General features: G+C 72.7%; 41 protein-coding genes, 1 pseudogene and 1 riboswitch. Of the genes and pseudogenes, 11 read left to right on the forward strand and 31 right to left on the reverse strand.

Annotated features, from left to right (window positions below; translation table 11 throughout):
• Positions 1-68 precede the first annotated feature (68 nt).
• Genes ACIBMZ_RS17825 through ACIBMZ_RS17835 form a run of 3 tightly spaced genes read right to left on the reverse strand, consistent with a single transcriptional unit; the run spans position 69 to position 2768 of the window.
• Positions 69-752, reverse strand: a complete 684-nt coding sequence (locus ACIBMZ_RS17825) for a response regulator (RefSeq protein ID WP_396695013.1) — start codon at positions 750-752, stop codon at positions 69-71.
• Positions 749-2035: a sensor histidine kinase gene (locus ACIBMZ_RS17830; RefSeq protein WP_396695015.1), complete on the reverse strand. Its 1287-nt coding sequence runs from the start codon at positions 2033-2035 to the stop codon at positions 749-751. The genes ACIBMZ_RS17825 and ACIBMZ_RS17830 overlap by 4 nt, the downstream gene beginning before the upstream one ends.
• 37 nt (positions 2036-2072) lie before the next feature.
• The gene (locus ACIBMZ_RS17835; protein ID WP_396695018.1) at positions 2073-2768 is read right to left on the reverse strand and encodes a DUF305 domain-containing protein; all 696 of its coding nucleotides are present in this window, start codon (positions 2766-2768) and stop codon (positions 2073-2075) included.
• A gap of 141 nt (positions 2769-2909) precedes the next feature.
• Between ACIBMZ_RS17835 and ACIBMZ_RS17840 the strand changes: the two genes are divergently transcribed.
• Both ACIBMZ_RS17840 and ACIBMZ_RS17845 read left to right on the forward strand, forming a co-directional pair.
• Entirely contained in the window at positions 2910-4364 is a 1455-nt protein-coding gene (locus tag ACIBMZ_RS17840) for an LVIVD repeat-containing protein (protein ID WP_396695020.1), read from the forward strand.
• A gap of 429 nt (positions 4365-4793) precedes the next feature.
• Positions 4794-6008, forward strand: a complete 1215-nt coding sequence (locus ACIBMZ_RS17845; RefSeq protein ID WP_396695022.1) for an SLC13 family permease — start codon at positions 4794-4796, stop codon at positions 6006-6008.
• Between the two features lie 20 nt (positions 6009-6028).
• On the opposite strand, the gene ACIBMZ_RS17850 is transcribed toward ACIBMZ_RS17845, so the two are convergent.
• The 4 genes from ACIBMZ_RS17850 to ACIBMZ_RS17865 form a co-directional block, all read right to left on the reverse strand.
• A complete protein-coding gene (locus tag ACIBMZ_RS17850; protein ID WP_396695024.1) occupies positions 6029-7639 on the reverse strand; it encodes an asparagine synthetase B family protein in 1611 nt (536 codons plus the stop codon).
• Positions 7640-7641: 2 nt separating this feature from the next.
• Positions 7642-8595, reverse strand: coding sequence for a DUF5715 family protein (locus tag ACIBMZ_RS17855; RefSeq protein WP_396695026.1), 954 nt, complete (start codon positions 8593-8595; stop codon positions 7642-7644).
• Between the two features lie 159 nt (positions 8596-8754).
• A complete protein-coding gene (locus ACIBMZ_RS17860; protein WP_396695028.1) occupies positions 8755-9360 on the reverse strand; it encodes a response regulator in 606 nt (201 codons plus the stop codon).
• Entirely contained in the window at positions 9357-10514 is a 1158-nt protein-coding gene (locus ACIBMZ_RS17865; RefSeq protein ID WP_396695030.1) for a sensor histidine kinase, read from the reverse strand. Before ACIBMZ_RS17865 ends, ACIBMZ_RS17860 begins: the two co-directional genes overlap by 4 nt.
• 133 nt (positions 10515-10647) lie before the next feature.
• Between ACIBMZ_RS17865 and ACIBMZ_RS17870 the strand changes: the two genes are divergently transcribed.
• Both ACIBMZ_RS17870 and ACIBMZ_RS17875 read left to right on the forward strand, forming a co-directional pair.
• The gene (locus ACIBMZ_RS17870) at positions 10648-11535 is read left to right on the forward strand and encodes a hypothetical protein (RefSeq protein ID WP_396695032.1); all 888 of its coding nucleotides are present in this window, start codon (positions 10648-10650) and stop codon (positions 11533-11535) included.
• Positions 11536-11639: 104 nt separating this feature from the next.
• Positions 11640-13337, forward strand: coding sequence for a DEAD/DEAH box helicase (locus ACIBMZ_RS17875; protein WP_396695034.1), 1698 nt, complete (start codon positions 11640-11642; stop codon positions 13335-13337).
• 201 nt (positions 13338-13538) lie between these two features.
• Here the strand turns inward: ACIBMZ_RS17875 and lon are convergent, their stop codons facing one another.
• Positions 13539-15875 carry an endopeptidase La gene (lon, locus tag ACIBMZ_RS17880; RefSeq protein WP_396695036.1) on the reverse strand — a complete coding sequence of 779 codons (2337 nt, stop codon included), beginning with the start codon at positions 15873-15875 and terminating at the stop codon, positions 13539-13541.
• 267 nt (positions 15876-16142) lie between these two features.
• Between lon and ACIBMZ_RS17885 the strand changes: the two genes are divergently transcribed.
• Positions 16143-16487, forward strand: coding sequence for an Lsr2 family protein (locus ACIBMZ_RS17885; RefSeq protein ID WP_396695038.1), 345 nt, complete (start codon positions 16143-16145; stop codon positions 16485-16487).
• A gap of 73 nt (positions 16488-16560) precedes the next feature.
• Here ACIBMZ_RS17885 and ACIBMZ_RS17890 read toward each other — a convergent pair whose 3' ends face one another.
• Together ACIBMZ_RS17890 and ACIBMZ_RS17895 are read right to left on the reverse strand one after the other, a co-directional pair.
• A complete protein-coding gene (locus tag ACIBMZ_RS17890; protein ID WP_396695040.1) occupies positions 16561-17826 on the reverse strand; it encodes a hypothetical protein in 1266 nt (421 codons plus the stop codon).
• Positions 17827-18093: 267 nt separating this feature from the next.
• Positions 18094-19002 (reverse strand): hypothetical protein, encoded by a 909-nt coding sequence (locus tag ACIBMZ_RS17895; protein WP_396695042.1) that lies wholly within the window; start codon positions 19000-19002, stop codon positions 18094-18096.
• A gap of 78 nt (positions 19003-19080) precedes the next feature.
• Here ACIBMZ_RS17895 and ACIBMZ_RS17900 point away from each other — a divergent pair, with 78 nt between their 5' ends.
• From ACIBMZ_RS17900 to ACIBMZ_RS17910, 3 genes are all read left to right on the forward strand, one after another.
• The gene (locus ACIBMZ_RS17900; RefSeq protein WP_396695044.1) at positions 19081-19806 is read left to right on the forward strand and encodes a helical backbone metal receptor; all 726 of its coding nucleotides are present in this window, start codon (positions 19081-19083) and stop codon (positions 19804-19806) included.
• Positions 19807-20048: 242 nt separating this feature from the next.
• Positions 20049-20618: a hypothetical protein gene (locus ACIBMZ_RS17905; RefSeq protein WP_396695046.1), complete on the forward strand. Its 570-nt coding sequence runs from the start codon at positions 20049-20051 to the stop codon at positions 20616-20618.
• Between the two features lie 215 nt (positions 20619-20833).
• The gene (locus ACIBMZ_RS17910; RefSeq protein WP_396695048.1) at positions 20834-21214 is read left to right on the forward strand and encodes an FKBP-type peptidyl-prolyl cis-trans isomerase; all 381 of its coding nucleotides are present in this window, start codon (positions 20834-20836) and stop codon (positions 21212-21214) included.
• A 102-nt stretch (positions 21215-21316) separates the two neighbouring features.
• Here the strand turns inward: ACIBMZ_RS17910 and ACIBMZ_RS17915 are convergent, their stop codons facing one another.
• From ACIBMZ_RS17915 to pdhA, 5 genes are all read right to left on the reverse strand, one after another.
• Complete coding sequence (locus ACIBMZ_RS17915) at positions 21317-21667, reverse strand: STAS domain-containing protein (protein ID WP_131057440.1); 351 nt, start codon at positions 21665-21667, stop codon at positions 21317-21319.
• Between the two features lie 211 nt (positions 21668-21878).
• Positions 21879-23138, reverse strand: a complete 1260-nt coding sequence (locus tag ACIBMZ_RS17920; protein WP_396695050.1) for an Ig-like domain-containing protein — start codon at positions 23136-23138, stop codon at positions 21879-21881.
• Positions 23139-23697: 559 nt separating this feature from the next.
• Positions 23698-25149: a dihydrolipoamide acetyltransferase family protein gene (locus ACIBMZ_RS17925; protein ID WP_396695052.1), complete on the reverse strand. Its 1452-nt coding sequence runs from the start codon at positions 25147-25149 to the stop codon at positions 23698-23700.
• Between the two features lie 67 nt (positions 25150-25216).
• Positions 25217-26230: an alpha-ketoacid dehydrogenase subunit beta gene (locus ACIBMZ_RS17930; protein ID WP_396695054.1), complete on the reverse strand. Its 1014-nt coding sequence runs from the start codon at positions 26228-26230 to the stop codon at positions 25217-25219.
• Complete coding sequence (pdhA, locus tag ACIBMZ_RS17935) at positions 26230-27393, reverse strand: pyruvate dehydrogenase (acetyl-transferring) E1 component subunit alpha (protein ID WP_396695056.1); 1164 nt, start codon at positions 27391-27393, stop codon at positions 26230-26232. Before pdhA ends, ACIBMZ_RS17930 begins: the two co-directional genes overlap by 1 nt.
• A 164-nt stretch (positions 27394-27557) precedes the next feature.
• On the opposite strand from pdhA, the gene ACIBMZ_RS17940 reads away from it, so the two are divergent.
• A complete protein-coding gene (locus tag ACIBMZ_RS17940; RefSeq protein WP_350697391.1) occupies positions 27558-28004 on the forward strand; it encodes an Lrp/AsnC family transcriptional regulator in 447 nt (148 codons plus the stop codon).
• A gap of 7 nt (positions 28005-28011) precedes the next feature.
• Here the strand turns inward: ACIBMZ_RS17940 and ACIBMZ_RS17945 are convergent, their stop codons facing one another.
• Positions 28012-28983, reverse strand: coding sequence for a DNA polymerase domain-containing protein (locus ACIBMZ_RS17945; protein ID WP_396695058.1), 972 nt, complete (start codon positions 28981-28983; stop codon positions 28012-28014).
• A 108-nt stretch (positions 28984-29091) separates the two neighbouring features.
• Positions 29092-29181: riboswitch (ZMP/ZTP riboswitch) on the forward strand.
• An 18-nt stretch (positions 29182-29199) separates the two neighbouring features.
• Here ACIBMZ_RS17945 and ACIBMZ_RS17950 point away from each other — a divergent pair.
• A complete protein-coding gene (locus ACIBMZ_RS17950) occupies positions 29200-30636 on the forward strand; it encodes a glycine hydroxymethyltransferase (protein ID WP_396695060.1) in 1437 nt (478 codons plus the stop codon).
• A gap of 51 nt (positions 30637-30687) precedes the next feature.
• Here the strand turns inward: ACIBMZ_RS17950 and ACIBMZ_RS17955 are convergent, their stop codons facing one another.
• A complete protein-coding gene (locus ACIBMZ_RS17955; protein ID WP_396695062.1) occupies positions 30688-30939 on the reverse strand; it encodes a hypothetical protein in 252 nt (83 codons plus the stop codon).
• 122 nt (positions 30940-31061) lie between these two features.
• Positions 31062-31322, reverse strand: coding sequence for a hypothetical protein (locus tag ACIBMZ_RS17960; protein ID WP_117228080.1), 261 nt, complete (start codon positions 31320-31322; stop codon positions 31062-31064).
• A gap of 98 nt (positions 31323-31420) precedes the next feature.
• Here ACIBMZ_RS17960 and ACIBMZ_RS17965 point away from each other — a divergent pair, with 98 nt between their 5' ends.
• Positions 31421-31825, forward strand: a complete 405-nt coding sequence (locus tag ACIBMZ_RS17965; protein ID WP_396695064.1) for an MmcQ/YjbR family DNA-binding protein — start codon at positions 31421-31423, stop codon at positions 31823-31825.
• 183 nt (positions 31826-32008) lie between these two features.
• Here the strand turns inward: ACIBMZ_RS17965 and ACIBMZ_RS17970 are convergent, their stop codons facing one another.
• The 13 genes and pseudogenes from ACIBMZ_RS17970 to ACIBMZ_RS18030 form a co-directional block, all read right to left on the reverse strand.
• Positions 32009-32266, reverse strand: a complete 258-nt coding sequence (locus ACIBMZ_RS17970) for an excalibur calcium-binding domain-containing protein (protein ID WP_396695066.1) — start codon at positions 32264-32266, stop codon at positions 32009-32011.
• 451 nt (positions 32267-32717) lie between these two features.
• A complete protein-coding gene (locus ACIBMZ_RS17975; protein ID WP_396695069.1) occupies positions 32718-33689 on the reverse strand; it encodes a glycine betaine ABC transporter substrate-binding protein in 972 nt (323 codons plus the stop codon).
• Between the two features lie 94 nt (positions 33690-33783).
• Entirely contained in the window at positions 33784-34374 is a 591-nt protein-coding gene (locus tag ACIBMZ_RS17980; RefSeq protein WP_396695071.1) for a GTP-binding protein, read from the reverse strand.
• The gene (locus ACIBMZ_RS17985; RefSeq protein ID WP_396695073.1) at positions 34358-34792 is read right to left on the reverse strand and encodes a DUF742 domain-containing protein; all 435 of its coding nucleotides are present in this window, start codon (positions 34790-34792) and stop codon (positions 34358-34360) included. Before ACIBMZ_RS17985 ends, ACIBMZ_RS17980 begins: the two co-directional genes overlap by 17 nt.
• Positions 34789-35214 carry a roadblock/LC7 domain-containing protein gene (locus ACIBMZ_RS17990; protein WP_131054135.1) on the reverse strand — a complete coding sequence of 142 codons (426 nt, stop codon included), beginning with the start codon at positions 35212-35214 and terminating at the stop codon, positions 34789-34791. Before ACIBMZ_RS17990 ends, ACIBMZ_RS17985 begins: the two co-directional genes overlap by 4 nt.
• On the reverse strand, positions 35204-37669 hold the full coding sequence (locus ACIBMZ_RS17995) for a nitrate- and nitrite sensing domain-containing protein (protein WP_396695076.1): 2466 nt from the start codon (positions 37667-37669) through the stop codon (positions 35204-35206). The genes ACIBMZ_RS17990 and ACIBMZ_RS17995 overlap by 11 nt, the downstream gene beginning before the upstream one ends.
• Positions 37670-38059: 390 nt before the next feature.
• Positions 38060-38242: a hypothetical protein gene (locus ACIBMZ_RS18000; protein WP_396695078.1), complete on the reverse strand. Its 183-nt coding sequence runs from the start codon at positions 38240-38242 to the stop codon at positions 38060-38062.
• Between the two features lie 229 nt (positions 38243-38471).
• Entirely contained in the window at positions 38472-38816 is a 345-nt protein-coding gene (locus ACIBMZ_RS18005; protein WP_396695079.1) for an antibiotic biosynthesis monooxygenase family protein, read from the reverse strand.
• Positions 38816-40057, reverse strand: a complete 1242-nt coding sequence (locus tag ACIBMZ_RS18010) for a beta-ketoacyl synthase N-terminal-like domain-containing protein (protein WP_396695364.1) — start codon at positions 40055-40057, stop codon at positions 38816-38818. The genes ACIBMZ_RS18005 and ACIBMZ_RS18010 overlap by 1 nt, the downstream gene beginning before the upstream one ends.
• A 53-nt stretch (positions 40058-40110) precedes the next feature.
• Complete coding sequence (locus ACIBMZ_RS18015) at positions 40111-41385, reverse strand: beta-ketoacyl-[acyl-carrier-protein] synthase family protein (protein WP_396695081.1); 1275 nt, start codon at positions 41383-41385, stop codon at positions 40111-40113.
• Positions 41382-41780: a cupin domain-containing protein gene (locus ACIBMZ_RS18020; protein WP_396695083.1), complete on the reverse strand. Its 399-nt coding sequence runs from the start codon at positions 41778-41780 to the stop codon at positions 41382-41384. Before ACIBMZ_RS18020 ends, ACIBMZ_RS18015 begins: the two co-directional genes overlap by 4 nt.
• Positions 41773-42540, reverse strand: coding sequence for an SRPBCC family protein (locus ACIBMZ_RS18025; protein ID WP_396695085.1), 768 nt, complete (start codon positions 42538-42540; stop codon positions 41773-41775). Before ACIBMZ_RS18025 ends, ACIBMZ_RS18020 begins: the two co-directional genes overlap by 8 nt.
• A pseudogene (locus ACIBMZ_RS18030) lies at positions 42537-43751 on the reverse strand (acetyl/propionyl/methylcrotonyl-CoA carboxylase subunit alpha); the annotation flags it as partial. The pseudogene ACIBMZ_RS18030 and the gene ACIBMZ_RS18025, both read right to left, overlap by 4 nt.
• Positions 43752-43859 lie beyond the last annotated feature (108 nt).

Here is a 43859-nt window from a genome sequence, read left to right on the forward strand (position 1 = left end):
CGAGATCAACCCGCGCGCTCGACCTCGGTACGCCGCAGGTCGTCCCGGACCGGGCGGTCCCGTACGCCTCAGGTCGTACGCCGGTTCTCCGCGCCCGGGGTGACCAGGCCGCTCTCGTACGCCAACACCACGGCCTGCACCCGGTCGCGCACCTCCAGCTTGGCCAGGATCCGCCCGACGTGCGTCTTCACCGTCGCCTCGGCGACGTGCACCCGGGTGGCGATCTCGGCGTTGGCCAGACCCTGCGCGACCAGCAGCAGGATCTCCCGTTCCCGCTCGGTGAGCCGGGCCAGCCGGGGCTCCTCGGTCGGCCCGGCGCCGAGCTGCCCGGCGAACCGGTCCAGCAGGCGTCGGGTGATCGGCGGGGCCACCACCGAGTCGCCCTGGGCGACCACCCGGATCGCGGTGAGCAACTCCTCGGGCGGCACGTTCTTGAGCAGGAAGCCGCTGGCACCGGCGCGCAGCGCGGCGAAGGCGTCCGCCTCGGTGTCGAACGTGGTCAGCACCAGCACCCGGGGACCGGCGGAGGGCTGGTCGGCGCAGAGCCGGCGGGTGGCCTCCACGCCGTCCATGGTCGGCATCCGCACGTCCATCACCACCACGTCGGCCTCGACGCGGGCGAGCAGCCGTAGGGCGTCGGCGCCGTCGATCGCCTCGCCGACCACCTCCAGGTCGGGCTGGGAGTCGAGCACCATCCGGAAGCCGGCCCGGACCAGGGCCTGGTCGTCCACGATCACCACCCGGACCGTCATGCCGTGACCACCTCCGTCCCGGGGGACGAGGGTAGCGGCAGTCGCGCCCGCAGCAGCCATCCCCCGGTCGGGCGAGGGCCGGCGGTGAGGTTGCCGTCGTACACGGAGACGCGTTCGCGCATGCCGACCAGGCCGTGCCCGCCGGGCGGCGCCGGGGTGGCCGGGACGCGGCCCCGTCCGTCGTCGAGGACCTCGAGCACGACGGTGTCTTCGTGGTGCGCCAGGCTGACCTCGGCGGTGGCGCCGACCCCGGCGTGCTTGAGCGTGTTGGTCAGCGCCTCCTGCACCAGCCGGTAGACGGTCAGCTCCACCGCTGGCGGCAGTGCCCCGGGGCGGCCGGTGACCTCGTAGCGCACCTGGAGCCCGGCGGCGCGGAACCGGTCCAGCAGGGCGGGCAGCTCGGCGACGGAGGGACGCCGGTGGGTCGGCTCGGCGGGTTCCGGCACCCGGTCGGGCCCGGCCGACGGGTCCGGTGCCGCGTGGGGTCTGGTCGATGATCCCGGTGCCGCGTCGGGTCCGGTGGTGGCCGGGTCCGGTCGGCTCGGTTCCCGTAGGACGTCCACCAGCCGCCGCATGTCGGCCAACGCCTGTCGGCCGGTGTCCGCGACGATCCGGACCGCCTCACGGGCCGCCTGCGGGTCCTTGTCGAGCACGTACCGGGCACCGTCGGCCTGCACGATCATCACCGCCATGCCGTGCGCCACCACGTCGTGCAGCTCGCGCGCGATCCGGGTGCGTTCCTCGGCCACCGCCGCCCGCGCCTGCGCCTCCCGTTCCCGCTCCAGGGTGGCCGCCCGTTCCTCCAGGCTGAGCACGTACAGCCGACGGGTCCGCACGTTCAGCGCCGCCAGCCAGACCGCGCCGACGACCAGCCCGTAGAAGACGGCGGTGAAGACCCAGGCGACCTGGGACGGCGTCCGCACCGCGGCGAACACCACCCCGAGCGCGGCGACGATCCCGGCCAGGACCCCGTCGCGCAGCCGGTCGGCGTACTTGACCAGGCTGTAGAGGGCGATCAGCACCGCGATGTCGTACGGCAGGGGTGCCCATTCGAGGGCGACCTGGGCGTACGCCAGCACCGCCACGACCGCCGTGACGGCGACCGGACGCACCCGTCGCCACAGCAGCGCCACCGCCATGCCCAGCCCGAGCATGGTGCCGGGCCACCCGGCGGCGCTGCCGGCGGTGGAAGCCAGCGCGAGCAACGCCACGGCACCGGAGACCGCCACGTCGAAGGCGACCCCGCGCAGCGGGCGGCCCAGGACCGTCGTTCTCATCGTCACCCAGCGTACGGGTGGTGTGGGGTCCGCCCGGTGCCGGTCAGCCGACGAGGTCGCGCATCCGGCCGATCTCCACGCCCTGCTCGGTGGCGACCGAGGTGGCGAACTCCGACATCCGCTGGTCGAGGCCCACTCTGAGCAGGTCGGTCGCCATCACCACAGCGCCCTCGTGGTGTTCGGTCATCATCCGCAGGAAGAGGCGGTCGAAGTCGACGCCCCGGGCGGCGGCGAGCCGACCCATCGCCTCGGGCGACTGCATGCCCTTCATCGTGGCGTGGTCGTGCCCGGACACGTCGGTGGAGAGGTGGCGCTCGGCCAGCCAGGCTCGCAGCACGCCGATCTCGGGGCGCTGGCCGGCGCGGATCCGGTCGGCCAGGGCGCGTACCCGGGGGTCGGCGGCCCGGTCCGGGGCGAGCGCCGACATCTCCAGCGCCTGCTCGTGGTGCGGGATCATCATCCGCGCGAACCAGGCGTCCAGGGTGTTGAACCGCGGTGGCGAGTCGTCGCGCACCTCGGAGCCGGGCCGCTCGACGGCCGGTTCGCCGGGACGTCCGGGCACGATCACCAGCGGCGCGTCCGGATCCGGCGACGGAGCGACCGACGACGCGGCCTCGGCGGCGGGCGCCGGCCCGGGTGGCGTGGGCTCGTCGCCGTCGCGCAACGCGTACGCCGACACCGCGAGCACCACCACGACCGATGTGACGACAGCCAGGAGGCGTCCACGTCGGGCGGTCATGCGACACCCCCTCAGGGTCGAGGTCGCAGCGATCGTATCCATTCACGATGTTAGCTAGATGTGAGCCAGCTCACATCGATGAGCGTCGTCGCGGAGTTATGGTACGGCCCATCGCCACTCGCCTCTCGAAGGGCATCGCCGATGGTCGGATCGACCCCGCCGCGGGGGCGGCAGCTACGCGTCGTCAGCGTGGCCGCCACCGGGCTCCTCCTCGCCAGCATCGCCGTCGCCTCACCCGGCAACGCGCAGACGGTCACGCGGACGACCACCCAGTCCGCCGCCGTCGAGGCACCCCTCGGTGTCGACGAGATCTCCCACAGCCCCAACCTCAAGCAGATCGCCAACCTGCCCAAGCAGGCCCCGTTCGACACCACGGCGGCGCTCGGCACCGACATCGCCTTCCAGGGCAAGTACGCCTTCGTCGGCAACTACGACGGCTTCGTCATCTACGACGTCGCCAAGCCGAGCAAGCCGAAGATCGTGTCGCAGGTGCTCTGCCCGGGCGCGCAGAACGACATCTCCATCTACGGTGACCTGCTCTTCCTGTCGACCGACGCGTCCCGCAGCGACGACTCGTGCAGCAGCGTCTCCCAGCCCGCCACGATCAAGGAGTCGTGGGAGGGCATCAAGATCTTCGACGTGAAGGACAAGAAGAAGCCGCGCTACCTCAAGGCGGTCGAGACCGCCTGCGGCTCGCACACCCACACGCTGGTGCCGGCGAAGGACAAGAAGTCGGTCTACCTGTACGTCTCCTCGTACAGCCCGCAGGCAACCTTCCCCGACTGCCAGCCGCCGCACGACTCGATCAGCATCGTCAAGGTCCCGCTGAAGAAGCCGACCGACGCGGCCGTGGTCGCCACCCCGAACCTCTTCCCGGACGGCGGCTACGAGGGCCGTACGGGCGGATCGGCGACCAGCGGCTGCCACGACATCACCGCCTACCCGGAGAAGGACCTCGCCGCCGGGGCGTGCATGGGTGACGGCGTGCTGCTGGACATCAGCAAGCGGGAGGCCCCCCGCGTGCTGCACACGGTGCGCGACACGGTCAACTTCGCGTTCTGGCACTCGGCCACCTTCAACAACCGCGGCACCAAGGTCGTCTTCACCGACGAACTCGGCGGCGGTGGCGGCGCCACCTGCAACGAGGAGATCGGCCCGAACCGGGGCGCCAACGCGATCTACGACCTCACCGGCCGGGGCGCCAACCGGAAGCTGGAGTTCCGCAGCTACTACAAGATCCCGCGGACCAACGGCGACACCGAGAACTGCGTGGCGCACAACGGCTCGCTGATCCCGGTCCTCGGCAAGGACATCATGGTCCAGGCGTGGTATCAGGGCGGCATCTCGGTGTGGGACTTCACCGACTCCCGCAAGCCCACCGAGATCGGCTTCTGGGAGCGGGGACCGCTCTCGGACAGCCAGTTGATCGTCGGCGGCTCCTGGTCGGCCTACTACTACAACGGGCACATCTACTCCTCCGACATCCAGAAGGGGCTGGACGTCCTCGAACTCAACGACTGGCGGACGTGGTCGGCCAAGCTGGTCCACTACCGCGAGTTCAACGTCCAGACCCAGCCCAGCTACCTGAGCTGGTAGCACCACCCGCACCTCACCGGGCCCGGTCCCCGTCCCGGGGGCCGGGCCCGCACCACGTGCGCCCCGCGTCGTGTTTTGCCCCGCCGGTCCCGGGTACCTCGTCCGGCACGTTCCGTCACGCAGCTGAGGGGTGCAGCAATGGCGCGGACCGAGTACACCTACCAGGACGACCCGTACCCGCCCGCGGGCTGACCCGCGACCCCCCGGCGGCCTGCCGACCGCACCAACCCCGGTGCCGCCGGCAGGCCGCCGTCGCGTCTCGGCCACGGTCCCGGCGGGCCGCCGTCATGCTCCGCGGGTCTCCGGTTCGCCGCCGTCGCGTCCGGGGCCGCATCCGCCCGGGTCACCGTCGTCAGCCCCGCCGGTACCGGTCGTCACCTCGACCGGCACCCGAACGGATCGGGCCGTCCGGGCGTGCGAAGATGCGCCGTGACCTCCCCGAAGGCCGTCCCGGCCGCACCCGGCCGACGTCGGCCGCACCCGCTGGACGTGGTCGCCGTCGGGCTGGCCGTCCTCGGTACCGCGTGCGTGGCGACCGGCCTGCTGCCCCGCGCCGACGCCGCCGACACCCTCGCCCGGGTCCTGCCGCTGCTGGTCTTCCTCGGCACCGTGGTGGTCCTGGCCGAACTCACCGCCGCCGCCGGGGTCTTCGACGTGCTCGCCACCCGGCTGGCGGTCGCCGCCCGGGGCCGCTGGCCGCTCCTGTTCGCGCTCTGCGTCGGCTTCGCCGCGCTCACCACCGTCGTGCTCAACCTGGACACCACTGCGGTGCTGCTCACGCCGGTGATGCTCGCGCTGGCGGTCACTCTGCGCACGGCGGTGGCCCCGCTGGCGGTCACCACGGTCTGGCTGGCGAACACGGCCAGCCTGCTGCTGCCGGTCTCCAACCTGACCAACCTGTTGGCCGCCGACCGGATCGGGCTCGCCCCGCTGGCGTACGCGAGCGTCATGTGGCTGCCCCAACTCGCCGCGCTCGCGGTCACCACGGTCCTGCTCTGGTACTTCTGGTGGCGACGCGACCGCCCCGCCGACGGCCGGTTCCCGCCACCCTCGGTACACCGGCCCGCCGACCCGGTGCTCTACCGCACCGCGCTCGCCGCCTGCCTGATCTTCGTCGGCGCGATCGTGGCCGGCGCACCGGTCGGCCTCGCCTCAGCGGTCGCCGCCGGCCTGCTGCTGGTCGTCTTCGCGGTCCGCTCCCCCGGCACGCTGCGCCCCGCCCTGCTGCCCTGGCGGCTGCTGCTCTTCGTCACCGGCCTGTTCCTGGTGGTCCAGACCATCGGCGCGTTCGGCCTGAACGACCTCGTCGCCCGCCTCGCCGGGAACGACGGCGGGGTGCCCGGGCTGCTCCGCGCGGGCGGCACCGGCGCGCTGCTGTCCAACCTGGTCAACAACCTGCCCGCCTACCTGGCCGGCGAGGCGGTGCTGCCGGCCGGTGACCGGCAACGCCTGCTCGCCCTGCTGATCGGCACCAACATCGGCCCGTTGGCGCTGCCGTGGGCGTCCCTGGCCACCCTGCTCTGGCTGGAACGCTGCCGGGCCGCCCGGGTACGGGTGCCGCTGGTCCGTTTCCTCGCCACCAGCGCCGCCGTCGCGACCCTCGGCACCCTCGCCGCCGTCAGCGCCCTCCTGCTCACCACCTGACCACGGCACCGCGAGACGGTTCAGCCGGGCAGAGGTGCCTCGTCGCCCCGAGTGCGACGTGGGGTGACCAGGCGACGCACCATCGGGGCGGCGTTCCAGCGGGCCGCACCCACCAGGTCCCGGGCGTGCTCCAGCACCGTGTAGTCCGGTCGCGCCCGGCCGGCGGCGATCGCCGCGTCCAGGTCGTTGCCGCAGCGCGTCAGCACGCTGTCGAAGTCACGCCGGACCGGTTCCAGCAGGTCGTAGCCGAACGAGCGGTGCAGGCGGGCGAAGAACGGCTTGTACAGCCGGGCCCGCTCGTGCAGGCCTGAGGAGTACGACATGGGGTTCTTCGGCCGGCGACGGATGTAGTCGGGCAGCAGGTCGGCGAAGGCCCGGCGGACGATCCACTTCTCCTGGCCGTCGCGCATCTTGAGATCGAGCGGGAGTCGCATGGCCAACTCGACCAGAGCCAGGTCCAGGAAGGGCACCCGGGCCTCGACGCCGAAGCCCATGCTGGTCCGGTCGACGCGCTGCAACTCGGTGCGGCACAGGTTGCGGATCTTGTGGAGGAACAGCCGACGGGACGCCGCCGGGCCGACCTCGTGGTACATCGGGTAGCCGCCGAACAGCTCGTCGGAGCCGTCCCCGGTGAGCACCACCTTGACGCCCAGCTCGCGCAGCCGACGGAAGATCGGCACCGAGACCACCGCGTTGATGATGTCGCCGTACTCGGTCAGCTCGGAGATGCGGATCGCCTCGCGGACGTCGGCGAGGCGGATGTCGCGCGGGCGCAACTCGACCACCTCGTGCGGCACCCCCAGCTCCTTGGCCAGCCGCCGGGCGTACGCCAGGTCGGGGCTGCCCGGCGCGCCGACGGTGACCGCGACGCAGTCCGGGTGCGCCTGTGCCGTGTGCAGCAACGCCAGCGAGCTGTCCAGCCCGCCGGAGAGCACCACACCCACCGTGAGGTCGGTGTCCAGGCGTACCCGGATGCTGTCGGTGAGGGTGTCCCGGACGAGCAGGGCGGCCTCGTCCGGATCCGTCACCGGCGGTCGGTCCGCGCCGAGGGTGAGCAGGTCCACGTACGGGCGGAGCCGGACCCGGTGGTCCCCGTCGATCCAGCCGTGGTGCCCCGGCGGCACCTCGGTCACCGGCGCCCGTGCCGGCACCAGCGCCTTGACCTCGCTGGCCACGTGCAGGCACCCCGGCGCGCGGGACCAGTACAGCGGTTTCACGCCGAGCGGGTCCCGCGCCAGGTAGACCCGGCCCGTGGTCCGTTCCACGATGGCGAGGGCGTACTCGCCGCGCAGCCGGGTCACCATCTCCTCGCCCCAGCGTTCGAAGGCGGCGAGCACCACCTCGGTGTCGCTGGCGCTGTTGAAGCGGTGGCCGAGGGCGGTCAGCTCGGCGCGCAGCTCGTGGTGGTTGAAGACCTCGCCGTTGTAGCAGAGCAGCCACCGCTCGTCGGCGGAGAGCCAGGGCTGGACCGCGCGGTCCCGGTCCACCACGCGCAGCCGCCGGGTGCCGGCGAGCAGGCCGCTCTCGTACCGCGTCTCGGTGACCTCACCGCGCGGAACCAGCGTGGCGAGCATCCGCCGGAAGATCGCCGGGTCGGCCTCCGGACCGACACTCAGCACGATGCCGCACATCGTCAGATCCCCATCTCCGCCTCGTACGCCCGACGAAGCCGCCGCGTCGCCGAGGGCGCGAGGCAGATGTGCCAGGCCTGCCCCTCGTCGATCACGTTGAGTTCGCCGGCCCGTTGGCGGTCCAGCAGGATCCCGGCCAGCGTGTCCCGCGCCCCGAAGCGCTCGTACCAGGCCATCTCCACGTCCACCGCCCAACCCAGGCAGTGCCCGCTCGGCACCATCGCGGCGTACCCGAGACGACGCAGCCGGTACTGGTGCTCGGCGCTGCGGACCAGACTGGTCACCCAGAGCGGCGGCGTGCCGACCGTGGTGGCCGCGGTGAACTCCCGGCCGATGTCGTTGAGCAGCGCCACGACCTCCCGCCGGGCCCGACGGAACAGCAACCCGGCGGTACGCGGGGTGGCGTCCGGCAGCACCCGCCGCCGCACCGCGCGTACGCCCCGGCCGAGCACCGTGCGGGGCTGTTCGGTGTAGCGGAACCGCAGCAGGCCCCGGCGGCGCAGCCACTCCAGGTCGACGAGTTGGGCGCTGTGGTGCACCTCGGCGTCGGTGACGAAGGTGGACGCGTCACGCCACCACATCACGTCGATGCGGGACAGCAGATAGATCCGGACCAGCGCGGCCAGATCGCCCGCAGAGCTGCGGGCGTTCGGCTGGTATCGGGCCATCTCCAGCAGCAGGGTCTCCCGCGCGCCGATCAACCCCTGCGGCGTGTCGTCGAGCACGGCGGCGATGGCCGGCTCCCGCAGCCGCTGGTCGATCAGCACCTGGCGGGCCTTCGTGCTGCTCGCCGCCGCGAGCGCGCCCACCTCGACCAGCAGCTCGCCCACCGCTTCCCGGTAGGCGTCCAGGTCCGGCCCGTCCGTCGTGCGGGGACGGCTCGGGACGCGGGGACGCCGACGGGTCGGCGAGGGAGGACCGGACTGGTGTCCCGGGCTTCGGCTCGGCACTCGCATGGTGGGTCCCCTCTCCCGTCGTGCGGTGATCGCCTGTAGCAGACGGTAATCACACCGATCGGGATGGGTCCGAACAATCCTCCGCTCTCCCTCGAAGGGGACCAGTCCGGGCCAGACCGCGCGGACCGGTGGCATCGCCTCCGGTCTCGGACGAAACGGTCACAGCCAGCCGTTGTCCCGCGCGATCCGGCGGGCCTCCGCCCGGCTGTCCGCGCCGAGCTTCTGCACGGCGAGAGCCAGGTAGTTGCGCACCGTCCCCGGGGAGAGCCGGGCTCGGCGGGCGATGACGGCGACGGAGGCGTCCTCCTCGGCGAGCCGCAGCGTCTCCAGTTCGCGCGGGGTCAGCGGGCACGGCGGGATGCTCAGCGCGTCGGCCGCCAGCGCCGGGTCGACGTACCGACCACCGGCGTGGACCCGGCGGATCACGTCGGCGAGTGCTCCGCCCGGCGCGCCCTTGGGCAGGAAGCCGCGGGCTCCCGCGGAGAGCGCGCGGGCCAGGTGCGGCGGGCGTCCCTGCCCGGTGAGGATGACCACCGCGCAGTCCGGCAGCACCCGGGCCAGCTCGGCGGCGACTCCGAAGCCGTCCTGGCCGGGCATGGCCAGGTCGACCACGGCAACGTCGGGTCGGTGGGCGAGGGCGGCGGTGACCGCCGCGCTGCCGTCGGCCGCCTGCGCGACGACCGTCAGGTCCGCCTCCAGCTCCAGCAGGGCGGCCAGGGCGGTACGGATCAGTTCCTCGTCGTCGGCGAGCAGGACCCTGATCATGCGACGGCCGGTACGGTCGCCTCGACGGTGAACACGTCGTCGGTCCGCTCGACGCGTAGCCGTCCACCGGCACCGGCGAGCCGGTCGGCCAGTCCGCGCAGGCCGTGACTGTGCCGGTCAGCCGTCCCCGTCTCGGTCGCCCCGTCGTTCGTCACGGTCATCCGCACCTCGTCCTCCCGCTGGCTGATCTCGATCCGGCACCAGCCGGCCCGGCTGTGTCGCAGCACGTTGGTGCCGGCCTCGCGGAGCACCGCCGCGAGTTGGGTGGCCGCCTCCGACGGCAACTCACCGGCGGGCGGCACGACGGTGCACCGTACGCCGGACGACCGCAGTACCTGCGCGACCGCCGTCACCTGCTCACCGAGGTCGACCCGGCGGTAGCCGTGCACCGTCCGGCGCAGCTCGGTGAGGGCGGTGGCCGCGAGCCGCTGCGCCTCGCCCGCCTCCCGGGCCGCCCGCGCCGGGTCGGCGGTGGTCAGCCGGGCGGCCAGCTCGGCCTTCAGCGTGATCACGGTCAGGTGGTGTCCGAGCAGGTCGTGCACGTCCGCCGCGAAGCGCAACCGTTCCTGGGCGGCAGCCAGCCGGGCCTGGGCCGCGCGCCCCTGCTCCGCCTGCACCAGCAGCCGCCAGAACCACACCTGGAAGCCGTTCACCACGGCGACGCCGGGCCCGGCGGTGCCGACGACCAGCAACGCCTGCCCGATCGACGCGCCGGTCGCCTGCGCCACCGCCCCGGCGACCACCATCGCCAGCACGGTGGCCGGAAGCGCCGCCCGCAGCGGGGCAAGCAGGGGCACCCCGCCGACCGTCGCCGCGCCCAGCCAGGCCCAGGTGGGCCAGTCGCCGACGGCGACCGGTGCGGCCAGCGGCACACCGAGCACCGCGACGGCGGCGTACCCGATCCGCAGCCGTCGGCGCCGCGCGGCGGACCACCCGGTGGTCAGTGCCGCGCCCACCGCGCCCGCCAGGACCAGCGCGAACGCGCCGATGGCGAGTACGCCGGAGGCCACCCACCGCGGGTCCGGCTCCCGACCGAGCCCGACCGCCGGCAGGAGCAGGGTGGCGGCCATGCCGACGGCGAGGGAGACCATGGTGGCCGTCCGGGCGCGGCGGAGCGTCCGCTCGCTGCCCGACACCGTCCCGTCCGTCCCCACGCCGGTCAGGGTAGAACCCGTCACCGCACCGGCGGAGCCCCCGTTCCGCCCGGCCCGACCGGGCGTCGTGCCCGGCCGACCGGGGACGGAACGCGGATTGTCGCCGACGTCGCCCGCCACGACGATCGACGTCATGACCGACGCCCTCGCCGCCCCCGGCAAACCGACCCCGTCCACCCCGACGATCCACGGGCAACCGGCCGCGCCGGTTCGCCGCTCGCGCCTGCCGCCGCTGGCCCGGCACCTGGTGGAGATGGCGCTGGCCATGGTGGCCGGCATGCTGGCGCTCGGTGCGGCCCGCGCCGCCCTGGCCGGGCTGCTCGGGCTGGGCCCGGCCGCCCCCGGCGTCGCGGCGCTGCTGATGGCCACCGACATGAGCATCGGCATGGCGGTCTGGATGTGGTACCGGGGCCACTCCGGCCCGGCCGTCGGCGAGATGGTCCTGGCCATGTACGTGCCCGTGCTGGTGCTGCTGGTGCCGTACCGGGCCGGGCTGCTCGACGGCGACGCCCTGATGATGGGCACGCACGTGCTGATGGTGCCGGCGATGGTGGCGGCGGTGCTGCGGCGTCGGGCCGAGTACGCCGTGCACCACCCGAACCGCGCCGCGCCGCGACACCCGTGGGCACGGGCGGTGGCACAGCGCTGGCCGGCCGGGCTGGCGCTGCTGATGACCGCCGACAACTGGAGCTCACCCGTACCGCTGGCCGCGTACACGCTGCTGGTCCTGCCGGCCGGGTATCTGATCATCGGTACCGTCCGACGGCAGTGGGGCGTACCGGGTGCGCTCCGGCTCCAGCTCGCCGGCCTGGCCGGCTGGTCCGGCCTGGCGCTGCTCGCCGTGATCGTCGGCGGCCTGGCCGGGCAGTGGCTGGTCGCGATCGGCTGGCTGGCCCACGTGGGCTGGGACGTGATCCATCACCGGACCGGCCAGGTGGTGCCCCGCGCCTACGCCCAGTGGTGCGGCGTGATCGACGCGGTCCTCGGGATCACCATCATCCTGGCGCTGGTCACCGCGTAGCCGACCGCCTCCGTGGGGCCCGTCGCCACCCTGCGGCGGGCCCCGCCCGCGTGTTGCCGGTGGTCGCCGCAGCGGCCGGGTGGGCGTGATGAAAGGCTTGACCCATGAGTTCCACGCCCGTACCGCCCGACGCGACCATGGATCCGCCCGCCTTCACGGACCTCGGCCTGCGGCCAGAACTGCTCGCCGCGCTGTCCGCACTCGGCTACGAGGAGCCGACGCCGATCCAGCGGGAGGCCATCCCGACCCTGCTGACCGGCCGTGACCTGCTCGGGCAGGCAGCCACGGGTACGGGCAAGACGGCCGCGTTCGCGCTGCCCCTGCTGCACCGGATGCCGACCGACCGGCCTGGCGGTGAGCCGCTGGCGTTGGTGCTGGTGCCCACCCGGGAACTCGCCGTGCAGGTGTCCGAGGCGTTCCACCGGTACGGCAAGGACCTCGGCGCGCGGGTGCTGCCGATCTACGGCGGACAGCCGATCGGCCGCCAACTGCGGGCGCTGGACCTCGGCGTGGACGTGGTGGTGGCCACTCCCGGCCGGGCCCTGGACCACATCGCCCGGGGCACGTTACGGCTGGGCAACCTGGCCACCGTGGTCCTCGACGAGGCCGACGAGATGCTGGACATGGGATTCGCCGAGGACATCGAGGCGATCCTGGAGCACGCGCCCGCGCAGCGCCAGACGGTGCTCTTCTCGGCGACCATGCCGTCGCGTATCGAGGGCATGGCCCAGGCGCACCTGACCGACCCGGTCCGCATCCTCATCGCCCGCGAGCAGCCGGTGGCCGGTACGGCGCCCCGGGTACGCCAGAGCGCGTACCTGGTGGCGCGGGCGCACAAGCCGGCGGCGCTGGGCCGGGTGCTGGACGTCGAGTCGCCCACCGCGGCGATCGTCTTCTGCCGCAGCCGGGAGGAGGTCGACCGGCTCACCGAGACGATGAACGGACGCGGCTACCGGGCCGAGGCCCTGCACGGCGGGATGAGCCAGGAACAGCGGGACCGGGTGATGGGCCGGCTGCGCTCCGGCACCGCCGACCTGTTGGTGGCCACCGACGTCGCCGCCCGGGGACTGGACGTCGAGCAGCTCAGCCACGTGGTCAACTACGACGTGCCGTCGGCTCCCGAGTCGTACGTGCACCGCATCGGCCGGGTCGGTCGCGCCGGCCGAGAGGGCGTGGCGATCACCCTGGCCGAGCCCCGCGAACACCGGATGCTCAAGACCATCGAACGGGTCACCGGCCAACGCATCACGATCGACAAGATCCCCACGGTCGCCGACCTGCGTACCCGCCGCCTGGAGCTGACCCAGGCGGCACTGCGGGAGAGCCTGTTGGAGGACGACCTGGAGCCGTTCCGGGTCATCGTGGAGACGCTCAGCGACGAGTTCGACCTGATGGAGGTGGCGCTCGCCGCGGTGAAACTGTCCCACGAGGCGACCCTGCCCGGCTCCGACGAGGCCGAGGAGGAGATCCCGCAGGTGGCGGTCCGCCCGACCCGTGACACCCGGCCCGGCCAGGACGCTCGGGGTGACCGACGGCCGGCACGGCCCCGCACCGGCGGCACCACCCAGGTCTTCATCGGGCTGGGCCGACGCGCCGGGGTCCGGCCGCAGGACCTGGTGGGTGCGATCACCGGGGAGACCGGCATCCGGGGGCGGGACATCGGCTCGATCGAGATCGCCGACCGGTTCTCCCTGGTCGAGGTGCCCAACGGGGTGGCCGACGAGGTGATCGCCGGGCTGCGCGGCAGCACCATCAAGGGCCGAAAGGCCACCGTACGCCGCGACCGCGACGAGCGCCGCTGAGGCTTCGTTTCGTCGTAAGGAAGGGCCCCCTGCTAACGCCCGCGGCATAGCAGGGGGCCCTTCCTCACGCGGCACGCGCCCGTGTACGGCGACCGGCGCCACCCCGCACGGGATGGCGCCGGTCGGCGGTGCCTGGTGTGAACAGGGGACCCCTGCTCTACCGCAGGCGTCAGCAAGGGCCCCCTCCTTTCATCCAGCCCCTCACGCGGCGGCGAGCGCCTCGCCGTCCAACGCCGCCGGGTCGATCTCGGCCGGGCGCAGCGCCAGGGCGAGTACGTCGGCCACGTCGGCGAGCGTGTGCACGGTCAGCGCCTCGCGGACCTCGGTGGGCAGGTCGTCGAGGTCCGGCTCGTTACGGGCCGGGATGATCACCTCGGTCAGACCGGCCCGGTGCGCGGCGAGCAGCTTCTGCTTCACCCCGCCGATGGGCAGCACCCGGCCGGAGAGCGTCACCTCGCCGGTCATCCCGAACTCGGGGCGGACCGGTCGGCCGCTGGCCAGCGAGGCCAACGCGGTGACCATCGTGATACCGGCGCTGGGGCCGTCCTTGGGCACCGCGCCCGCCGGGACGTGCAGGTGGATCCGCCGCCCGGCGAGGGCGTTCGGGTCCAGGCCGAGCCGACGGCCGTTGGCGCGCAGGTAGGAGAGGGCGATGTGCGCCGACTCCTTCATCACGTCGCCGAGTTGGCCGGTCAGGGTCAGCCCCGGTTCGCCGTCCATGCTGGTCGCCTCGATGAACAGCACGTCGCCGCCGGCTCCGGTGACCGCCAGGCCGGTGGCCACGCCGGGCACCGCCGTCCGCTCCGCCGACTCCGGCGTGTGCTTGGGCCGCCCGAGGTAGCGGGTCAGGTCGTCGGCACCGACGCGGACCGGCGTCGGGTCGTCGGTGAGCGCCACCGCGACCTTGCGCATGACCTTCGCCAGCGCCCGTTCCAGTTGCCGTACGCCGGCCTCCCGGGTGTACTCCCCCGCGATCTTGGCCAGCGCCGGTGCGTCGACGTCGACCTCGTCGGCGGTCAGCCCGGCCCGTTCCCGCTGCCGGGGCAGCAGGTGGTCCCGGGCGATGGCCACCTTCTCGTCCTCGGTGTAGCCGTCCAGCGTGACCAGTTCCATCCGGTCCAGCAGGGGGCCGGGGATCGCCTCCACCACGTTGGCGGTGGCGAGGAACAGCACGTCGGACAGGTCGAGGTCGACCTCCAGGTAGTGGTCCCGGAAGGTGTGGTTCTGGGCGGGGTCGAGCACCTCCAGCAGGGCGGCGGCCGGGTCGCCGGCGTACCCGACGGAAAGCTTGTCGACCTCGTCGAGCAGCACCACCGGGTTCATCGAGCCGGCCTCGCGCAGCGCCCGCACGATCCGTCCGGGCAGCGCGCCGACGTAGGTGCGCCGGTGGCCCCGGATCTCGGCCTCGTCGCGGACACCGCCCAGGGAGACCCGGACGAACCTGCGGCCGAGCGCCCGGGCGACGGACTCGCCGAGGCTGGTCTTGCCGACTCCGGGCGGACCCGCCAGGGCCAGCACCGCGCCGGAGCCGCGACCGCCGACCACACCGAGGTTGCGGTCGGCCCGCCGGTTGCGCACCGCCAGGTACTCCAGGATGCGGTCCTTCACGTCGGCCAGCCCGGCGTGGTCGGCGTCGAGCACGGCCCGCGCCGCCGCCAGGTCGGTGTTGTCCTCGGTACGCGTGCTCCACGGCATCTCCAGCACCGTGTCGAGCCAGGTACGGATCCAGCCCGCCTCCGGGGAGGCGTCACTGGCCCGCTCCAGCTTGCCGACCTCGCGCAGTGCCGCCTCGCGTACCTTCTCGGGCAGGTCGGCGGACTCGACGCGGGACCGGTAGTCGGCGGAGCCGTCCGGGGCGTCCTCGCCGAGTTCCTTGCGGATCGCGGCGAGTTGCTGGCGCAGCAGGAACTCCCGCTGCGTCTTCTCCAACCCCTCGCGGACGTCGGAGTTGATCTGCTCGGTGACCTCCTGCTCGGCGAGGTGGTCCTTGACCCAGCCGACGAGCAGTTCCAGCCGGGCGGTGACGTCCGGCGCGGCGAGCAGTTCGGTCTTCTGCGCCAGGGTGAGCCAGGGTGCGTAGCCCGCCGAGTCGGCCAGCTCGGAGAGGTCGGTCATCCGTTCCATCGCGTCGATGACCTGCCATGCGCCGCGCTGCTGGAGCACGGAGGTCACCAGGGCGCGGTACTCGCGGGCCAGTTCCCGTGCCCGGCCGGCCGGGGCGGGCTCGTCGATCTCGGTCGCCTCGACCCAGAGGGCCGCGCCGGGCCCGGGCACCCCGGAGCCGATGCGGGCGCGGGCGAGGCCACGGACGACGGCGGCGGGCTCGCCGCTGGGCAGCCGGCCGACCTTCTCGATGGTGGCGACCGCGCCGACGGAGCCGTACTCGCCGTCGAGGCGGGGCACGGCGAGCAGCCTGCGGTCGCCGGTGGTGCGGGCCGCGTCGACCGCGGCCTGGGTGGTCGGGTCGAGGGTCACCGGGATGACCATGCCGGGCAGCAGTACCGCGTCGGTCAGTGGAAGTACCGGAAGAGTTGCCATCGAACACCTGCTATCGCATTGAGTTGAGCGTGTCTGACTCAAGTCGAGGCGGGTCGTCGTTGTTCCACGGTGTGACCCAGCACACGAACGCCCCCTTGGCCGGATGCGCCGCCGACACATCCGTACCGACGGCGGGAACGCCGGGTAATCGGGATTTACGCGCGGCGCAAAACGCGAGAGCCGGTAAGGAGGGGCTTTTGTTGCGCAATTGCCGGGCGATGAGTCAAACTTTGACCACACCCCGCCAGACACAGGGAGTAATCGACGATGGCGAGAAAAGTAATCACGGTGCTGACTGACGACCTCGACGGCGGAAAGGCCGATCGCACGGTCGAGTTCAGCCTGGATGGCGTGAGCTACACCATCGACGTCTCCGACGAGAACGCGGGAGTCCTGCGCAAGGCGCTGGATCCGTTTATCAATGCGGGTCGGCGGCTCGGACGCGGCAGCGCCGACACCGGTCGCGGACCGCGTCGCGTCACCGCTGCGGCACCCGGAATGAACCGCGAGCAGAACCGCGCGATCCGGGAATGGGCGGTCAGCAACGGCTACAAGATTTCCGAGCGGGGTCGTATCCCGGTCGAGGTGGTCGAGGCGTACAAGAACCGCTGAACAGCAGCCCCGCCACACAAACGCCGCGGGCCGTCCGGAACCTGGTTCCGGACGGCCCGCGTGTCGTTTCGGGTCAGTTGACCTGGATCCGCACCGCGTCGAAGGCGGGGGTCTGGTTGGCCCGCTCCGACATCGGGATGCGGTGCGAACCGTCACCGGCCCAGACCGCGCACTGCGCGGTGCCGGAGTCCGGCAGACCCGGGATCTGGATGACCACGCTGTCCGGCTGGCGACCGCCGCCGCCGTCCTCGGTGGCCACGAAGAAGGCCGGGACCGGATCGGCTGCCGGCGCCTCGTCGGTGTTGTTCAGCATCCGGCACGCGGTGTGGAAGTGACCACGGGTCAGACCCTCACCGTTGAGCAGCGAGCTCTCCAGGTAGTAGCCACCCTGACCGGCCGGGAGGAAGCGGTCCCGGACCAGGTTGCGGGTGCTGACCCGCAGCGAGAAGCCCTCGTTGCGGTTGATCTGCTGCGGGAACTCGGTGATCAGCAGCGACGGGTTGTTCGCCGCGGCGCCGACCTCACCGAAGGCGGTGCTGATGCAGCGGTTGCCGTTCTGGAAGCCGTCGTGCGGCTGGAGCTGGCTGTTGTTGCAGTTGTTGGCCAGCACGTCGAGGCCGTTGTTGTTGCCCCCGCCGTTGTTGCCGCCGTTGTTGTTGCCCCCGCCGTTGTTGGGGTTGTTGCCGCCGTTGTTCCCACCGTTGTTGTTGTTCACCGGCTGCACCTGGCAGGCGGCCAGACCGGCGAGGCCACGCGGCCGGGGGCCGAAGCGGTCGATGGCGATGGTGATCCGGTCGAGCGTGGCCCGCCGCTTGCTGGCCAGCGGGTCGAGGATCGCGTTGCGGATGAACGCCTGTCCCTTGTTGCCCTCGGCGGCCAGGCGCTGGTCGGCCTCGGTGATCTGGGTCTGCAGCAGGGCCAGGTTGCGGTCCACTTCGGCGCGGGCGCGGTCGGGCACCTGCGGCAGGCGGCTGACCACGTCGGGACAGGCCACGGCGAAGGCACCGGTGGTCGCGCCACCGTTACCGCTGCGGGTCTCCTGGCACTCCTCGACGGACTGCTGCCCGTCACCCCAGTGGTTGGTCACCCACCGACCGTTCTGGAAGGTACGGGTGGTGGTGGCGCCACGGGCGGTCGGCGCGGTCGCACCCGGGCTGGGCTCCACACACTCTGCCGAGATCGGGCGGGTCTGCTGCTTGTTCGGCCGTCGGTCACCGGCCGACGAGATCTGGGTAACGGCGACCACGCCACCGAAGACGGCGAGCGTGGCACCAACGGCCAGAAGTCGTTTGGTCCGCGTGTTACCTGATGGTCTGCGTGACCGGGTGGACCTGCGCATCGAATTGCTCTCCTTCTCGATCCGGTACCTGACGCGTGACTCGACGGACCGAACGGAATCGTGGTGGCGCGCTCGACGGAGGCCGTTCGAACGCACCGGTGGCACGTCGACAGACGACGATGCCCTTTCCGCACCGTCTCCCGCGCCGCCCGGCGCGGGTTGGGGAGATCCTGTCCATTCCCGGTGAGGTACGGCCCCGCCGTGGCGGGAGTTCAAAAGAAGGTGGACTTTTTTTCGACGGCCCCGACCGTACGGCTTCGGGGCAGGTCAGACCTGGTGCAGGTGGTCGTAGGCGAAACCGTCCACGAGTTCGTCGCGGCGCTGCCCGAGTCGCCGGATGTCGTCGAGCAGATCGGCCCGTCCGGTCAGGACGGGAGTTTCCGTATCCAGGGTGCGCAGGCGCTCACCGACAGCGAGCGCGGCCAGATCCTCGGCCAGTCGCGCCGGATCGACACCACAGGAGAATCGGTACGTCCGCAGGACGACCCGTTCCACCAGAAACTCGCCGGGGCGCACCTCGACCCAGCTCCACCCCTCGACCGGGCCGTCGGCCCAGCGCACGTGCAGTCCGCGCAGGATCGGATCGGCGAGTCGCCGCGCCACGTACGCCTCGACCGCCTCGGTCCGGGCGAGCGCGCCGAGGTCGTTGACCGCGCCGGTGCGCCCGTCCGGCAGCCGGCCGACGATGTCGCGGTATCCGACGGCGGGTACGTCCGACACGACGGCCCCGTCGGCGTACCGGCGGGCGTCGATCACGTACCCGACGATGCGCGGGCCGTGGTCGGCGGCGCGCAGGGTGGCCGAGCCGATGCGCAGCAGCGGCAGGCCGACGCTGGCGGTGACCGCCTCGACGATCCGGTCCACCCGTCGGGCGGGGGCATCCGGCGTCGGCTGACGGAACTCGACCGCGAACTGCGGCAGGCCGGTGTCGTCCGCGCAGACCACGTGATCGAGCACCACCCGGGCGGCGGTGTTCCACTGGTTGCCGGTGAGCCCCGGCGGACGACGCCGGATCACCTCACCCAGACGCGGGCCGGCGTGCACCCGCTGCCCCGCGCGGGCCAGCACGGGCGTACGCCCACCGGCCGGAATCGTCGACAGCCACGCGTCGCCACCGGTCATCGTCGTATCCACCCAATCCTGCCGCCGACCGACCGAGTCTAGGATGACGATCATGCCGGGCGGCTCCCCCGGTAGGCCCTCGGTGACCGCCACGACGGTGACCGACCGCGCCGGAGGCGAGGAGGCGGACGCGTGCGGGTGGTGTCCCTGGTGCCCTCGCTGACCGAGGCGGTGGCGGTGACCCTGCCCGGCCTGCTGGTCGGGGCCACCGACTGGTGCACCGCCCCGGCCGACCTGGACGTGCCCCGGGTGGGCGGCAGCAAGTACCCCGACCTGGATCGGGTCCGCGCGTTGCGGCCGGACCTGGTGCTGCTCAACGTCGAGGAGAACCGGCGCGAGGACGCCGACGTGCTGGCCGCCGCCGGGGTGCCGGTCCGGGTCACCTACCCGCGCACCGTGGACTCCGCCCTGACCGAGTTGGCCGACCTGCTGCGGGACCTGGGCGCGGCGGCGGAACCCGAGTGGCTGACGACGGCACGACGGGCCTGGGCCGACCTTCCGACTCCGTCGGTGCGGCACCGCGCGGTGGTGCCGGTCTGGCGGCGGCCCTGGGTGGTGCTCGGCGCCGACACCTTCGCCGGTGACGTACTCCGTCGGCTGGGCGTGTCCAACCTCTACGCCGGGCAGCCGGAACGGTATCCGCGTCCGACGGTGGACGAGCTGCGCGCCACCGCACCCGACCTGGTCGTGCTGCCGGACGAGCCGTACCGGTTCACCGCCGACGACGGGCCGGAGGCGTTTCCGGGCGTACCGTGCGCGCTGCTCTCCGGACGGCACCTGACCTGGTACGGCCCCTCGCTGGCCGAGGCCCCGTCGGTGCTGGCCGGGCAACTGGCGAACCCGGTCACCGTCGGCTGACCGCCACCCCGCGCCCGGACAGCGCGGCACACCCGGGCGCGCCGGCCCGGCCAGGCACTCAGCGCCCCGGCCCCGGCGCCGCTCCGACGACGTACGCCCGTCTCCCACCCGGTCCGACGGCCCGGGCCGGAAGGGGTCGAAGGTCCCGCCCGGTCCGGGCCCGGTCGGCCCTGACCGCACCCGGCCCCACCGGCGTCCAATGAAGGTGTCACCGGGACAGCGGTGCGAAGCAGAGAAGGGACGTGGACATCATGACCGCGATGATCCAGCGGAACACCGCCGCCAAGGCCCCGGGGGCCGAGACCGTACGGGAGCAGGTCAACCGGAAGCGGGCCACCCGCTACCTGCTCGCCGGGCTGCGCCTGGCGCTGGGCTGGATCTTCCTCTGGGCGTTCCTGGACAAGCTGTTCGGCCTGGGGTTCGCCACCGAGGGCGAGAACGCCTGGATCAACGGCGGCAGCCCCACCAAGGGATTCCTCAGCTTCGGCGTCACCGGGCCGTTCGAGGGCTTCTACCAGAGCATCGCCGGCGCGGCCTGGGCCGACTGGCTATTCATGCTCGGTCTGGCCGCGATCGGCACCGCCCTGATCCTCGGCATCGGGATCCGCGTCGCCGCCGCCGCCGGTGGTCTGCTGCTGGTGCTGATGTGGACCGCGGCCCTGCCGCCCGCGAACAACCCCTTCATGGACGACCACCTCGTCTACGCCGGGGTGCTGGCGCTGCTCGCGGTGACCGACGCCGGTGACACCTGGGGCCTCGGCCGCACCTGGGCCCGGCTGCCGATCGTGAAGCGCCTCGCCTGGCTCCGCTGACCTGTCACCTCCCTCCCCACACGGCGGGCGGCCCCCTGCGGGTGCCGCCCGCCGTCGTGTGCGCTCCGTCCCGCTCCGTCTCGTGTGCGCTCCCGCCCCTGGCCGTCGTGAGCGCTCCGGCCGTCCCGGACCGTCGTGCGGCGTGCGACGGGCATCGCTGGCGTAGCATCCGGCAGGATTGTGCTGACCAGAACCGACGTCACAGGAGAATCCGCATGAACCAGGCAGCGAGCAAGCCCGAGATCGGTCCGATCGAGGGTGCCCCGCCCGCCGACCTCGTGATCGAGGACATCACCGTGGGCGACGGCCCCGAGGCCCAGCCCGGCCAGGTCGCCCGCGTCCACTACGTCGGGGTGTCGCACTCCACCGGAGCCGAGTTCGACGCCTCCTGGAACCGGGGCGACGCCTTCGAGTTCCCGCTCGGTGGTGGCCGGGTCATCGCCGGCTGGGACCAGGGCGTGGTCGGGATGCGGGTCGGCGGCCGGCGCAAGCTCACCATCCCGCCGCACCTGGGCTACGGCAGCCGGGGTGCCGGTGGCGTCATCAAGCCCAACGAGACCCTGGTCTTCGTGGTCGACCTGCTCGGCGTCCGCTGAGCGTCCGCGTCCGGCGCCGGCCCCCGTACCCGGCGCCGGACGCGCGGTCGGCCTCGGACGCCGACCCTCGCCCGCCCGGCGGGCGAACCCGCCGACGCGACGTCACACCCCGGCCAGCACCCGCTCGGAGCACGAGCCGACGACCGGGATGACCCGACGCAGGCCGGTCGCGCGCAGCACCCGCTCCACCACCGGCGGCGGGTCCGTCAGCACCAGTTGGCCGCCCTGTGCCCGCACCCAGAGCCGGGCCGCGATCAGCGTGCGCACCCCGGCGGCGGAGAGCACCCGCACCTCGGAGAGGTCCACCCGCAGCTCCGGCCGGGCCGGTGCCGCCCAGAGGGCCGCGCGGAACGCCGCGACGGTGGCGATGTCGACGGCGCCGACCACGCGGACGCACACCGCGTCGTCGAAGACCGTGGTCTCCACGTGGAACCGCTCCTCGCGCTCTGGCATGAGAAGAACCTATCCCGCACCACCGACACTCACACCCTGCGCAAAGGCGGTTCCGGGTAAGCCCAGGGCATGACCCGCAGGCCCGGCGTGTCCACCCTAGGGACGATCCCCCGACACCACCTGAGCAGCAGCGGCCCGCCCACCACGGCGGGCACCGGCCCGGTGGACCGGGCCGGTGCCCGCCGTCGGATGCGGTCAGCCGTCGGTGCGCTCAGCCGCCGCTGGCCGAGGGCTGCGGCTCCGGCGAGCCACCGCCGGCCACCGCGCCCGGGTCGGCCGACGCGGTCGGAGCCGGCCCCAATCCGGCGGGTACGGGCAGCGCGCTGCCCTCGGCGAACCGGTCCCAGCCGACGTTCCAGGCCGTCCAGCCGTTGCCCTCGCCGAGTTCGACCTCGGTGCCCTTGACGGTGACCAGGTCACCGACCTGCGTGACGCCCATCAGCCAGTCCGCGTTGGCCGCCGAGAGGTTGGTGCAGCCGTGCGACACGTTGGCGTACCCCTGGTCCCCCTCCGACCAGGGCGCGCCGTGGATGAACTCGCCGCCCCAGGTGAGCCGCTGCGCGTCCTCGACATCGACGACGTACGGGTCGGCCGAGCCCGTGGTGTCGAACGTGGTGAAGTCGTGCTTCTCCATGATCACCATCTTGCCGCTGGAGGTCGGGGTGCTCGGCTTGCCGAGGCTGACCGGGAGCTTGCGCAGCAGCTTCCCGTCCCGGATCACCGACATCTGCTTGGTCGCGTTGTCGATCTCCAACGCCACCTGCCGGCCGATCTTCGACGTGGCCCGTCGGTCGGCGTCACCGACGTTCTCCTTGCCGATCGGCAGGCCCTCCAGCGCGGCACGCACGCTGATCGACGTGCCGGGCCGCCAGAAATCGGGCGCCCGGTAATAGACCTGACTACCGTCGGACACCCAGGACCAGGTGCCCGGCTGCGGTGGATCCGTCTTCACGAACAAACGACGCTGCACATCCGCCCTGGCTTCTTTGGGAATGGGCGGGTCGAACGCGACGGTTACCGGCATTGCCGTGCCGTACGTCCGATTACCGGCGAAATAGAGCGTACTGGTGATCGCCGGTTTGGACGATTTCGGCTGCGTCGTGAAGGTCGTCTTCCGGGTGACCGTCTGTCCCTTCTCGCCGGTCACCGTGACCTCGGCGGTGTACGTCCGCTTCGGCTGCAACACCTCGGTCGGCACCCAGCCGGTGCCGTCCTCGCGCGGCTCGGCCCCGACCTTTGCGCCCTTGTCGTCGGTGATCCGTACGTCGGTGACCCGCCCGTGCTTGACCGCGGTGCCGATCTCACCGCTGACCGGCACGTCCCGCGCACCCTCGGCGGGCGTCACGGAGAGTTCCGGAGCGACCTGTCGGCCCTCCCCGACGACCTTCCGGTCGCCCGTGCACGCGCCCAACGCCAGTGGCGCCGCTGCGACGGCCACCGTCAGCAGCGCCAATCGCCCCCTCAGGTTCATGATGCGTCCCCCCGTTTATTTCTCGCCCTCCGCCACATTCTCACCGGCTACCCACCAGCGACTCGGCAATTCGACGAAACAGCGCGCTAATTGCGCCGGGGACATTTCCGCGCCATCACGCCACGGTGGACCGAAAAAGACTCGACCGCGCTATCCCGACCATTAGTCGGCGACCTGCGACCGATGTCCGGAAGCCCACCGGTCCACGAAGGTTCGCCCGCTCTCGGGCCTACGGCCGCCTGTGGGCCCGACGTCCTCCGGCACGCCGCGCCCACCACCGATCCGCACCGCCACCCCGCCCGCGCCACTCACCCGCGCTCGCGCCGTGGAGGTGCCCCTCGCCCGTCGGCCGGCCGTAAGACCGTCGATCCCGCGACCCGCGACCCGCGACCACCAACCCTCGTCGACCATGGAGTTGCGGCCCCACTCCGTCGATCATGAAGTTGTGGCTGTCATTTCGGCCGCTTATCAGCCGTTATGTCCTGTGCACAACTCCATGATCGACGCCTGAGGAGGCGACATCGACGCCTGAGGGGCCTGTGCGGGCGGTGCGGGTGGGTCAGACGGAGGCGATCAGCAGGGCCGGTTGTTCGACGCAGTCGGCGACGTGCCGCAGGAAGCCACCGGCGACTCCCCCGTCACACACGCGGTGGTCGAAGGTGAGGCTGAGCTGGGTCACCTTCCGCACCGCCAGCTTCCCGTCCACCACCCAGGGCTTGTCCACGATGCGACCCACGCCGAGCAGCGCCGCCTCAGGGTGGTTGATGATCGGCGTGGAGCCGTCGACACCGAACACCCCGTAGTTGTTGAGCGTGAACGTGCCCCCGGTGAGCCGGGCGGGTGGCAGCTCACCGGCCCGCGCCGCGGTCGTGGTCGCCGCCAGCTCGGTCGCCAACTCGGCCGTGGTGAGCCGGTCGGCGTCGCGCAGCACCGGCACGACCAGGCCACGGTCGGTCTGGGCGGCGATGCCCAGGTGCACCGCGGCGGACTGGACGATCCGCTGCCCCTCGGTGTCCACCCGGGCGTTGAGCTGCGGATACCGGCGGAGCCCGGACAGGCAGATCCGGGCGAACAGCGCCAGGATGCTCACCGGCCGGTCCGGTCGGGCGGCGTTGATCGCGGCCCGGGTGCTCAGCAGGCCGGTGGCGTCCACGTCGACCCAGATGGTCACCTCGGGGATCTCCCGGCGGCTGCGGGAGAGCTTGTCGGCGATCACCCGGCGGATGCCGGTCAACGGGATCACCTGGTCCCGCGCGTCGGCCGGAGCGAGTCCCACGTGCGCCGACGGGGACGGTGTCCCGGCGGCCAGATCCGGCGCGGCGAGTCCCGTCACGGGCGCGCCCGCCGCCGACCGGCCCGTCGTGGTCACGCCCGTCGTCGAGCGCTCCATCGTGATCGCGTCGACCGCCGCCTCGACGTCGGCGCGGCGGACCACACCGCCCGGCCCGGTGCCGCGCAGCATGGTCAGGTCGACGCCGTGCTCACGGGCCAACCGCCGCACGATCGGCGAGATGACCAACGCCGAAGTCGCGGACCTACCCGCGCCGACGACGGCCGAGCCGACAGGAACAGCAGGGGCCGAACCGACGACGGCCGGGGCCGTGCCGGTGACTGTCGCCCCAGACCCCGCGGTCGGGGCGAGGCGGGGACGTCGACGGCGGCGCGGACCGCCGTGCCCGGTGCCGTACCCGATCAGCACGTTGCCCGAGCCGGCCCGCTCCTCCTCGCGGTAGACCGCGTGCCCGGCGGGCTCGGTCGGGCCGTCGGTGACCGGCGCGGCCACCGTGATCAGCGGCTGGCCGACCGGACGCACCTCACCCTCGGCGCCGTGCAGGGCCACCACCCGGCCGGCGTACGGGCAGGGTACGTCCACGACCGCCTTGGCCGTCTCCACCTCGACCACGGTCTGGTCCACGGTGACCACGTCGCCCACCGCGACCCGCCACTGTACGATCTCCGCCTCGGCGAGCCCCTCGCCGAGGTCGGGAAGGAGAAAGACCTGCTCGCTCATGCCGGCACTCCGCTCCGCTGCGTGCCGCCACGAGACTCCACCACACGGAACCCGATGATTCGCTCGCTCATGCCGGCACCTCGGCGAGCCAGCGGGAGTCCGGCTGGTCGTCCCACTGAAGGCGGGCGACCGCGTCCAGCACCCGGTCGACGGAGGGCAGGTGGGTGTGCTCCAGCATCGGCGCGGGGTACGGGATGTCCAGCCCGGAGACCCGCAGCACCGGCGCGTGCAGGGCGTGGAAGCACCGTTCCTGCACCCGGGCGGCGATCTCCGCGCCGACTCCGGCGAAACCCTGTGCCTCCTGCACCACCACGCAACGGCCGGTGCGCCGGACCGAGGCCGCGATCGTGTCGTCGTCGAACGGCACGATGGTGCGTACGTCGACCACCTCCAGGTCCCAGCCCTCCTCGCGGGCGGCCTCGGCGGCCTCCAGCGCGACGGGTACGGCCGGTCCGTACGCGACCAGGGTGGCGTCCCGGCCGGGCCGACGGACCACCGCCCGCCCGAAGGGTGCGGTACGCGTCGGCAGGTCCGCCTCGGCGCTGGTGAAGTAGAGCTTCTTCGGCTCCATGAACACCACCGGGTCGGGATCGTCGATCGCCTCCCGCAGCAGCGAGTACGCGTCGTCCACGGTCGCCGGGGTGACCACCTTGAGACCGGGGGTGTGCGCGTAGTACGCCTCGGAGGAGTCGCAGTGGTGCTCCACACCGCCGATGCCACCGGCGTACGGCACCCGGATCACCATCGGCACGCTCAACGCGCCCCGGGTGCGGTTGCGCAGCTTCGCCACGTGCGAGGCGATCTGCTCGAACGCCGGGTACGCGAACGCGTCGAACTGCATCTCGACCACCGGGCGCAACCCGGACATGGCCAGTCCGACCGCGAAGCCGACGATGCCGGCCTCGGCCAGCGGGGTGTCGAAGCAGCGCTTGTCGCCGAAGCGGGCCTGGAGTCCGTCGGTGATCCGGAAGACGCCGCCGAGTTGCCCGACGTCCTCGCCGAAGACGACGACCCGCTCGTCGTCGAGCAGCGCGTCGGCGAGCGCCGCGTTGAGCGCCTTCGCCATGGTCATGGTGGCCATCAGGCGTCCTCCTCCTGCGCGGCGAGCTCGGCGCGGACCTGGTCGCGCTGTGCGGCGAGCTGCGGGGTGGGCTGCGCGTAGACGTGGTCGAAGAGGGTGAGCGGGTCGACGCTGGGCTGGGTGTTCATCCGCTCGCGCAGCCGCGCCGCGTACTCCTCGGCCTCCTGCGCGATCGCGGCCACGGCGGCGTCGTCGAGGACCTCGCGGGAGCGCAGGTACGCCTCCAGCCGGGCCACCGGGTCGCGGTCGCGCCACGCCTCGACCTCGTCGGCGTCGCGGTAGCGCGTCGCGTCGTCGGCGTTGGTGTGCGGTTCCATCCGGTAGGTGTGTGCCTCGACCAGGAACGGTCCCCTGCCGGCGCGGGCGTGCGCGACCGCCTTCTCCAGCACGGCGAGCACGGCGACCGGGTCGTTGCCGTCGACCTGCTCGCTGGGCACGCCGTAGCCGACGCCCTTGTAGGCGAGCGTCGGTGCGGCGGTCTGCCGGGACAGCGGCACGCTGATCGCGTACCGGTTGTTCTGGACGAAGAAGACCACCGGTGCCTTGAACACGGCGGCGAAGTTGACCCCCTCGTGGAAGTCGCCCTCGCTGGTCGCGCCGTCGCCGATGTAGACCAACGCCACCGTGTCCCGCCCCTGGTGCGTCTCGCCGTAGGCCAGTCCGGCGGCGTGTACGCACTGGGTGGCCAGCGGCGTGCACTGCGGGGCGGTGCGACGTACGGCCGGGTCGTACCCGCAGTGCCAGTCACCGCGCAGCAGGGTGAGCACCTCGACCGGGTCGATGCCCCGCGCGGTCAGCGCCATCGACTCGCGGTAGGTCGGGAAGACCCAGTCGTCGTCGCGCACCGCGAGGACCCCGCCGACCTGGCACGCCTCCTGGCCCCGGGAGGACGGGTAGACCGCGAGGCGGCCCTGCTTGGTCAGCGCGGTGGCCTGGGCGTCGAACCGGCGGCCGACGACCATCCGGCGGTACATCTCGCGCAGGGCCGTCACGGGGGGCTCGGGATAGTCGGCCCGCGACGGCAGCAGCGTGCCGTCCGGGTTCAGCAACCGGACCGGATCGGCCTGGGGAAGCAGGGCGGCGGCCGGGTCGGGCACGGTCGGGGTGGCCGACCGGCGCTTCCGCGGGGTTGCCCTGCGGGCCGCCTGAGGGGTGGTCGTCACGGCGGAACCTCCTGGACGTGTGGTGGACCTATGCTCCTGTGGTCGGATGATTGACTCAAGATGGCCGGTGAACGCGGGATGTATGGCACTGATGGGAGGCTCCGGTGAGCCAGGAGACCGCTGACGCACCGCCCCTGCGGGGTGGACCGGGACGAACGGCCCCGATGCTGGACGAGGTGGACCGGCGGATCCTGGACGAACTGACCCGGGACGGGCGGATCTCCGTCCGGACGCTCGCCGAGCGGGTGCACGTGTCGCGCACCAACGCGTACGCGCGGATGGAGCGGCTGCTGCGCGACGGGGTGGTCACCGGGTTCGCCGCCCGGGTCGCGCCGGAGCCCGCCGGGCTGGGCACCTCGGCGTACATCGCCCTGACCATCCAGCAGAACACCTGGCGGGAGGTGTCGGCGGAGCTGGCCCGGGTGCGTTACGTCGAGCACGTGGCGCTGCTCAGCGGCGAACACGACGTGCTCGCCCTGGTCCGGGCACCGGACAACGCCACGCTGCGGGACGTGGTGCTGGACCGGGTCCAGCGCATCGCCGGGGTGCTGTCCACCCGGAGCTGGCTGGTCTTCGAGGAGTACGACGGGGTCCGCAGCCCGTGGGCCTGACCGCCGCTCAGCGCTCCGGCGGCGCGGCCAGCCCCTCCCGGTCGGCCAGCTCCAGCAGCGGGTCCAGCGAGAACCGTGGCCCGTCCAGACCGGCGTGCGGGTCGCCCCGCTCGGCGAACCGGGCCGGCACGGTGGTCACGTCGAAGTCCTCCGGCCGTACGTCGTCCAGCTCGGCCCAGTCGAGCGGCGCGGAGACCAGCGCCGCGGGCGTCGGCCGGATCGAGTACGCCGAGGTCATCGTGTGGTCCCGGGCCATCTGGTTGTAGTCGACGAAGACCGGCCGGTCCCGCTGGTCCCGCCACCAGGTGGTGGTGACCAGGTCCGGCCGGCGCCGCCGCATCTCGCCGCCGAGCGCCAGCACCGCCCGCCGGCAGTCGCCGAAGCTCCACCGGGGCTCGATCGGGACGTACACGTGCAGGCCACGCCCGCCGGTGGTCTTCGGGTAGCCGGTCAGGCCCAGCTCGTCGAGGAAGCCGCGCACCTCGTGCGCCACCGGGACGACCTGGTCGAACCCCACCCCGGGCATCGGGTCGAGGTCGATCCGGAGCTGGTCCGGCCGCTCCACGTCGGCCCGGGTCACCGGCCACGGGTGGAACCGCAGGGTGCCCAGGTTGACCGCCCAGATCACCACCGCCAACTCCCCCGGCGCGACCTCGTCGGCGCTGCGCCCGCTGGGGAAGGTGATGTGCGCGGTGCCCACCCAGTCGGGCGCGCCCGCCGGCACCCGCTTCTGATAGAAGGCGTCGCCCCGGTTGTCCTGCCGGGTGGCGACCGTCGCCCCCTCGAACACCCCGCGCGGCCACCGTTCCAGCATCGTCGGCCGGTCCCGGAGCGCGCGCAGGATGCCGTCGCCGACGGCGAGGAAGTAGCGCACCACGTCGAGCTTGGTCAGCCCGCGCTCCGGGAAGTACGGCTTGTCCGGGCTGGAGACGCGGACCACCCGCCGCCCCACCTGGATCTCCTCGGCCGCGGTCGCCACCTGCCGAGCGTACGACGCAGGACGGCCGGCGCGGGGGCGAGCGCGCGGGCCGGTCGGGGCGGGTCCGACCCGGTGTGCGCGAGGCCGGACAGCCCACCCGCTAGGATCGGCGGGGGCCGTGACTGGCGCGTCGAGATGGAGCACCATCGGGAAGCGGCCCCGTCATGAGGACGCACGCCGAGCGCCTGGGCCTTCCGCACGTCACCTGGAGGTCGCATGCCGCCGAACGCCGAATCCGCCGCCTTCCGCAGCGCGCTGGAGGTCATCCGCGCCGTCGAGCCCCGGGTGGCCGACGCCATCGGCGCGGAGCTGGCCGACCAGCGCGAGTCGCTCAAGCTGATCGCCAGCGAGAACTACGCCTCGCCGGCCACCCTGCTGGCGATGGGCAACTGGTTCAGCGACAAGTACGCCGAGGGCACGGTCGGGCGTCGGTTCTACGCCGGCTGCCAGAACGTCGACACGGTCGAGGCCCTCGCCGCCGAGCACGCCCGGGAGCTGTTCGGGGCGACGCACGCGTACGTGCAGCCGCACTCGGGCATCGACGCGAACCTGGTGGCGTTCTGGGCGATCCTGGCCGACCGGGTGGAGTCCCCCGCGTTGGCGCGGGCCCAGGCCCGGCACGTCAACGACCTCACCGAGCAGGACTGGTTCGCGCTCCGCCGGGAGCTGGGCGACCAGCGGATGCTCGGCATGTCGCTGGACGCGGGCGGTCACCTCACCCACGGCTTCCGGCCCAACATCTCCGGCAAGATGTTCGACCAGCGCAGCTACGGCACCGACCCGGCCACCGGCCTGATCGACTACGACAGGGTCGCCGAGGCGGCCCGCGAGTTCCGGCCGCTGGTGCTCGTCGCCGGCTACTCGGCGTACCCGCGCAAGGTGAACTTCCGGATCATGCGGGAGATCGCCGACTCGGTCGGCGCCACCTTCATGGTGGACATGGCCCACTTCGCCGGTCTGGTCGCCGGCAAGGTGTTCACCGGCGACTTCGACCCGGTGCCGCACGCGCACATCGTCACCACCACCACGCACAAGTCGCTGCGCGGCCCGCGCGGCGGCATGGTGCTCTGCGGCCCGGAGCTGGCCGACCAGGTGGACCGGGGCTGCCCGATGGTGCTCGGCGGGCCGCTGCCGCACGTGATGGCCGCCAAGGCGGTCGCGCTGGCCGAGGCGCGCCGTCCCGACTTCGCCGACTACGCCCAGCGGATCGTCGACAACGCCCAGGCGCTGGCCGACGGGCTGCTGCGCCGGGGCGCCACGCTGGTCACCGGCGGCACCGACAACCACCTGGTGCTCATCGACGTCACCGGGTACGGGCTGACCGGTCGGCAGGCCGAGCAGGCGCTGCTGGACTCGGGCATCGTGACCAACCGCAACGCGGTGCCGCAGGACCGCAACGGCGCCTGGTACACCTCCGGCATCCGGATCGGTACGCCCGCCCTGACCACCCGTGGGCTGGGCACGGCAGAGATGGACGGCACCGCCGAGCTGATCCACACGGTGCTCAGCCAGACCAGCGCCGGGGCGAACGCGGACGGCACCGCCTCCAAGGCCAAGTACGTGCTGGATCCCGCGCTGGCGGACAAGGTCAGCCGGCAGGCCGGCGAACTGCTCGCCGGATTCCCGCTGTACCCGAACGTCGACCTCGGCTGACGACGGACGCGCGCCGGGCCGGTGTCCGGCTCGGCGCGCACCGTACGGGGATCAGGAGTAGTCGAACGTCCAGAGGAACCACTGGGCGCTCTGCGGGGCGTAGCTCTGCTCGCAGTACCACCAGTCCCATCGGCCCTCGGCGGCGCCGGTGAAGCCGTACGAGCGGCAGAAGTCGTAGCTGTAGTAGACCCCGCGCAGCGTCCCGCCGGGCGGATCCGCCTGGGCCGGTGCCGCCCCGACCACCAGAGCGGCGCCGATCGTGGCGAGCGCCGCCACCGGCGCCAGCATCCTGCGTTTGCGCATGAATACCCCCTGCAACAGACCGGTCGACGCGCACGCATCGACATCTGTCGACAAGCGTGACGACGCCCGGGACGCGCCGTCAACGCGTTCCCGGGCGATGGTCGACCGACGATGGGGTGAACTCAGTTCAGGGGACGCTTGAGGTGATATCGGTGCACCTCGGTGCTGCCCTGGACGTTGTTGACGTCCTCGGCGGCGGTGACCAGTTCCCAACCTTCCCGGCCGTACCGGTTGAGGTGCGCCACGGCGGTGTCGCCGTACGCGGTGATGTCCTTCCGGGATCCGTCCGGGCCGTACCAGACGAACGAGACGTGGAAATTGCGGCCCTGTCCCTGGTAACGGCGAACCAGCAGGGCATACTCCCAGGCAACCATGCCGCCCATTATGACCGTCCACGCAGGAGCACGGTACGGCTAAGGTCACCGTTCGCTTTCCGACGAACGCGGTGTGTCGCCGTCGCGCCGGGGCGTATGGTCGGACGGTGGCCAGTTGGGATGACGTACGCCGGATCGCGTTGAGCCTGCCGGAGACCGGCGAACGCCCCTCCTACGACGGGTTGCCCGCCTGGACCGTCCGGGACAAGTCCTTCGTGTGGGAGCGCCCGCTGCGCCGCTCCGACCTCGACGCGCTCGGCCCGGCCGCGCCGGACGGCCCGATCCTCGGCGTACGCGTCGCCGACCTGGGCGTCAAGGAGGCGCTGCTCGCCGACGACCCGGCCGTCTACCTCACCACGCCGCACCTCGACGGCTACCCGGCGGTGCTGGTGCGGTTGGACCGGATCGACGAGGCCGAGCTGACCGAGATCGTCACGGAGGCGTGGTTCGCGCGCGCGCCGAAGCGGCTCGCCACCGCCCACCGCACCGCGACGGCGCCACCCGGAGCCTGACGCCACACCACCCGGACCGCGCCCACCCGCCTGCCACCCCCACCCGCCTCGCCGATCATGGAGTTGTGGTTGGCGGAATGCCCCCTTCACGGCTATCGCGAAGGCCACAACTCCATGATCGGCAACGTGACAGACCGGCATCACGGGTGGTGAGCCTGGAGTGTCCCGAGCGGCGGCAAGCAGTTATCGCTTCTCGCAGGCAACGCCGTCCTTGTCCCGGTCGAGTTTCGTGTTCGCGTTGTAGATCGCCGTCGAAACCTTGAAGTTCGTGACCGGCTTCGTCCTGCCGCGCACCTTGTCCCGTGCGCCCTTCTTGCCGACGCCATGCCGGTACTTCTTGTTCAGTGCGGTGCAGTTCTTGAACTTCGTGGGGGCAGCCTGCGCGGGCGACACCACGGCCACTGCGCCCCCGGCCAGCGCCAAGGTGAGGACGAGTGCCATCCGGACCAGTCTGGGAACCAATCCATCCTCCATATCGGATAGTGGGTGGAGAAGGCACGCTACCGCCACATGATTCGGCATAGCGCCCTCCACCCGACTCGTCCGGCAGGGCTTACGGCGATTCTTCCCTCACCATCCAGGCAGCACCTTCGACGCAACGCCACCCAAGATCTGACAGCACGGATGACACTGAGCTGGTCACGGGCACAGGTGCCCCGACGGCCGCGGGAGACGACCCGCTCATCGCAAGATCGCGCTCGATCCGGGATCGAGTGGTCGTCGCCGCGCTCGGATACCACTCGATCCTGGATCGAGCGGGAAATCGTGGTGGAGGCGGCAGCATGGGTGGCCGACCGGGGGGTAGGTCTCGTCGTCGGCGGTGTGGCCCGGTAGCGGGCCACACCACCGTGTTCCGTCCGGCCGTCGTTCGGGGACGCGCCGGGTCACCGAGTCAGTCGGCGGGCAGCCAGTCCTGCCAGACGTCCGGGTTGGCGTCGAGCCACTTCTTCGCCGCCTCGTCGTGGGACAGCTCGTCGACCGTGAGGTAGCGCGCCACCTCGTTCTGGTGGGCGTTGGTCCACTGGAAGTTCTTGACCAGTTCGGCGGCCGGGTTGCCGGACTCGGCGAACTCCCGGTTGGCGATCTTGTCGAGGTCGTAGGGCTGGTAGTCGCAGGCCACCTTCTCCGGGTCCACGTCGCAGCCCGGCGTGTAGGGCGGCAGTTTGACGTGTACCAGGTCCACCTCGGCGAGGAACCACTGTGGCGCGTAGAAGTAGCCGATCGCCGGCCGCCGGTTGCGCTCCGCCTCCCGGAACGCCTCGATGAGCTTGTCCTCGCTGCCCACGGTGGTGACCGTGTAGTTCAGCTTCAGGTTGCGGATCAACGCCCGGTCGTTGGTCTCGTACGAGGGGTCGCCGTTGAGCAGGACACCCCGGCCACCGGAGGTCGGCGTGCGGAACAGGTACGCGTAGTCGTTGAGGTTCCGCCAGTTGGTGATGGTGGGGTGCTGCTCGACCAGCCACGGCGTGACGTACCAGCCGACGACGCCCCGGTTGCCGGTCATGCCGTGCTCGACGGCCTTGCGTTCCTCGTCGATGTACTTCTTCTTCAGGCTCTCGCGGCCCCAGTTCTCCAGGATGACGTCGGTGGTGCCGGCGGCGACCTCCTCCCACGCCTCCTCCGCGGTGAGGTCCTTGACCTCCACGGTGCAGTTGAGCCGGTTCTTGGCCAGGTAGCCGATCACCGCGAGGTTCGCCTCGTAGCCGATCCACGGCAGGTTGGCCAGCGTCAGCGTGCCGCACTCCGTCCGCTCCGGCGGCCCCGGCGGCGCGACCCGGGGCTGGATGTCGGCCGCGCAGCCGGTCAGTGCCAGTGCGGCCACGCAGGCGAGGGACGCCGCCCTGGTCCACCCTGATCTCTGCATCGCTGCCTCTTCTCCTCGTCGTCGTTGCGCCCGGCCACGGGGCCGGAGGGGTGCGGCCGTCCGCTGGGCCGGAGGGGTGCTGAACGTCCGCTGGTCAGCGACCGGCGCCGGTCCGCGCGAGGCGTTGCGCCAGCACCACCTCGGTGAGCGCGACGAGGACCTGCTTGACCGACTCCCGCTGGCGCGCGTCGCACTCGACCAGCACCACGTCGTCGGCGACGCCGAGGGCCTCGCGCACCTCGGCCAGCGCGAAGCGGCGGGTGGCCTCGAACGTGTTGACGGCCAGCAGGAACGGGATGTGATGGTCCTCGAAGTAGTCGATGGCCGGGAAGCAGTCCTCGATCCGCCGGGTGTCGATCAGCACGACCGCGCCCAGCGCGCCGTCCACCAGGTCGTCCCAGAGGAAGGCGAACCGGTCCTGTCCGGGCGTGCCGAACAGGTACATCAGCAGGGACTCGTCGAGACTGATCCGGCCGAAGTCCAGGGCCACGGTGGTGGTGGTCTTGCCGGACACCACCGAGGTGTCGTCGACCCCCACCGAGACCTCGGTCAGGTCGGCCTCGGTGACGAGCGGCTCGATCTCCGACACCGCGCCGACGAAGGTGGTCTTGCCGACGCCGAACCCCCCGCTCACCACGATCTTGACGGCGGTGGGTGTGGGCGGCTGGCTAGAGAGCGCGGACACGGTCCCTGATCCTCTCGATCATGGCGACGGAGAGCTCGCCCTGTTCCTCACGGCGCAGGTAGCCCTCGCTGAGCAGGTCTGCCACCAGCACCCGGGCGACACCGAGCGGCACCCGCAGCGCGACCGCCAGGTCTGCCACGGTGATCGGCCGCTGGCACAGCTCGACGATCCGGCGGGCCTCGAAACGCAGCGGCGCGGAGAGCGCCGCCGGTTGGGCGGAGAGCAACGTCTCCACCCGCAGCCCGTCCTGGACCGGGCGGGTACGTCCGCCGGTGAGCAGGAACGGACGTACCGCCTCCGCGTCGGACGGCTCGGGCGCGGCCGGCGGCGGCTCGGGAGCCGGGCCGTCCGACGCCGGGGCCGCGGTCCAGTACGGGATCATCCGCGGGTCGGGCAGCCGCGGTCCGGCACCGCTCACCGGGGCAACACCCGTCTCGACTCGGAGATCAACGCGGGTGTCAGCATGGTGCCGAACCGGTCGGCGAGCAGCGAGATCTCGTAGCCGACCAGGCCCAGGTCGCAGTCCCCGTCGGCGAGCACGCCCAGGCAACTGCCGTCGCTGATCGCCGAGACCAGCAGGAAGCCGCGCCTCATCTCGATCATGATGAGCTTCAGCCCGTCGAAGTCGTACTTGCGGGAGGCGGTCCGGGCCAGGCTGGCCATGCTGGACACGATCGCGGCGAGCTGGTCGCCGGCACCCCGGTTGAGTCCGGTGGAGACGGCGATGAGCAACCCGTCGGACGAGACGGCGACCGCGTCGCGTACCCCGTCCGTCTGCCGGACGAAGTTCGCCAGCAACCAGTTCAACTGGTGTGGATCGCTCTGGATGTCAACCTTCACGGGCCCCCCAAGGCTCGGTCGTGGTGTCGTCGCTGGACCGGGTCGGTGGTGCCGGCCGGTCGACCTGGCCACGGAGCGTGCCGGCCCGCAGCGCGGTCAACCGGTTCCGGATCTCCATCGGCGAGTCGTCCATCGCGGCCGGACGCGGCGTGCCCGCGACCGGACCGGCGGTCGGCGCGGGTGCGCTGGCGCGCCGCTCACGGGGCAGCCGTTTGCGCAGTCCGTTGGTGGTGCGCTCCTCCACCGGGCCGACGGCGGACACCTCACCGGCGATGGTGGGTGGCCGACCGGCGACCGGCCGGTCGTGCCCGCGCGGCTCGGCGGGCGCGACGTGGCCGGCGGGCGGCGCGTCGATGGCGGCCCGCGGCCCCACCCCGGCGATGCCGACGGCCGGCGTCGGACGGGCGGCGGGCACCGACGGCAGGACGGGCTGCCGGGCCGGTTCCGCCGTCACCCGGGTGGTGGTGGCGGCGACCGTGATGGTCGCCTGTGTGGTGCCGACCGCGTCCGCCGTGTCGTCCGGGGCGATCGCGTTCCGGTTGGTCAGCACGGTGGCGGGCAGCAGCACCCGGGCCGTCACGCCGGTCACCGGGGAGGGCGCGAGTTGCACGTCGATGCCGAGGTCCCGGGCGAGCTGACCGACCACGTGGTGGCCGAGGTAGCGGGTCGGGGCCGAGACGTAGTCGACCTCACCGCGCAACCGGGCGTTGGCCTCGGCCAGGTCCTCCGGCGACATGCCGATGCCCTGGTCGGTGATGGCCACGAGGTATCCGTCCGCGCTGCGCCGACCCTGGATCTCCACGTCGGAGTCGGGCGGGGAGAAGGTCAGTCCGTTCTCGACCAGTTCGGCCAGCATGTGAGCCACCGCGCTGACGTTGGCGCCGACCACCCAGGCGTCGTCGATGCGGCGGAGCTGCACCCGCCGGTACTCCTCGACCTCGGAGATCGCGGCCCGGATCACGTCGGCGATGGCGAGTGGCCGGGTCCACTGGCGCGGCCCGCCGGCTCCCACCAGGACCAGCAGGCTCTCCGCGTTCCGGCGCATGCGGGTGGCCAGGTGGTCCAACTCGAAGAGGTTGGCCAGCCCGGCCGGGTCGGTCTCCTCCCGTTCGAGCTTGGTGATGAAGCTGAGCTGACGGCGGAGCAGGTTCTGGTTGCGTCGGCCCAGGTTGGCCAGCGACTCGGTGGTGCTGCGCCGCAGCACCGCCTGCTCGGTGGCGAGGCGGAAGGCCACCTCCTGGACCTGGTCGAGGGCGCCGGCCACCGAGCGGACCTCGGTGCTGGATCGGGCCGGCACCTGGACCGGTTCCGGGGCCCGGGGCTCGTTCTCCTCGCTGCCGTCCTGGAGCTGGCGCACGGCGACGGGCAGCCGGTTGGCCGCCAGGTCACGTGCCTCGGCGGCCAGCATGGCCAGCGGCCGGGTGATCGACCGGGAGGCCAGCACCAGCAGACCCACCGCACCGGCGAGGAAGAACGCCACCAGCGCGCCGAGCACGAACAGACGCCGGGTCGACTCGCCCTGCCGTTCCGCGGCCCGCGCCTCGATCTCCGCGCCGACGTACTCCTGCATGTGGCGCATGCCGTCCAGCACGGTGGTCAGGGCCGACCACCAGGCCTGCGGGTTGACCTGCACCCGGCGGCCGTCGGCGGAGTCGAGCGCGACCTGCTCGAAGAAGCCGGCCACCCGGGCGGCGCCGGTGTCCAGCACCCAGTCGTTGGCGGCCCGCTGGCCCGGGGTGGCCCGCTCCTCGAAGTCGGCCAGCGCCGTGTCGCGGGCCGCGCGCATCTCGGCGAACTGGAGGAACTCGCCGTCGGCGAAACCACCGGCGGAGAAGACCCCGTTGAGGAAGGCGCGCTGCTGGGCGGTGCTCTCCTTGATCCGGCTCAACGCGGTGAGGGTCGCCACGTGCCGTTGCAACTGCGGGTCCTCGGCCTGGTCCAGGTCGTAGTCGAGGCGGTTCAGCGCGGCGATGCGCTCGGTGAAGAAGTCGAACGTCGCGGCCCGGCCGGCGCTGCCGCTGTCGGTGGCGGAACGGACCACGTCGAGCCCGTCGAGTTCGCGCAGCGCGGCGCCGACCCGGTCGGCCACCGGCCCGCCGTCGGAGATCGCCGACTCGACCGCGCGGCGGCGCTCGTCCACCCGCTCGCGGGCCGGGGCGATCTCGTTGCGGAAGCCCTCGTTGCCACCGAGCAACGCGGCGCTGATGCCACGTTCGACCTGGAGCTCCTGGGTCAGGTCCTGCACCTGGAGGGCGAGCGACACCGACTCGCTGGCCTGACGGACCGCCTGGTAGGAGGAGACCTCGACGAACGTCACGTAGCCGAGCAGGAGCAACACGGCCGCCACCGGCAACGCGATGATGGCGGCGAGTCGGCTGCGGATACTGCCGCCGCCTGTCACCACAGACTCCGCGCCGCCCGGGCCGGGCCGTGGACGAACGCCGGCAGAGCGCATCGGTCGGGAACCTGTGTGGACACGCGGTCTCCAATCACCGACCAGGACACGCAGGCCGGTGTGAGGCATCAGGGGGATTGATCACAGCAATATCCCGGCATACCCGGCCGCCCACAACCCTCAGGCGGAATCGTCACGGCCGGAGAGCTTGGGTTCTGCCCTTTCGGGCAGCGTCGGCGGACTGAACGACCGACCCCGGATACGGGCATTGTGCAGGGTGCGGAGACCGAACGATTCCCGGATCGTCGGCATCGGAGGAACCACCCTCGCCGACCCGGCGGGGTACCCGGTGGACCGATTCGTCAGCCCGACCGGAGGCGGTGCAGCACTCCCACGGCGGCGGCACGCGCACGTCCGGTGGGCCCTTGTGGACGGCCCACCGGCCGCGCCTCACTCGGTGCCCGGAACGGCTCCCACGGTCGGGCCGGTGTGCCGCGCGGTCGGCTCCGCGCCCGCGACCTCACCCGGGCCACGTCGGCCCCGCTCCGGACGGCGCTCGTCGACGGCAGGCCCGAACAGGTCGGCGGGCACCTGCCGGCTCGACTCGGTCGGGAGGTACAGCGGGCCCGTCATGTGATCGCCACCGTCCTGTGTCGACGCGGGCGGCAGCCCGCGTGTCGCGCGCCCCGGGGCGCTGCGGGAACCCTACGGCAGGCGGAACGAGCATTGCCAGATGCAAATGGCTCAAGGAGAAAGGACGGGTGGCGGGATTGTCGAGGCCCCCTCCGGCGGGCAGGATCGGATCCGTGTGTCGACTCCCGGTACACAAGAGGTGACCGAACGTGCGATGTGGTGGGGTCGGTCAGACCGGGACCGGGGTCTGGGCGTACACCTGGAATCGCAGCGAGCGGGCGTCGGTGAAGCACTCCCGCATCGGTCTGACCAGGTCCCGGTGCTCGGCGCTGCGCTCCCACACCTCGAAGTCGGCCAGGCTGGCCCACTCGCTGGTGATCAGCCACTGCTCCGGGTCGGTCGCCGACCGGCACACCTGGTCGACCAGATGCCCCGGCACCCCGTCGGCGACCAGGTGGCGCACCGCGTCGTACGCCCGCAGGAAGTCGTCGGTGCGGTCGGCGGGCACCCGGACCAGGAACACCACCCGGCCCCGGTGCGGGCCCGACCCGTCTCCGTGCTCGATCGCCGTCATCACTGCTCCGTTCCGCTCGGTGGCGCGCCGCGCAGCACCAGCGCGCTGTTGAATCCGTCGAACCCTCGGGCGCAGACCAGCGCCAACCGACTGCGCGGACGTCGGGCCGCCCGCAGGAAGCCCAGTTCGCAGCCGGGGGCCACGGTGTCCGGGCCGGCCGACGCGGGCAGCGTGTCGTGCGCGAAGGCGAGCAGCGCGGTGGCCACGTCCAGCGCCGAACCGCCCTGGTGCGCCCGCCCGGTCAGCGACTTGTGGGTGGTCACCGGCGGGGCGAGTCCGCCGAAGACCGACCGCAGCGCCTCGGCCTCGGCACGGTCGTAGCGGGGCACACCGAGGGCGTCGGGCACCACCACGTCCACCTCGGAGGGTTCGACCCCGGCCCGGCCCAGGGCCAGTCGCATGGCGCGGGCGTACTGCCGCGGGTCACCGGCGGAGTCGGCGGTGGTGTGCGCGGCGTCGTGGGTGGCGCCCCACCCGGTCACCTCACCGTAGATCCGCGCCCCCCGGGCCATGGCGTGACCCCGCTCCTCCACCACGAAGACCGCCCCGCCCTCGGCCGGCAGGTAGCCGCCGGCTGCGGCGTCGAACGGCCGGTAGGCCCGTTCCGGGTCGGTCTCCGCGCTGAGCAGGCCGGACCGGAGCTGACAGGCCAGCGCGTACGGACTCAGTGGGCACTCGGTCGCCCCGGAGAGCACCACCGAGGCGCCCCGCCGGATGGTGCGGACCGCGTGCGCGAGGCTGTCCAGGCCACCGGCCGACTCGGCGACCAGCACCCCGCACTGGCCCTTGGCCTGGTGCCGGATGGAGAGCTGTCCGACGCTGGCCGCGTAGAACCAGGCGATCGACTGGTACGCCCCGACGGTGCGGCTCGGTGACGACCAGAGTCGTTGCAGCTCCCGCTGGCCGAACAGGTTGCCGCCGGAGGAACTGGCCAACGTGACCGCCCACGCGTACGGGTCGGGGGCCTGTTCGGGCAGGCCGGCGTCGGCCAGCGCCAGTCCGGTGGCGGCGAACCCGAGGTGCGTCCAACGGTCGGTCTGCACCAGGGCGCGGTTGTCGGCGTACCGGGCCGGGTCGAAGTCGGCCACCTCCCCACCGAGGCGGGTCGGGTAGCCGCTCGCGTCGAAGAGGGTGATCGGCCCGGTGCGGCGCCGACCGGCGACCACGGTCCGCCAGTGCGCGTCGGCGCCCACACCGCTGGGCGCGACCACGCCGATGCCGGTCACCACCGCGCGGGCCACCGTGCCGTCGCCGTGCCGCCGGTCGCTCGCCGTGTCGTCGTACGCGGGGGCGGTCACCGGGTCACCTCCCGGCCGAGGCGGCGGAACAGCATGGCCGACTGGAAGCCGCCGAAGCCGCTGCCCACCGAGAGCGCCACGTCCACCGGCACCTCCCGTGCCTCGTTCGGCACGTAGTCCAGGTCGCACTCCGGGTCCCGGGTGGTCCAGTTGGCGGTCGGCGGCACCACCCCGAACTCGATGGCCAGCGCGCACGCCGCCATCTCGATCGACCCGATCGCGCCGAGCGAGTGCCCGACCATCGACTTGATCGAGCTGATCGGCACCCGGTACGCGGCCGGCCCGAGTGCCCGCTTGAACGCGGCGGTCTCGTGCCGGTCGTTCTGCCGGGTGCCGGAGCCGTGCGCGCTGATGTACGAGACGTCCTCCGGCGCGAGCCGTGCCTGCCGCAGCGCGTCGGTGATGGCCAGGCTCATCTCCACCCCGTCCGGACGCAGCCCGGTCATGTGGTAGCCGTTGCTGCGGCTGGCGTAGCCGGCCACCTCGCAGTAGACGTGCGCGCCACGCCGCAGGGCGTGGGTGGCCTCCTCCAGCACCAGCACCGCCGCTCCCTCGGCGAGCACGAAGCCGTGCCGGTCGGCGTCGAAGGGTCGGGAGGCGTGCGCCGGGTCGTCGTTGTCCGGGCTGGTTGCCTTGATCGCGTCGAAGGAGGCCACGGTGACCGGGGAGATCGGCGAGTCGGCCGCGCCGGCCAGCACGATGTCCGCCTCGCCGTCGGCGATGAGCTGGTGGGCGTACCCGATGGCGTCGATCCCGGAGGTGCAGCCGGTGGAGACGACCTGCGCCGGGCCGTGCAGCCCGTGGTGGCAGGCCACGTCGGCGGCGAGGCTGCTGGGCACCAGCGCCGGATAGAGGTACGGCCCGCCGAGCGCCGCGTCGACCAGCCAGCGCCGGCCGCTGTCGCTGACCGTGACGTACTCCTGTTCCAGCGCCATGGTGCCGCCGACCGCGGTGCCGAGCACCACCCCGGTCCGGTCCCGCTCGGCGTCGGTGAACTCCAGCCCGCTGTCGGCGACCGCCTCGGCGGCGCAGGCGAGCGCGAACTGCACGTACCGGTCGGCGCGCTGGCGTTGCGCCGGGGTCAGCCCGGCGGCGTCCGGGTCGAAGTCGCACTCGGCGGCGATCTGCGAGCGGAACGGCGACGGGTCGAAGAAACTGATCCGCCGGGTCGCGGTGCGCCCCTCGGTGATGCCCTTCCAGAACCGGTCCCGGGTGACGCCGCCGGGAGCGACCACGCCGACCCCGGTCACCACCGTACGCCGCCCGGTCACGACCCGTTCCGCTCGTCGGCCACCTCGGTGTCGACGTGACCCAGTTCCGGGCGGGGGGCCAGCGGGCCGAGGTGGAACACCACCTCGGCCGGCTCGTCGCCGGTGTTGCGCAGCCGGTGCCGGACGTTGCGGGCCACGAACAGCGCCTCACCGGCGGCCAGCAGCACCGGTTCGTCGTCCAGGTCGACGGTGATCGTGCCCCGGGCGACGTAGAGGAACTCCTCGCTGTACGGGTGGTAGTGCTCGGCGATCCGTTCCCCCGGCCCCATGGTGGCCACGCCCATGAACCCCGAGGTGCTGCCGACGGTCCGCGGTCCGAGCAGGACGCGCAGCTCACCTCCACGACGGCGGTCGGCGGGTACGTCCCGGGCCGCCACCAGTGCCAGGTCACTCATCGTCGCCTCCGCTCGTCGACGCGGTCGCCACCGTGGCGGCCCGATCCCGGGCCAGCCGCTCGATCCGGTCCTTGATCACGGCGAGCTGCACCACGCTGTTGGTGTTGATCCGTTCGGTCATCCCGGCGTTGTCCACCGGGGCGGTCGGCTTCATCGCGAAGTCCTGCACCCAGGTCATCCGGACACCCTCGGGCTCCTCGGTGTAGGTCCAGTGGATCCGCATGTACTCGAACGGTCCGGTCTCCACCCGACGCGCCCGCACCTGCCGGGTCGCCGGGTCGGGGGTGCGTTCGCTGACCCAGCTCCAGGCCACCCCGTTCTCGTCGGGGTGCATGGTGAGCCGGAACCGTACGGTGTCGCCGTCGCGGCCGAGGATCTCGGCCCTGGCGTACTCGGTGAACAGGTCGGGCCAGCCGGCGACGTCGTTGGTGACCGACCAGACCAGCTCCAGCGGCGCGGCGATGACGATGCTGTTCTCGGTGTGTCCGGGCGGGTCGGCGGCCGGTGCGGGCGGGTCGGTCTGCCGGGCGACCAGCTCGGCGACGGCCGGGATGGTGAGCTGGGCGGCCTGCTCCGGGATGCTCACCCGCCACCGGTCGGCGACCACGGCGGAGAGTTCGAGCAGCGCGAGCGAGTCCATCCCCAGCTCCTCGAGGGAGGCGGCCGGGGCGCGGGCCGCCGCGTCCGGGTCCAGCCCGCAGTTGGTCACCAGGATGTGGGTGATCTCCGCGGTCAGCGAACGGCCATCGGTGACGGTCATCGGTTCCTCCTCGGATGGGCGGGGGTGGTTCCGGCGGTCATCCGGTCGACCAGGCCGGTGGAGTAGCGCCCCTTGCGGAAATCGGCGTCGTCGAGGACCCGCCGGACGAAGGGGATGGTGGTCCGCACGCCCGGACCGGTGATCTCGAACTCGCGCAGGGCCCGGTCCAGCCGGCTCAGGGCCAGGTCCCGGTCGGGCGCCCAGACGGCGACCTTGGCCAGCAGCGAGTCGTAGTGCGGGCCGACCAGGTAACCGGCGTGCCCGTGGGTGTCGACCCGGGTGAACGGGCCGCCGGGCGGCACGAAACGCTCCAGCCGGCCGGGGGTGGGCACGAAGCCGCGATCCGGGTCCTCCACGTTGACCCGACACTCGACGGCGACCCCGGTGAACCGGACGTCCTCCTGCCGCCGGCGCAGCGGCGTACCGGCCGCGATGTGGAACTGCTCGTGCACCAGGTCGATGCCGGTGACCATCTCGGTCACCGGGTGCTCCACCTGGATCCGACAGTTGATCTCCAGGAAGTGGAAGTGTTCCTCGGCGTCCACCAGGAACTCCACCGTCCCGGCCCCGGTGAAGCCGACGTCCAGCGCGCCGCGCAGGGCGGTCCGGGCCAGCGCGTCCAGGGTCGCCGGGGCCAGTGCCGGCGCGGGCGCCTCCTCGACCAGCTTCTGGTGTCGGCGCTGCACCGAGCAGTCCCGGGTGCCCAGGTGCACACCGTTGCCGTGCGAGTCGCAGAGCACCTGCACCTCCACGTGCCGCGCGTCGGTCAGGTACCGCTCGACGTACACCCGGTCGTCGCCGAAGGCGGCCTGCGCGGCGGCCCGGGTCCGGGCGTACGCGCGGGGCAGGTCGGCCGGTGCGCGGACCACCGTCATCCCCCGGCCGCCCCCGCCGGCCGCCGCCTTGACGATCACCGGGTAGCCCACCTCGGCGGCGACCAGCGCGGCCTCGCCCGCCGTCGGCACCGGTTGCACGGCGCCCGGCGGCAGCGGCAGCCCGGCCCGACGCATCAGCGCCCGGGCCGACGACTTGTCCGCCAGCGCGGCCATCACCTGCGGCGACGGGCCGACGAAGGTGAGCCCGTTGTCCGCGCAGATCTCGGCGAAGTCGGCGTCCTCGGAGAGGAAGCCGTAGCCGGGGTGCACCGCCTGCGCGCCGACCTTGCGGGCCGCCTCGACCACGGCGGCGGCGTTGAGGTAGCTGCGGCGGGGGGGGGGGGGGGCCCCCCCGGCGGCCGCGGCGGCCCCCCCCCCCCCCCCCCCGGGGGGGGGCGCCGGGGGGGCCCCCCCCCCCGGCCCCGCCCCCCCCCCCCCCCCGGG

This window comes from Micromonospora sp. NPDC049900 (genome assembly GCF_044461025.1).
GTDB lineage: Bacteria > Actinomycetota > Actinomycetes > Mycobacteriales > Micromonosporaceae > Micromonospora.

Bases quoted from the DNA above. Each gene is read 5' to 3' on its own strand.
- ACIBMZ_RS17850 (WP_396695024.1), bottom strand. From the start codon at position 7,639: ATGTGCGGCATCGTGCTGAGTGTCGGTCCGGAGGCCGACCCGGCGATC.
- ACIBMZ_RS17915 (WP_131057440.1), bottom strand. From the start codon at position 21,667: ATGCCAGAGCGCGAGGAGCGGTTCCACGTGGAGACCACGGTCTTCGAC.
- ACIBMZ_RS17960 (WP_117228080.1), bottom strand. From the start codon at position 31,322: ATGGGCGGCATGGTTGCCTGGGAGTATGCCCTGCTGGTTCGCCGTTAC.
- ACIBMZ_RS17930 (WP_396695054.1), bottom strand. From the start codon at position 26,230: ATGGCCACCATGACCATGGCGAAGGCGCTCAACGCGGCGCTCGCCGAC.
- ACIBMZ_RS17870 (WP_396695032.1), top strand. From the start codon at position 10,648: ATGACCGACGCCCTCGCCGCCCCCGGCAAACCGACCCCGTCCACCCCG.
- ACIBMZ_RS18020 (WP_396695083.1), bottom strand. From the start codon at position 41,780: ATGAGTGACCTGGCACTGGTGGCGGCCCGGGACGTACCCGCCGACCGC.
- ACIBMZ_RS17895 (WP_396695042.1), bottom strand. From the start codon at position 19,002: ATGATCGTCATCCTAGACTCGGTCGGTCGGCGGCAGGATTGGGTGGAT.
- ACIBMZ_RS17875 (WP_396695034.1), top strand. From the start codon at position 11,640: ATGAGTTCCACGCCCGTACCGCCCGACGCGACCATGGATCCGCCCGCC.
- ACIBMZ_RS17885 (WP_396695038.1), top strand. From the start codon at position 16,143: ATGGCGAGAAAAGTAATCACGGTGCTGACTGACGACCTCGACGGCGGA.
- ACIBMZ_RS17910 (WP_396695048.1), top strand. From the start codon at position 20,834: ATGAACCAGGCAGCGAGCAAGCCCGAGATCGGTCCGATCGAGGGTGCC.
- lon (WP_396695036.1), bottom strand. From the start codon at position 15,875: ATGGCAACTCTTCCGGTACTTCCACTGACCGACGCGGTACTGCTGCCC.
- ACIBMZ_RS17825 (WP_396695013.1), bottom strand. From the start codon at position 752: ATGACGGTCCGGGTGGTGATCGTGGACGACCAGGCCCTGGTCCGGGCC.
- ACIBMZ_RS17855 (WP_396695026.1), bottom strand. From the start codon at position 8,595: ATGCGAGTGCCGAGCCGAAGCCCGGGACACCAGTCCGGTCCTCCCTCG.
- ACIBMZ_RS17950 (WP_396695060.1), top strand. From the start codon at position 29,200: ATGCCGCCGAACGCCGAATCCGCCGCCTTCCGCAGCGCGCTGGAGGTC.
- ACIBMZ_RS17835 (WP_396695018.1), bottom strand. From the start codon at position 2,768: ATGACCGCCCGACGTGGACGCCTCCTGGCTGTCGTCACATCGGTCGTG.
- ACIBMZ_RS17940 (WP_350697391.1), top strand. From the start codon at position 27,558: ATGCTGGACGAGGTGGACCGGCGGATCCTGGACGAACTGACCCGGGAC.
- ACIBMZ_RS17975 (WP_396695069.1), bottom strand. From the start codon at position 33,689: ATGCAGAGATCAGGGTGGACCAGGGCGGCGTCCCTCGCCTGCGTGGCC.
- ACIBMZ_RS18005 (WP_396695079.1), bottom strand. From the start codon at position 38,816: ATGACGGCGATCGAGCACGGAGACGGGTCGGGCCCGCACCGGGGCCGG.
- ACIBMZ_RS17925 (WP_396695052.1), bottom strand. From the start codon at position 25,149: ATGAGCGAGCAGGTCTTTCTCCTTCCCGACCTCGGCGAGGGGCTCGCC.
- ACIBMZ_RS17840 (WP_396695020.1), top strand. From the start codon at position 2,910: ATGGTCGGATCGACCCCGCCGCGGGGGCGGCAGCTACGCGTCGTCAGC.
- ACIBMZ_RS17890 (WP_396695040.1), bottom strand. From the start codon at position 17,826: ATGCGCAGGTCCACCCGGTCACGCAGACCATCAGGTAACACGCGGACC.
- ACIBMZ_RS18025 (WP_396695085.1), bottom strand. From the start codon at position 42,540: ATGACCGTCACCGATGGCCGTTCGCTGACCGCGGAGATCACCCACATC.
- ACIBMZ_RS17955 (WP_396695062.1), bottom strand. From the start codon at position 30,939: ATGCGCAAACGCAGGATGCTGGCGCCGGTGGCGGCGCTCGCCACGATC.
- ACIBMZ_RS18000 (WP_396695078.1), bottom strand. From the start codon at position 38,242: ATGACGGGCCCGCTGTACCTCCCGACCGAGTCGAGCCGGCAGGTGCCC.
- ACIBMZ_RS17920 (WP_396695050.1), bottom strand. From the start codon at position 23,138: ATGAACCTGAGGGGGCGATTGGCGCTGCTGACGGTGGCCGTCGCAGCG.
- ACIBMZ_RS17970 (WP_396695066.1), bottom strand. From the start codon at position 32,266: ATGGCACTCGTCCTCACCTTGGCGCTGGCCGGGGGCGCAGTGGCCGTG.
- ACIBMZ_RS17995 (WP_396695076.1), bottom strand. From the start codon at position 37,669: ATGCGCTCTGCCGGCGTTCGTCCACGGCCCGGCCCGGGCGGCGCGGAG.
- ACIBMZ_RS17860 (WP_396695028.1), bottom strand. From the start codon at position 9,360: ATGATCAGGGTCCTGCTCGCCGACGACGAGGAACTGATCCGTACCGCC.